At 47.0% G+C, this 57,671-nt stretch carries 47 protein-coding genes and 1 riboswitch (2 of these 48 running past the window's edge); of the genes, 6 read left to right on the top strand and 41 right to left on the bottom strand.

Annotated features, from left to right (window positions below; translation table 11 throughout):
- The 15 genes from ABIN22_RS01205 to ABIN22_RS01135 all read right to left on the bottom strand — a co-directional run.
- On the bottom strand, positions 1-431 hold the 5' portion of the coding sequence (locus ABIN22_RS01205) for an ROK family glucokinase (protein WP_109729703.1). 511 nt of this gene lie to the left of the window's left edge; only the first 431 of its 942 coding nucleotides appear in the window; it begins with the start codon at positions 429-431; its stop codon lies beyond the left edge, outside the window.
- Between the two features lie 30 nt (positions 432-461).
- Positions 462-1,376 carry a sugar phosphate isomerase/epimerase family protein gene (locus ABIN22_RS01200; RefSeq protein ID WP_346906139.1) on the bottom strand — a complete coding sequence of 305 codons (915 nt, stop codon included), beginning with the start codon at positions 1,374-1,376 and terminating at the stop codon, positions 462-464.
- 196 nt (positions 1,377-1,572) lie between these two features.
- A complete protein-coding gene (locus ABIN22_RS01195) occupies positions 1,573-2,460 on the bottom strand; it encodes a phosphatidylserine decarboxylase (protein ID WP_346906615.1) in 888 nt (295 codons plus the stop codon).
- Positions 2,461-2,475: 15 nt separating this feature from the next.
- Positions 2,476-3,153, bottom strand: a complete 678-nt coding sequence (locus ABIN22_RS01190) for a CDP-alcohol phosphatidyltransferase family protein (protein WP_346906138.1) — start codon at positions 3,151-3,153, stop codon at positions 2,476-2,478.
- Positions 3,154-3,196: 43 nt separating this feature from the next.
- Positions 3,197-4,258 (bottom strand): lysylphosphatidylglycerol synthase transmembrane domain-containing protein, encoded by a 1,062-nt coding sequence (locus ABIN22_RS01185; protein ID WP_109729707.1) that lies wholly within the window; start codon positions 4,256-4,258, stop codon positions 3,197-3,199.
- On the bottom strand, positions 4,248-4,970 hold the full coding sequence (locus ABIN22_RS01180; protein WP_109729708.1) for a phosphatase PAP2 family protein: 723 nt from the start codon (positions 4,968-4,970) through the stop codon (positions 4,248-4,250). Before ABIN22_RS01180 ends, ABIN22_RS01185 begins: the two co-directional genes overlap by 11 nt.
- 237 nt (positions 4,971-5,207) lie before the next feature.
- Complete coding sequence (locus ABIN22_RS01175) at positions 5,208-5,489, bottom strand: DUF2325 domain-containing protein (protein ID WP_118621262.1); 282 nt, start codon at positions 5,487-5,489, stop codon at positions 5,208-5,210.
- 16 nt (positions 5,490-5,505) lie between these two features.
- Positions 5,506-7,164, bottom strand: a complete 1,659-nt coding sequence (locus tag ABIN22_RS01170; RefSeq protein WP_346906137.1) for an amino acid ABC transporter ATP-binding/permease protein — start codon at positions 7,162-7,164, stop codon at positions 5,506-5,508.
- Positions 7,165-8,898 (bottom strand): ABC transporter ATP-binding protein/permease, encoded by a 1,734-nt coding sequence (locus ABIN22_RS01165; RefSeq protein WP_346906136.1) that lies wholly within the window; start codon positions 8,896-8,898, stop codon positions 7,165-7,167. It lies immediately after the preceding gene.
- Positions 8,888-9,088: a hypothetical protein gene (locus tag ABIN22_RS01160; protein ID WP_109729713.1), complete on the bottom strand. Its 201-nt coding sequence runs from the start codon at positions 9,086-9,088 to the stop codon at positions 8,888-8,890. Before ABIN22_RS01160 ends, ABIN22_RS01165 begins: the two co-directional genes overlap by 11 nt.
- A gap of 88 nt (positions 9,089-9,176) precedes the next feature.
- Positions 9,177-9,587, bottom strand: a complete 411-nt coding sequence (locus ABIN22_RS01155; RefSeq protein ID WP_242995939.1) for a Fur family transcriptional regulator — start codon at positions 9,585-9,587, stop codon at positions 9,177-9,179.
- Positions 9,577-9,717: a FeoB-associated Cys-rich membrane protein gene (locus tag ABIN22_RS01150; RefSeq protein ID WP_109729715.1), complete on the bottom strand. Its 141-nt coding sequence runs from the start codon at positions 9,715-9,717 to the stop codon at positions 9,577-9,579. The genes ABIN22_RS01155 and ABIN22_RS01150 overlap by 11 nt, the downstream gene beginning before the upstream one ends.
- 27 nt (positions 9,718-9,744) lie before the next feature.
- Positions 9,745-11,928, bottom strand: coding sequence for a ferrous iron transport protein B (gene feoB, locus ABIN22_RS01145; protein WP_346906135.1), 2,184 nt, complete (start codon positions 11,926-11,928; stop codon positions 9,745-9,747).
- A gap of 139 nt (positions 11,929-12,067) precedes the next feature.
- Positions 12,068-12,289, bottom strand: coding sequence for a FeoA family protein (locus ABIN22_RS01140; protein WP_109729717.1), 222 nt, complete (start codon positions 12,287-12,289; stop codon positions 12,068-12,070).
- A gap of 15 nt (positions 12,290-12,304) precedes the next feature.
- Positions 12,305-12,520: a FeoA family protein gene (locus ABIN22_RS01135; protein WP_109729718.1), complete on the bottom strand. Its 216-nt coding sequence runs from the start codon at positions 12,518-12,520 to the stop codon at positions 12,305-12,307.
- Positions 12,521-12,806: 286 nt separating this feature from the next.
- On the opposite strand from ABIN22_RS01135, the gene ABIN22_RS01130 reads away from it, so the two are divergent.
- The gene (locus ABIN22_RS01130) at positions 12,807-13,166 is read left to right on the top strand and encodes a metal-dependent transcriptional regulator (RefSeq protein ID WP_346906134.1); all 360 of its coding nucleotides are present in this window, start codon (positions 12,807-12,809) and stop codon (positions 13,164-13,166) included.
- 38 nt (positions 13,167-13,204) lie between these two features.
- Positions 13,205-13,756, top strand: a complete 552-nt coding sequence (locus ABIN22_RS01125) for a hypothetical protein (RefSeq protein ID WP_346906133.1) — start codon at positions 13,205-13,207, stop codon at positions 13,754-13,756.
- Positions 13,757-13,863: 107 nt separating this feature from the next.
- Here ABIN22_RS01125 and ABIN22_RS01120 read toward each other — a convergent pair whose 3' ends face one another.
- The 12 genes from ABIN22_RS01120 to ABIN22_RS01065 all read right to left on the bottom strand — a co-directional run bounded on the left by ABIN22_RS01120 (position 13,864) and on the right by ABIN22_RS01065 (position 32,426).
- Positions 13,864-14,499 carry a sugar O-acetyltransferase gene (locus tag ABIN22_RS01120; protein ID WP_346906132.1) on the bottom strand — a complete coding sequence of 212 codons (636 nt, stop codon included), beginning with the start codon at positions 14,497-14,499 and terminating at the stop codon, positions 13,864-13,866.
- On the bottom strand, positions 14,489-16,282 hold the full coding sequence (locus ABIN22_RS01115; protein ID WP_346906131.1) for a glycoside hydrolase family 13 protein: 1,794 nt from the start codon (positions 16,280-16,282) through the stop codon (positions 14,489-14,491). Before ABIN22_RS01115 ends, ABIN22_RS01120 begins: the two co-directional genes overlap by 11 nt.
- A 9-nt stretch (positions 16,283-16,291) precedes the next feature.
- Positions 16,292-17,758 (bottom strand): 4-alpha-glucanotransferase, encoded by a 1,467-nt coding sequence (gene malQ / locus ABIN22_RS01110; protein ID WP_109729722.1) that lies wholly within the window; start codon positions 17,756-17,758, stop codon positions 16,292-16,294.
- A 69-nt stretch (positions 17,759-17,827) separates the two neighbouring features.
- Positions 17,828-20,086 (bottom strand): glycogen/starch/alpha-glucan phosphorylase, encoded by a 2,259-nt coding sequence (locus ABIN22_RS01105; protein WP_346906130.1) that lies wholly within the window; start codon positions 20,084-20,086, stop codon positions 17,828-17,830.
- Between the two features lie 44 nt (positions 20,087-20,130).
- A complete protein-coding gene (locus tag ABIN22_RS01100) occupies positions 20,131-22,101 on the bottom strand; it encodes an amylo-alpha-1,6-glucosidase (RefSeq protein ID WP_430517191.1) in 1,971 nt (656 codons plus the stop codon).
- 39 nt (positions 22,102-22,140) lie between these two features.
- Positions 22,141-24,081 (bottom strand): type I pullulanase, encoded by a 1,941-nt coding sequence (gene pulA, locus ABIN22_RS01095; RefSeq protein WP_346906128.1) that lies wholly within the window; start codon positions 24,079-24,081, stop codon positions 22,141-22,143.
- A 9-nt stretch (positions 24,082-24,090) separates the two neighbouring features.
- Positions 24,091-24,951 (bottom strand): sugar ABC transporter permease, encoded by an 861-nt coding sequence (locus tag ABIN22_RS01090; RefSeq protein WP_207657843.1) that lies wholly within the window; start codon positions 24,949-24,951, stop codon positions 24,091-24,093.
- Positions 24,951-26,333: a carbohydrate ABC transporter permease gene (locus ABIN22_RS01085; protein WP_118621250.1), complete on the bottom strand. Its 1,383-nt coding sequence runs from the start codon at positions 26,331-26,333 to the stop codon at positions 24,951-24,953. The genes ABIN22_RS01090 and ABIN22_RS01085 overlap by 1 nt, the downstream gene beginning before the upstream one ends.
- Positions 26,334-26,371: 38 nt before the next feature.
- Positions 26,372-27,646, bottom strand: coding sequence for an extracellular solute-binding protein (locus ABIN22_RS01080; RefSeq protein ID WP_118621249.1), 1,275 nt, complete (start codon positions 27,644-27,646; stop codon positions 26,372-26,374).
- Positions 27,647-27,769: 123 nt separating this feature from the next.
- Complete coding sequence (locus ABIN22_RS01075) at positions 27,770-29,053, bottom strand: ABC transporter substrate-binding protein (RefSeq protein ID WP_346906127.1); 1,284 nt, start codon at positions 29,051-29,053, stop codon at positions 27,770-27,772.
- On the bottom strand, positions 29,050-30,837 hold the full coding sequence (locus ABIN22_RS01070; RefSeq protein ID WP_118621245.1) for a sensor histidine kinase: 1,788 nt from the start codon (positions 30,835-30,837) through the stop codon (positions 29,050-29,052). Before ABIN22_RS01070 ends, ABIN22_RS01075 begins: the two co-directional genes overlap by 4 nt.
- Positions 30,834-32,426 carry a response regulator gene (locus ABIN22_RS01065; protein ID WP_346906126.1) on the bottom strand — a complete coding sequence of 531 codons (1,593 nt, stop codon included), beginning with the start codon at positions 32,424-32,426 and terminating at the stop codon, positions 30,834-30,836. The genes ABIN22_RS01070 and ABIN22_RS01065 overlap by 4 nt, the downstream gene beginning before the upstream one ends.
- 210 nt (positions 32,427-32,636) lie before the next feature.
- On the opposite strand from ABIN22_RS01065, the gene ABIN22_RS01060 reads away from it, so the two are divergent.
- Positions 32,637-32,879 (top strand): helix-turn-helix domain-containing protein, encoded by a 243-nt coding sequence (locus ABIN22_RS01060; RefSeq protein WP_243099375.1) that lies wholly within the window; start codon positions 32,637-32,639, stop codon positions 32,877-32,879.
- Between the two features lie 35 nt (positions 32,880-32,914).
- Here the strand turns inward: ABIN22_RS01060 and ABIN22_RS01055 are convergent, their stop codons facing one another.
- The 8 genes from ABIN22_RS01055 to ABIN22_RS01020 form a co-directional block, all read right to left on the bottom strand.
- Positions 32,915-34,969, bottom strand: coding sequence for an ATP-dependent helicase (locus tag ABIN22_RS01055; protein WP_346906125.1), 2,055 nt, complete (start codon positions 34,967-34,969; stop codon positions 32,915-32,917).
- Positions 34,950-37,613 carry a DEAD/DEAH box helicase gene (locus ABIN22_RS01050; RefSeq protein WP_346906124.1) on the bottom strand — a complete coding sequence of 888 codons (2,664 nt, stop codon included), beginning with the start codon at positions 37,611-37,613 and terminating at the stop codon, positions 34,950-34,952. Before ABIN22_RS01050 ends, ABIN22_RS01055 begins: the two co-directional genes overlap by 20 nt.
- 136 nt (positions 37,614-37,749) lie before the next feature.
- Positions 37,750-38,769, bottom strand: coding sequence for a response regulator (locus ABIN22_RS01045; protein ID WP_346906123.1), 1,020 nt, complete (start codon positions 38,767-38,769; stop codon positions 37,750-37,752).
- Between the two features lie 34 nt (positions 38,770-38,803).
- A complete protein-coding gene (locus ABIN22_RS01040; RefSeq protein ID WP_181368562.1) occupies positions 38,804-38,980 on the bottom strand; it encodes a hypothetical protein in 177 nt (58 codons plus the stop codon).
- Between the two features lie 101 nt (positions 38,981-39,081).
- The gene (locus ABIN22_RS01035) at positions 39,082-39,798 is read right to left on the bottom strand and encodes a response regulator transcription factor (protein WP_109729736.1); all 717 of its coding nucleotides are present in this window, start codon (positions 39,796-39,798) and stop codon (positions 39,082-39,084) included.
- Positions 39,758-41,737 carry a sensor histidine kinase gene (locus ABIN22_RS01030; RefSeq protein ID WP_346906122.1) on the bottom strand — a complete coding sequence of 660 codons (1,980 nt, stop codon included), beginning with the start codon at positions 41,735-41,737 and terminating at the stop codon, positions 39,758-39,760. The genes ABIN22_RS01035 and ABIN22_RS01030 overlap by 41 nt, the downstream gene beginning before the upstream one ends.
- Before the next feature lie 140 nt (positions 41,738-41,877).
- Positions 41,878-43,296, bottom strand: a complete 1,419-nt coding sequence (locus ABIN22_RS01025) for a hypothetical protein (protein WP_346906121.1) — start codon at positions 43,294-43,296, stop codon at positions 41,878-41,880.
- Positions 43,297-43,308: 12 nt separating this feature from the next.
- Positions 43,309-48,600: a fibronectin type III domain-containing protein gene (locus ABIN22_RS01020; protein WP_346906120.1), complete on the bottom strand. Its 5,292-nt coding sequence runs from the start codon at positions 48,598-48,600 to the stop codon at positions 43,309-43,311.
- A gap of 173 nt (positions 48,601-48,773) precedes the next feature.
- A riboswitch (cyclic di-GMP riboswitch) is annotated at positions 48,774-48,858 on the bottom strand.
- Between the two features lie 154 nt (positions 48,859-49,012).
- On the opposite strand from ABIN22_RS01020, the gene ABIN22_RS01015 reads away from it, so the two are divergent.
- Complete coding sequence (locus tag ABIN22_RS01015; protein WP_346906119.1) at positions 49,013-50,434, top strand: phospholipase D family protein; 1,422 nt, start codon at positions 49,013-49,015, stop codon at positions 50,432-50,434.
- A 143-nt stretch (positions 50,435-50,577) separates the two neighbouring features.
- Here ABIN22_RS01015 and ABIN22_RS01010 read toward each other — a convergent pair whose 3' ends face one another.
- The 3 genes from ABIN22_RS01010 to ABIN22_RS01000 form a co-directional block, all read right to left on the bottom strand.
- Complete coding sequence (locus ABIN22_RS01010; RefSeq protein ID WP_430517187.1) at positions 50,578-51,225, bottom strand: sugar O-acetyltransferase; 648 nt, start codon at positions 51,223-51,225, stop codon at positions 50,578-50,580.
- Between the two features lie 61 nt (positions 51,226-51,286).
- Positions 51,287-52,072: a histidinol-phosphatase HisJ family protein gene (locus tag ABIN22_RS01005; protein WP_346906118.1), complete on the bottom strand. Its 786-nt coding sequence runs from the start codon at positions 52,070-52,072 to the stop codon at positions 51,287-51,289.
- A 36-nt stretch (positions 52,073-52,108) separates the two neighbouring features.
- Entirely contained in the window at positions 52,109-53,464 is a 1,356-nt protein-coding gene (locus tag ABIN22_RS01000) for an MATE family efflux transporter (RefSeq protein WP_346906117.1), read from the bottom strand.
- A gap of 157 nt (positions 53,465-53,621) precedes the next feature.
- Between ABIN22_RS01000 and ABIN22_RS00995 the strand changes: the two genes are divergently transcribed.
- A complete protein-coding gene (locus tag ABIN22_RS00995; protein WP_181368563.1) occupies positions 53,622-54,485 on the top strand; it encodes an AraC family transcriptional regulator in 864 nt (287 codons plus the stop codon).
- A 30-nt stretch (positions 54,486-54,515) separates the two neighbouring features.
- On the opposite strand, the gene ABIN22_RS00990 is transcribed toward ABIN22_RS00995, so the two are convergent.
- Positions 54,516-54,845, bottom strand: a complete 330-nt coding sequence (locus ABIN22_RS00990; RefSeq protein WP_346906116.1) for a nucleotide pyrophosphohydrolase — start codon at positions 54,843-54,845, stop codon at positions 54,516-54,518.
- 233 nt (positions 54,846-55,078) lie between these two features.
- Here ABIN22_RS00990 and ABIN22_RS00985 point away from each other — a divergent pair, with 233 nt between their 5' ends.
- Positions 55,079-55,990 carry a cation diffusion facilitator family transporter gene (locus ABIN22_RS00985; RefSeq protein ID WP_181368564.1) on the top strand — a complete coding sequence of 304 codons (912 nt, stop codon included), beginning with the start codon at positions 55,079-55,081 and terminating at the stop codon, positions 55,988-55,990.
- Positions 55,991-55,998: 8 nt separating this feature from the next.
- Here ABIN22_RS00985 and ABIN22_RS00980 read toward each other — a convergent pair whose 3' ends face one another.
- Both ABIN22_RS00980 and ABIN22_RS00975 read right to left on the bottom strand, forming a co-directional pair.
- On the bottom strand, positions 55,999-57,195 hold the full coding sequence (locus ABIN22_RS00980) for a DUF6070 family protein (protein ID WP_346906115.1): 1,197 nt from the start codon (positions 57,193-57,195) through the stop codon (positions 55,999-56,001).
- 218 nt (positions 57,196-57,413) lie between these two features.
- Positions 57,414-57,671, bottom strand: the final stretch of a protein-coding gene (locus ABIN22_RS00975) for a metallophosphoesterase (protein WP_346906114.1). It continues 879 nt past the right edge of the window; 258 of the gene's 1,137 nt are visible here — the last part of the coding sequence; its start codon lies beyond the right edge, outside the window; the stop codon is at positions 57,414-57,416.

Here is a 57,671-nt window from a genome sequence, read left to right as displayed (position 1 = left end):
CCGCCTCCTACGCCGGTTCCCAGTGTGATCATGACAATATTGCTGCAGCCTTTTCCGCCGCCCTGCCACATCTCACCAAGAGCCGCCACATTTGCATCGTTTCCTGCCTTCACCCGCATTCCGGTAAGTTCGCCGAGTTCACGCTCCACATTGAATACATCCCACCCGAGGTTCACACATTTAAAAACGGTACCGTCCTGTCCGACCGGACCGGGAACACCCATGCCAATCCCTTCCACATCCAGATGGGAGATGCCTCTCTCACTCAGTTTTTCATAGGCTGCCTCCGATATATCCCCCAGAATAAACTTTCCGCCGCTCACGGTGCGGGTCGGTATCTCCCACATCTCAAGCAGGTTCCCGTCTGTTTCAAATAATCCCAGCTTTACAGTCGTTCCGCCTATATCTACTCCAAATGCATATTTTTTCATTTTCACGTATCCTCCTAAACTGTGGCTGTATTATATAACAAAATTCCTAAGATATTTTGCACTCAGTAGTACTGCCTTCTTTGCATCTTCCAGATTTTTCTCAAATGCCTTATCTTCCACCTCGATACATGTATATCCGTCATATCCGATATCGGTCAGCGCAGAAACATATCTGCCCCAGTCCACATCCCCGAGTCCCGGAAGCTTTGGGGACATATATTCAAGCGGGGCCGCCATGATTCCCACATCGGCAAGCTTATCCGGGTATACTTTGATATCCTTATAATGTACATGGAAAATCTTATCCTTAAACTCATAAAGAGGTCTGATATAATCAATCTGCTGCCATACAAAATGGGACGGGTCGTAATTAATCCCGAAGTTCGGGCTGTCAAGGATCTCAAATACCTTCCTCCAGTTTGCAGGAGACGTCATCAGGTTCTGCCCGCCCGGCCACTCATCTTCTGTAAATAACATCGGACAGTTTTCAATCCCGATCTTCACACCTTTTTCCTCTGCATACTTTACGATTGGCGGCCATACTTCCTTTACAGTCTCCAGATTCTCCGTCACCGTTTTCTTTGGGTCGCGCCCTACAAACGTAGTAATCATATTCACATCCAGCATAGCCGATGCATCGATTAGTTTATACAGGTGTTCAATATAACTCTGACGCTTTTCTATGTCCGGCTCCAGTGTATTCGGGTAGTATGCAAGGGAAGATATCTCCACATTCCTGTCTTTACAATACTTTTTAATGTATGCCGCCTTGTCTTCATTCATATTTGCAGCATCAATATGGCTGACCCCTGCATATCTCCTCTGTGCGCCCCCCTGCGGCCAGCACGCTACTTCCAGGCATTCCAGATGATTCTCAGATGCAAAATCCACGACTTCCTCAAATGTCATTCCGTCACAAATTGCTGTAATAAATCCTAACTTCATAGTTTGACTGCTCCTTTCGTTACGATACAAATTCTTATTCACATTTCTATTAGTACAGATTCTTCTTTTTGTCTTCTTTATTGTAACGAAATCTGTCCCACTAAGCTTTTCACTTTTTGTCTGACTTTGTAGTACAAAAATGACATTTTTTAATCTGCCTGCCTTAAGGCATGCAAAAAGGTCAAAAATAATACCCTTATTTTTGACCTCTTATTGATTCTCCGATACGCTCACCCATCTTTACGATTGTCTCATAACCGGACTGTGTATTCTGAAACAGCCGTTCATCCATCCTGACTGCATCTTTCTGGAACAGCAGGATCACCGTGGAACCGCCGAATTCGAAACGCCCTTTTTCTTCGCCCTTTTTTACAAGGCATGCTTCATGGTAATTGGTAATCCGCCCGACCATCAGGGCCCCCACTTCCATCATCAGTACCGTCTTAAAATGTCTGCTCCTTAAGAGTGAGTACTCCCTTGTGTTCTCCTTATAAATGGGGACGACATCGTTCGCCACAGGATTCACCGTATGAAAGATCCCGGGGATATGGCAGTTTTCTGACTTCATCCCGTCATCAACGTAACAGTACCTGTGATAGTCATCGACCGTCAGCCTGAACACACACGCCGTTCCCCCTTCATAATATGCTGCAAGTTTCGGCGACCGGAGGAGAGATTCCACTGTATAAGACGTGTTCTTAATGTTGAACCTGCTTTTTTTACCTTTTTCATGGACAATCGGGTAGACACTCAGCTTTCCGTCGCACGGGCTTGTAAGTGTCCACTCGTCTCCCTCCATGATACGGACCCCGTCCTTCAGTTTCCGCGTGAAAAAATCGTTATAAGAACGAAAACGTTCCTTCTCGCAGACACTTAAATCAATCTGGTTCGCCTTCACAAACGGGACAATCAGGACCCGTGACCAGCTTCTGTCCAGCAGCCAGCCGCCTGCTCTGGAAACAAACGGGCAGACCAGAACTTTCAGAATCCTACGCCCCGCGCGGCTCAAATACATCCTCTTCAGCAGTCTGTCCTGCCCGGAATCTGCTGTTGTTATCCGTCCTTCTCTGTCAATATACTTCATCATTTACCCTCTCTCTTATAACCTTCTCACCCAATACAGCCAGGGCCATCCCGGATGGAAGCTGATACGGTAACGGGTAAAAACAATCATAATGACTACTGCGGCACCGACAACGGCAACCAGCACAGCAAGTGTGGCATTCTTCGGCTTTTTCAGCCGGAAGTCAACAACAAACAGGATTCCCACGATCAGCAGTGCCAAATGAAGACAAATTCTGAAAATCGAATCCGGAACGAAAAACTGGATCATAAATACGAGGGGCAGCACAATCGCCATCGAGGTGATTGGAAGTCCTCTGTAGAACTTCTCCCCGCTCTCTGTCACAAGTGCATTCTTTGCCTCCATGACATTGAAGTAAGCAAGCCTTATGACGGAGTTCACACAATACACCATAATGACCGCGATTCCAACCGGCCCCCTTACACCCAGCAGATAACAGATCAATGCCGGGAAGGCACCGAAACAAACCACGTCACACAGGGAATCTATCTGGATTCCAAAGGACTTTTCATCCTCCGTCCTGTCTTTCTTTCTGCGCGCAATCTTACCGTCAAACATATCACACAGGCCCGATAACGCAAGGCACAGGATTGCCGTCTTGAACCTTCCGTGAACCGCCTGAGTCATCCCGAATACTGATGTGGCAAGGCTGATATAAGTCAGTACCACTGTATAATTATAAAAACCAATCATCTTATTCTCTCTCTTCTCATTTAGATTTTATCTTTCACCACATTTATCCCTGCGCCTCACAACACGGTTTCTCTGCCGCTTCTTTCTGTCTGCGTCCTATGGTAAGATGGGCAAACAGGGTCATTGCCGCACTGAGCAGCAATTGTACGTAGTATGCAATCCCCCTGCTTAAAACCATACCCGGCAGAAGGAGTCCTGCGGCAAAAATGCCTTTGAATATAATCAGGAACAGATTCTCACTGATCCCCATGCCGCCCGGGAGGGGAAGCATATCAACCGATACCGACACTACCGCCTGCAGCATCACAACATCATAGATGTGTGCCCCGTGAAGCCCGAATGCCTTATACACAAACCATGTTACAAAAAACAGGGCAAACCTCTGTAAAAATGTTATGGCCAGCACATTCACAATCACTCCTGCATGTGTCCTCAAATACGCCGCCGTTGCATTATACTGGTCCATCGAAGCAGACAGTTTCTCTGTACGGTTTGGCTTATGCTTTAAAATGTGCAGCCGTTCCAGAATCTTCAGGCACCACATCATAATCCCTTTCGCCAGGGCCGGGTGGAATGCCAGAATCGACATGGCAATGCAGCATGCAACATTCAGACCCACCCCGAGGTAAAACACCGGCAGAATCCCTTCCAGATACTTATGTACAAACCCCCTCTGGAAGAATGCAACAAACAGTCCGATAGCAACGAGGACTGACTTATATGTTATTGTAACAATCATCAGCACTAATGTCGATACCGGAACCGGAATTTTATTCTTTCTCATATAATATATCTGCATCGGCTGCCCGCCGCTCGCAGATGGTGTGATGGCGCTGAAGAAGAACCCTACACAGGAATATAAGAAACAGGTCCACTTCTTCGTATGGATTTTCAGGGTGCCCATCATATAATGGATAATGATGGATTCCCCCCAGATAAAGAAGACCACCCCCGCCACCCCGGGAATCAGGTACAGTGGATTCGCCTTTAAAATTGTCCGGATAACGGCACGCAGATCTTCTCCTTTAAATACACTGTAAATTGTCAGTGCAAATACAAGCACAACGAATGCCGCGTTCGCAATCTTTTTCTTCTTACTCGTCACAGTTCACTCTCTTTCCCACAGGTCTTACCCTCCTGTGAAAACATTTCTGATACAGCCAGTCAAATACCCTCTGGGGATATTGATAAAGCCGCGTATGAAAAGCCAGCCAGTATGTACCTTCTGCCAGTATGATGCCTGCTATGGCATCTACAATATAGTGCTGCTTGGTCAGCTGCGTTGAGACACAGACAAGCAGTGCAAAAAAGCAGGAAAACATCCGGTAGCCCTTCGGTATATTCTTTTGCCGGCGGATCCCGATATAGCAGAACCAGCTTACGAGACAGTGGATGGACGGGAACAGCCTTGTGGGCGGGTCAATGCTGTAAACAAACAAAAGCACCGAATCCCAGAATCCCGGTTCCGCCAGCACAGGCCTGATATTCGTGGTAGGCATAAGCAGGTAGAAAGTCCCGCATATCAGTCGTGACATCATGTCTGCCACCGCAAAACGAATGCAGTATTCTTTCCCCTGCCTCGCTATGATTATGTAATTTACAGTCCAGAAAAGGTAACACCCTAAGTATACCGCTGCAAACGCAGGCACTACCGGGACTGCCCTGTCAATCGGAAGTGTGAGGTCATAATGCTTCCAGTTTTCTGTAATACGGTCCGTTCCCATATAAACAATAAAATTAACCGCCAAACAGGATAACAGAGGAAATACTGCATATGCCGGTATGATTTTCTTTAATTTCCCAAGCCTGTTTCCCATGATGTCCAACTCCTTTTTATCTCGGTCTAGTGACTATTATAACAGACTTTTTGAAAGATGCACCGGTAAAGTAGGTTTCTTAATGAATTCATAATAAATCTTTCAAATTTCTTCCAATATATTTCGGTTTTCTTAGGGAAATTCCTGTAATTTATTATATATTAATACAGCTCAGGCTTTTTGCGCCTGAGCTGTACGTTTTTCTTTATAAACCAAAGAAGTGTAATCCACAACTTATTAACAGCAGACATTTCCCAATATTTCTTCGAGTGCATTCTTGCTGCTTGTATGACATCTTATAACATCGGCATTACACCTTCCGGCTTCTTCCACAGCACACTTTACCATTTTGTGGGACACTGTGTTCGTAAATAATACGATCAGATCCGGGCTGCCAATCTGTTTGCTTAATCCGGCAGACATCTGTGTAAACACCTTTGCCTTGCAGTGGAACTGTTTGCATATTTTCTTATACTGGCATACCATACGGTCATGCCCTCCGATTATCACTACGCTCATTGTGCCCTCCTTACTTTTACATCTGAACCACTTCGTCTGCAATCCCCATCGTTGATTTCCTGTGTGAAACAAGGAGGATTGTCCTGTCTTCTTTTTCCCGTTCCAGACTTTTCAGAACAATACCCTCGTTCAGGCTGTCAATATTGCTCGTCGGTTCGTCCAGCAGTATCATCCTGCTTTTATGGAGGAATGCCCGGGCAATCCCGATGCGCTGTCTCTCGCCCCCGGAGATGCAGTCACCCAGTTCAGTCAGCCGGCTGTCATACCCGTTTGGCAGTGACATGATGAACTCATGAATAGATGCTTTCCTTGCCGCATCCTCAACCTCCGTCCGGGTCGCATTCTCATTGGCAATCTTGATATTATTCTCAATCGTATCATGGAACAGGAATGTCTCCTGCGTTACATAAGCAAGCTTCTTTCTCAGGGACGATGTGCGGATCTCATTTACATCCTCTCCCCCGTATGTAATACTCCCCTCTCCTGCCTCATAAAAACGCATCATCAGCTTTAGCAGTGTTGATTTTCCGCAGCCGCTTCGGCCCAATATTCCATGAATTTTTCCGGGTCTAAAAACTGCGTTAAAATCATTCAGCACTCCATCGGCCGTTTCCTCATACCTAAATGAAACATTACGGCAGACTACGTCACCTTCGGGCAGTTTTACACCCTCTTCATTATCCGTTACAACTGGTGTCTCTTCCAGAATATCCAGCACCCGGCTTCCACTTGCCAGAGTATGGTTCAGATTATTTGACAATGCCGAAAGAGCTGCTGTAGGACCAAAGGAACTCATCATTCCGATGACGGCAGTCACACCCTGGTAAAATTCCATCTGCCCCGCCTGCACAAAAAGTCCGCATACGATAAGCATCACTATTCCCGCTGCAAGGATTACACAGTCGGTTGCAATCCGCTGTATGTTCTCATCTTTTTTCAGCTTCCTTCCCGTTTCTTCAAGTGCTTCTGTCTTTCCGGCCATATCAGCCATGCGTTTCTCTTTCTGCTGGTATTGGAGAAGTTCCTCCAGCCCGTAAAGATTATCCAGAACCGATGTATTCAGATTTCCAAAGGAATCCCTGTAGTTCCGGCCGCTTTTCTTCCCTTTCCTGCTGTTCCTGACGGGAATTACCACCCCCACTATCAAATAGGAAACAAGGGCCACTGCTCCTGCCGCCGGGTTAAGCATTCCCAGAAAGACCACCATAAAAACCGAGGAGGCCACGGCAATCGCGATGGGGGAAATCGTATGTGCATAGAACACTTCCAGCAGTTCAATATCACTGGTAATGATTGAGATCAGGTTTCCCTTTTCACTGCCGTCTAACTTGGCCGGAGCCAGCTTTCTGAGCGCTGCAAATACCTGATGCCGTATTCTCGCCAGAAGCTTGAATGCAATATAATGGTTACAGGACTGTTCCGCATAACGCAGGATTCCCCTGAACACGGCAAATACAACCAGCACTGCGGCAATTGTCCCGAATGACAGCCCTGTATATACTCCGGCCGCCTCAAGCATCCCGTATCCCCCGAAAATAGTCAGGAATGTAGCAGTCAGGTTGCCTGCGCATCCCATCAGCACCGCCAGGAACATTAGTCCTAAGAGCGGCCTTATCATTCCGATCAGTCCGGCCATGACCTGCAGTGAAGTTCTGTTTTTCTTTGTATGATTCATCTATGCCGCCCCCTTTCCTGCGTATTTTTCCAGTTCCTTCTGACTCTCATAGAGCTTCGCATATTCTCCGCCCTCTTCGATCAGCTGCCTGTGGCTTCCCCGCTCGATGATTGTCCCGTTCTGGATCATCAGAATCTGGTCCGCCCACGTCACATTTGCCAGTCTGTGTGAAATCAGGATCACGCTCTTCACTTCGGCCAGTTCACGTATGACTTCCATAATCAGATTTTCACTTTCGGCATCTATATTGGAGGTTGCTTCATCAAAAATGTAGATATCACTGTCATGTAAGATCGCACGTGCCAGAGCCAGTCTCTGTTTCTGGCCGCCCGACAGGTTCGCTGCCTTTTCTTCCAGCACCATATCAAGTCCGCCTTTTTCCATCACGGTCTCATACAGGTTCACCTTCTTCAGCGCCCACAACATTTCTTCTCTGGACGCATCTGCTTTTCCCATCTTCAGATTCTCACAGACAGTGCCTTTGAACAGGTAGCTGTCATGGCGTATTCTGGTGATTTTTTGATAAAGTGCATCCTCATCAATGTCTCTGACGCTGACACCGCCAACTTTTACATTGCCCCCATATTCCAGATAATTTCTCATAAGCAGTGATGCGATCGTACTCTTCCCACATCCGGATGTTCCAACCAAAGCCGTAAAACTGCCCTCCGGCACGGTGAAATTTACATCCTGAATCACTTTTTTCTCTTCGTCATACCCAAATGTGACATTTTCAAAAACAACAGAACTCTCCGGAATCTCTGAAACACTGCCTTTTTCAGGGACAGGTGCATCCAGCAGGCGGAAGATTTTATCCGCCGCCGCGTTTCCGTTCATCGCGATATGGAAGAACGAACCAAGCAGACGTAATGGCAGAAAAAATTCGGCTGAAATCATAATGATAAAGAAACATTCCTCAAGACTGATGCCGCCCTTTCCATAGGCCAGAATCCCCAGTATGATCCCTGCTGCCGCACCGCCATATGCCACCAGATCCATGATACTGATGGAATTCAGCTGCATCACCAGCACACGCATAGTAATCTTCCTGAATTTTTCTGCCTCCTCGTCCATCTTCTTTGCGTATCTTTCGTCTGCCTGATAGATTTTCAGCGTCGTCAGCCCCTGAAGGTTCTCCAGAAAAGAATCTCCAAGCTCTGTGTAAGTTCCCCAGTAACGGCTCAGCATTTTCTTTGCGAACTTCTGTACCGCAACAATCGACAGCGGTATCAGCGGAACACATAAAAGAAGCACTGCCGCCACCTTCATGTCCATGCTGCCGACAATGATAAAGAGTGTAACCGGAGCCAGAAGGCTGTAGAAAAACTGGGGGATATATTTGCCAAAATAGATTTCCAGCTGGTCTACGCCTTCCGTACTGATCTGGACGGCCTCGGATGTTGCGATGGTATCCCGGTAGAGGCTTCCCAGTTCCATCAGTTTCCGGTAAATCTTTTCACGCAGCCTGCTCTTGACCTCCGTCGAAGCCTGAAAGGAAAGCCTGCTGTTCCAAGTATTCATAATCCCACGGATAAGCAAAGCCCCCGCCAGTGCCAGAAGGATAATTTGAAAATCAGAGGCTGTAAGGCTCCCGTCACTCATATGTCCAATAAAAGAGGCTGCGAAGAGCATCAGAACAACATTTGCAAGTAAAGTGACCCATTGCGTGAGCACCATGCCTGCTATGTATTTCCGGTTATCATTGAATTCTTTCAACAAACGTTTATGAAACATGAGTTTTCTTCCTCCTTAACTTTTTCCCGTAACGTGTCACATGAGTAATCAGGAAAATGCAGAACAAAAGCCCTGACACCTTATGTATCATCTTCACCGCCAGAACCCCTCCCAGCGGGTGTATGCAGAACCCGGAAAGAATCATGATTGCTGTTATTATATAAAACAAAACCTCGCCATACTTTTTCATCTTAAGCTTTCTCATTTGATAATCATTCTCAATATGTTATTAAAAATAAAAGCGCTTAGTGGGATTGGCTCTCATTAAGCGCTTTGTTTTACTTTTCTATTTTTATGGATGCGACCCTTTGGTTCTTAAGGTAACCGCATCTTTTCAGCCCTTCTGACACAACCTTATTCCAGATGCCGGGTGTCAGATGGTACGTCGTTTCATCATCCAGAACAACAATGCAGGTTCCTTCCTCTGCACATTCTTCGTATGAGTCTTTCGCACACTCTACTTTATACATGTTCTTCCTGCTGATTGCCCCGATCTCTTCTAAGGCATTCACTATCCTGTATACTGTAGCAACGCCAATTCTTTTATCTGCCTGCGCGGCCTGATAGTAAATCTCTTTACAGCTTTGGCACTCATTTTCCAGAATGATATCGATCAACATGAGACGCTGCTTTGTAATCCTGCATCCGTTCTCTTTCAGTCTCTCTACGATCATTTCTTTAGTGTCCACAATGTCCTCCGCAATGTTTGCAGTCACCGCCGCACTGAATAGACTTTCCATTCTTTTTATCACGTATCATTCCCCTGATAACAAGTGCGACTGCTCCCACTACGATAGCTCCTACAATCAATGTGCCCATAAATGCTGCCTCCTTTCCGGCTGATGTCTATTTTGCTGATGCAGCACTTCTTAAATCCACTTTCAAAGTCCTGCTCTCTTTATATGGTCTTACTAATAAATAGATGAATCCAATAATCAGAAGGATTGCAACGACCACACCGGCGCCGAATACGCCTGTTGTGATGAAGGTCCCGATCTGATATACACAAAGTGAAACTACATATGCAAGCAGTGTCTGATAACCAATTGCAAACCAGAACCATTTTACATTGTTCATCTCTCTCTTGATTGCTCCCATTGCCGCGAAGCAGGGCGCGCACAGGAGATTAAACACGAGGAAGGAATAAGCTGCAACAGCCGTCATACTTCCTGCAAGTGTTCCCCAGATTTCGTTTCCTTCTTCTGCAACTTCTGCAAATCCATAGAGGATGCCAAACGTACCAACTACGTTCTCTTTCGCTACAAGGCCTGTAATGGCTGCAACAGCTGACCGCCAGTCTCCCCATCCGAGCGGAGTGAATATCCATGCGATCCCATTTCCAACTGCTGCCAGAATACTGTGATTCAGTTCCATATCCTCCAGCATTCTGAACTTACCGTCAACCCATCCGAAGTATGAAGTAAACCATACGAGGATTGTAGAAAGAAGGATGATCGTCCCTGCCTTTTTAATGAAGGACCAGCCACGTTCCCACATGCTGCGCAGTACATTCCCAACAGTAGGAAGGTGATATGCCGGAAGCTCCATAACGAACGGGGCAGGATCGCCTGCAAACATTTTTGTTTTCTTTAAGATAATTCCAGAGCAGATGATTGCTGCGATTCCAACGAAGTAAGCACTCGGTGCAACCCACCATGCCCCGCCGAATAAGGCTCCTGCAATCAAGCCGATAATCGGCAGTTTTGCCCCGCATGGCACGAATGTCGTCGTCATAATGGTCATCTTGCGGTCACGGTCATTCTCGATCGTACGTGAAGCCATGATTCCGGGAACACCGCATCCACTTCCGATCAGCATCGGAATGAAGGATTTACCCGAGAGTCCGAATTTGCGGAAGATTCTATCCATGATAAACGCGATTCTGGCCATGTAACCACATGCTTCCAGAAAAGCGAGGAAAATAAACAGTACAAGCATCTGCGGTACAAATCCAAGAACCGCTCCAACCCCGGCAACGATACCGTCCAGGATCAGTCCCTGCAGCCATCCTGCACAGCCTATGGCATTCAGTGCGGATTCAAGCAGAACCGGGATACCGGGGATCTGAAGTCCGAACAGGCTCCATCCCTCTCCAAATACACCGTCATTTGCCCAGTCAGTCGCCCATGTTCCAACCGTTGTGACGGATACATAGTAAACGATAAACATAACCAATGCAAAGATCGGCAGGGCGAGGAATCTGTTTGTAACAATCCTGTCAATCTTATCTGACGTGGATAGTTTTCCCTTGCTTACCTTAGTATAACACTCATTTATGATAGAAGAAATATAAACATACCGCTCATTTGTAATAATACTTTCGGTATCATCATCCAGCTCTTTTTCAATCGCGTCGATTTCTTCGGCCACATCAGGCACGCGTTTCATCTGGGCGGATATCTTATCATCCTTTTCCAGAAGTTTGATTGCAAAAAATCTCTTCTGTTCTTCCGGAATATCGCTGCCTAATTTATTTTCAATGGAATTCAGCACACTTTCTACTTCCGGTGCAAATTTATGTACCGGTACTGCCGCATCCTTCCTGTTGGCAATCTTTACAGCCTTCTCTGCCGCTTTTGCAACTCCGTTTCCTTTTAGGGCAGATATTTCAACAACCTCGCAGCCGAGCTTTTTACTCAATTTATCAATATGTATCTTATCACCGCTCTTTTCCACAACATCCATCATGTTAACAGCCATGATAACCGGAATTCCCAGCTCCATCAGCTGTGTGGAGAGATACAGGTTTCTCTCAATGTTCGTGCCGTCTACAATATTCAGTATTGCATCCGGTTTGTCATTGATCAGATAGTTTCTTGCAACTACTTCTTCCAGTGTATATGGAGAAAGCGAATAGATTCCCGGAAGGTCCATGATGATGACGTCTTTATGTCCTTTCAGTTTTCCTTCTTTCTTTTCTACTGTAACTCCCGGCCAGTTGCCAACAAACTGGTTGGAACCGGTCAGAGCATTGAATAATGTTGTTTTACCGCAGTTTGGATTTCCTGCCAATGCAATTTTTATAGCCATTTTTACCCTTTCCTCCTGACAACAATCGTACGCAGAACAAATGACATTCAGCTTTGTACACTCTTGTAATTCGTTACCCCTGTCTTATGTTAGTTTTCGCTAACCAATAATCAAAAATTTGATGCAGAAATAAATATCCTTATTCTACAAGAATCATTTCCGCATCCGCTTTTCTTACCGACAATTCATATCCTCTGACCGTGATTTCAACAGGATCTCCGAAGGGCGCTACTTTTCTTACAAATACGTCTACACCTTTTGTAATTCCCATATCCATAATCCTTCTTTTAACCGGACCCTCACCGGTTAGTTTTGTTACCTTAGCAGTCTCGCCGCACGGGACTTCTTTCAATGTCTTCATCTTCTTGCCCTCTCCTTAGCCAACCATGATTTTATTTGCCATATCTTTCCCAATGGCAACTCTGGAATCCTTGACATTCACAATCATATTGCCTCCAATTAAAGAAACTACTGTGACTGTACCTCCAACTACAAAACCAAGATTCTCAAGAAACCTTCTCGTCTCTTCTTTTCCTCCGACTTTGCGGATGATATTGGGTTTTCCCTCTTTTACCATTGTTAATGGCATCATCTTCATCTTCTTTCCATTTTTATTGATAATTGTTTTCAATTACAAAGTTAGTATATTCTAACTTCCATTAATTGTCAAGTACTTTGTTGAAAATATTTCTCAATTTTAAGAAGGAAGAGATAGCGGGAAAGGTTAATTCGATTAGTAAGCCCTTTACATATTGAATTTATCCATAAAATTTTATGTATTTGCCCTGTTTGTTAAAATATGTTACCATACGGTTATTGATATATTTTTTTAAAGCAGATACATTAATTTACTACATATAAAGAAGGGGTGACATCCTATGAAAACGAATGAATCAGCTGAAAACTATCTGGAAACGATCCTGATTTTGAGCAAATCGCATCCTGTCGTACGTTCTGTGGACATTGCGGAGGAACTGAATTTTAAGAAATCCAGTGTCAGTGTTGCTATGAAGAATCTGCGTGAAAAGGAACAAATCACGGTGTCTAAGGAAGGGTACATTACTCTTACAGATGCAGGGCGTGAGATTGCCGAGATGATTTATGAGCGGCATGAACTGCTTACAGACTGGCTGGTGCGGCTGGGTGTGGATGAAAGGACTGCGGCGGAAGATGCCTGCAGGCTTGAGCATGTAATCAGTAAAGAAAGCTTCGATGCGATTAAAAAGCATATCCGGTAGCATTATTATAAGCCTGTTTGAATGAAAAGGAATAACTTATGGGGAAGCAAATTAATTATTGGCTGGGATATGAAGATTTTTTACCAATTGCACAAGCGGCATTAGATTCCGGATGCATTATTATAAAATCCGTTGGCGGGAAACTGGTATATGGAAACACCTTAGATATTGTCACCAAAGACAAGCAATATTACTATTTCTATGTACCAGAAGCGGGTGAACTTATCTCCAGACAGTTACCATCTGGGGACGAATGTATCGGAGGATATGATTCCTCTGGAAATGTCGTAATCGAAGCAAATTTTTCTTATAGGAATGATGACAAAAAATGGCTTTCAAGAAGCCGGTTATATGTGATCTCTGGATATTATAATGATGGCGCATATATTTCAAGACCAGAATCTGTCACAAAAGTATATAATAAATTAGTCAGAGTAGTAAAAAAGATAGCCCCTTACACAGAGTTGACAGATACATATATCAGTACCAGAGATGAAGATTATTTACAAGAAAAAGAATGGAAACATAAAGAATATATCTCTCCAGAATTTTTAGAGTTGAAATTATCTCAAAATTATAGTCTGAGATAGAAACAATCCCTGTTTGTTCCAAATAAGCCGACGGATATTAAAATATCTGACGGCTTATCTTTTTATGCATCATATAAATAACAGAAATAATATCATGTTGGCAGGATTTACAGTTTCTGGATCTCTTCCCACGCCTCTTCATCGAATTCTCTGTCTTTATAATAATATTTCTTATCTTCCTCTGTAATCTTTCTTATAACTCTGCATGGATTTCCCGCCGCAAGTGACCAGTCTGGAATATCTTTTGTCACGACGCTGCCCGCACCGATGACAGTGTTGCTCCCTATGTGTATGCCGGGAAGGATTACTGTATTACCGCCGATCCACACATTGTCGCCGATTGTAACCTCGATCCCGTACTCATACATGGAATTTCTGGAAACGGGATGTAACGGGTGTCCTGCGGTATAGATCGCAACGTTTGGAGCCAGCTGGCAGTTGTCACCGATTGTCACCGGGGCTACATCTATAATAGAGCAATTGTAGTTTGCAAAGAAGTTCTTCCCGACTTTGATGTGGGAACCGTAATCACAGTAAAACGGCGGGTTGATGAACGCATCCTCGGACTCGCCGAGCAGTTCCTTTACGATTGCGCTAAGTTTGTCAAAATCAGAACGGTCTGCAAAATTTAGTTCCTGCAAAATCTTCCTGCATACCTTTTGTTCTTCCATGACTGCATCATCTGAAATGTAGGCCATTCCTGAGTCTCTGCGGTTAATGTTATCTATCCTTTTATGCTCCATTTTCCATTTCCTCCGTATTCCATGTGTTTGATTTCTTTCTGCGGACCAGCGTTCCGTTTCTCTCCAGAACGCCTTCAGAAAAGTTTCTGGCAAACAGGATTTCTCCTCCCTCTTTTACTTTTATCTTTTCTTCAGAACAATTCAAAAGTACTTCTATCTCTCTGCCCTGTGAATCTATTTTAATATATTCTACGCATCTGCGCTGCGGATACTCTTCCGGGAAATGGAAATACAGGCTTCTCAGTGCTTTTTCCTGCTTCCTCAGCCGGATCAGGGTACGCACTGCTTCGATGCGGTTCTGGTTTTCCTCTGTCCCAAGTTCTTCCCAGGGCATACATCTGCGGCAGTCCGGGTCGAAACCTCCCTCCATTGCAATCTCTGTCCCATAGTAAATGCACGGGCTTCCCGGCATGGTAAACAGGACAGCAAGCTGTTGGTAAAAGATATCCAGATCGTGAAAGCGGTTCATCAGCCGTTCCGTATCATGCGAATCCAGCAGGTTAAACATGACATTATTGTTCTGCTGCATGTACATCGTATAACAGCGGTTTATCATATATTCAAACTCTGATTTATCCAGACTTTTATCCAGAAAATATTCATGGATGCCGCTCATCAGCGGGTAATTCATGACAGAATCATACTCGTCCCCCTGAAGCCACGGACCGGCATCGTGCCAGATTTCCCCCAGAAGGTAGATGTCCGGTTTTATGCGGTGCAAATGCTCTCTGATCCGTTTTAAGAATCTGTGGGATACTTCATTTCCCACGTCAAAACGGATCCCGTCAATATCATAGTCACGGATCCAGTCTTCACATATTTTACAGAAATATGTAATCACCTCTTCATTGTTCGTATTCAGCTTCGGCATCCAGTCTGCAAATGCAAATGAATAAAACCTGCCGTCCCTTGTATCAGCCTGTTTATCCGGGATGGGCCATTTCTGCACCATGAACCAGTCCGCGTATGGGGATGCTTCTCCCTTTTCAAGCACATCCACCCAAGGGGCAAATCTACGTCCGCAGTGGTTGAATACGGCATCAGCCATCACTTTGATCCCCTGCTCATGGGCCTCCTGCACTAACCTGCCAAAGTCAGCATTACTGCCAAAATCCGGATCTATCTTTGTGTAATCTTTTGTATCATATTTATGATTGGATTCAGCTTCCATGATAGGATTCAGATAGATTCCGGTAATTCCAAGCTCCTTCAGATAAGGGAGCTTCTTTCGGATTCCTTCCAGATTCCCGCCATAGCGCTCTTCATTCTTGGCCGGGCCCGACTGCCACGTTCTGATATCCCCCGTATTTAGTTCCGGTGTCCCGTTGCAGAACCGGTCCGGGAAGATCTGATACCATATGGTGTCATTGACCCATGCCGGTGTCCTGCAAACATCTGCCGGATTCATCCACGGTACGATAAAGTACTGCAGTATCCTCCCTTTCATGTTCAGCTGCTCTTTCGTCAGAAATCCATCCTCAAGATAGTACCAGACTTCACCATCTGTATGCAGCTCAAAATAATATTTACACCGTTTATATTCCGGCGTTAGTGTTGTCGTCCACCAGAGCTGGTGCCGGAGCCGTTTTTTAAAACAGATCTCTTCCCTCTTCCCGTGCCATACCTCATTTCCGCCTAATATTCCTGCATCATAAGGGTCGCCGTGGTGAATGAAAACCTGTTTTACATCGTATCCTGTCTTCAGGTTTATGACCAGTTCATTTTCATTTTGTGCGTAGCTCATCTGCTCTGATGTTCTGTGATAAACTCCTGTAAAATCCATAGCAGCCCCTTATCTGTTTATGATCAGTTTTCTGTAAACCTTAAGTTCCTTTTCCGCTTCTGCGAAGTCAGGCATACGCCACTCCCAGTTCGGTGATCCGACCGTCCCCGGAGTATTCATGTGGCCTTCTTTTCCCTGCCCAATAATATCCACCATAGGGATGACCGCATATTCGGCCTTACATGCCAGTGTGTATGCAAGCAGACGATCTTTCACGGAACCCTGCTTAAATCCTTCGCGTTTCAGGAACCGGCGCACCTTCCTCTTTGCAGCAGTTGTCAGTCCCTGATACCACTCCATCAGTGTATCGTTGTCGTGGGTGCCTGTATAAATGATCATATTTTCTACATCATGGAAACTGTCATATGCGAATTTTCCTTTTGTTTCGATCGAAAATACCTGAACCTTCATTCCTTTTAAGTGGTAGTGGTCTTTGAGTTCCAGTACCTCCGGACGGAGATCTCCCAAATCCTCCGCCACCAGATTCAGCCCGGGGATTTTTTCGATTAAAGTATCGATCACCTCATAGCCCGGCGCCTCGATCCACTCACCCTCGACCGCTGTCGGACATGTGGCAGGAATCTTCCAGAACGTGTCAAACGCACGGAAATGGTCGATGCGGATAATATCAAACAGCCTGCTGCTGTAACCAATCCGGTCCACCCAGAACTGATAGTTCTGTTCCTTCATATATTCCCAGTCATAGATCGGATTGCCCCATCTCTGGCCGGTAGCGCTGAAATAATCCGGCGGTACTCCTGCAATGAAAACCGGCCTGCCGTCTGTATCCAGAAGGAAGTTGTCTTTTCCTGCCCAGACGTCCACAGAATCCACGCCTACATAAAATGGTACATCTCCCATGATCTCGATGCCGCTTTCATTTGCGGCGTCTTTTACCTGCATCCACTGGGTGTAGAACAAATACTGCAGGAACATATGGTACTGTGCCTCCAGTTCGATCTCCTCCGCCAGTTCCGTCCTCTTCGCCGGCCAGTCCTTATCTTCCTGCCTCCACTCATTCCAGCATATCCCACCGTTTGCCACTTTCAAAGCACGGAACACACCATACTCATAAACCCAGTCCTGAGACGCAAATTCCTGATAATCCTCTTCCTGAAGCCATTCCTTCTCACAGAAATTACGAAACGCCTCTCTTAAGTATGTTTCCTTAAACACACGTACCGCATCATAATCCACACTTTTTGCATGTTCATTGAATGAGGGGGGCAGCTCACTCAGCAGCCCATCCTCATACAGCATATCCAGACTAATATAAAGCTCATCTCCCGCACAGGAGGAATACGGCTGGTACGGAGAATTTCCATATCCCACCGGATTCAGCGGAAGAATCTGCCAAATTTTCACACTATTTTCCTTCAGAAGCTCAATAAAACGATACGCTTCCTTCCCCAGTTCCCCCACGCCAGTCCTCGACGGAAGAGAAGAAACTGCCATCAAAATCCCTGTTTTCCTCATGATTATCTCCTTTATCCTACCTCATATTTTAAGAATATTCTGAAAACGGAGCGCAAAAGGGTCTGACCCCTACAAATGCCAGATGTCCCTGTTGTATTCCGCGATGGTCCTGTCGGATGAGAAGAAGCCGGCTTTTGCGATGTTTACGAGCATTTTTTTCGCCCATGCTTTTTCATCTTCGTAATCTTCAAGCATCTGTTCTTTTGTCTTGATGTAGTCCTTCACATCGAGCAGTGTCATGAACCAGTCTTTGCTTACGATCTCTTTGTATAGTCTTCCCAGATTTACCGGGTCGCCGATGCGGATCAGGTCTTTGCTGATGATGAAGTCTACCAGTTCTTCCACCATTGGGTCGTTGTCGTAGATATCTGCTGAACAGTAGCCTTGTGTCTCGTAGAATTTGATGACATTTTCTGATTTTTCGCCGAAAACGTAAATATTCTCGTCTCCTACGAGCTGGTGGATTTCTACGTTTGCCCCGTCCTCTGTTCCAAGTGTTACTGCACCGTTTAACATGAATTTCATATTGCCTGTTCCGCTTGCTTCCTTGGATGCAAGGGAAATCTGCTCGGAGATGTCGCAGGCAGGGATGAGTTTTTCTGCCTTTGTCACGTTATAGTTTTCGACCATGACAAGCTTCAGGTAGGGGCTGACAGCAGGGTCATTGTCGATGAGCTGCTGCAGGCAGAGCAGAAGGTGGATAATATCTTTTGCAATCGTATAGGCGGGTGCCGCCTTTGCACCGAAAATCATTGTGACCGGACGTTTCGGCAGGTTTCCTTTTTTAATTTCCTTGTATTTATATATAGCATACAATGCATTCATCTGCTGTCTCTTGTATTCGTGGAGGCGTTTGATCTGTATGTCAAAGATTCCGTTTTCGTCGATATCAACATCCTGTGACATTTTCAGGTAATCCTTCAGTTTCCGCTTTGCATTCTTCTTGATTGCAATTAGCTGGTCCAGAACCTTTTCGTCATCCTTGTATGAAAGAAGCTTCTCTAGTTCGTCTGCGTTTTCCATATAAGCAGGCCCGATTAGTTCTTCCAGATATTCTGCTAACTCATGGTTGCAGTGCACGAGCCATCTGCGGAAGGTGATCCCATTCGTCTTATTGTTGAACTTCGCCGGATAGATGTCATAAAACGGTTTCAGCTCGGACTCTTTGAGAATCTCTGTGTGAAGCGCTGCAACGCCGTTTACCGCATATCCGTAGTGGATGTCAATGTGGGCCATGTGCACGCGGTCCTGTTTGTCAATAATGTAGACTCTCTCATCGTGGTAGTCCCTTCTGACCCTTGCATCCAGTTCACGGATGATCGGGAGCAGGTGCGGTACGACCTTCTCCAGATAAGAAACCGGCCATTTCTCCAGTGCCTCTGCGAGGATGGTATGGTTCGTATATGCACAGGTCTTTCTCACTACGTCTACGGCAGTATCTATATTGAACCCTCTCTGTGTCAGCAGGCGGATCAGCTCCGGTATGACCATTGTCGGATGTGTATCGTTGATCTGGATGCAGACATGTTCGTGCAGGTGATACAGGTTGATCCCTTTCTCCTCTGCCTCTTTCAGTATCAGCTGTGCCGCATTGCTTACCATAAAATACTGCTGGTAGATACGCAGAAGCTGTCCCTTCTCGTCACTGTCATCCGGGTATAGGAACAGCGTCAGGTTCCTTCTGATATCGTCTTTGTCAAACTGGATTCCGTCGTGGATGATTGCCTCATCTACCGTATCCAGATCGAACAGATGCAGTCTGTTACATCCACTGTGATAGCCGGGTACATCAATGTCATACATCGTTGAAGTCAGGGTAAAATCCTTAAACGGCACTTCAAAGCTGACATCCGTCTTATTCAGCCAGCAGTCACTGGTAATCCACGGATTTTTCTCTTCCTGCTGCTTGTTATCATGAAACTTCTGCAAAAACAATCCATCGTGGTAATTTAATCCCACGCCATCGCCTTCAAGCCCGAGTGTGGCAATGGAGTCTAAAAAACATGCCGCCAGACGTCCCAGGCCACCGTTTCCAAGAGACGGTTCCTGCTCAATTTCTTCTATTTCTGTCAGGTCGTGACCATGCTTTTTCAGTACCTCCCTCGTCTCCTCAAACAGACCGAGATTAATCAGGTTGTTGGATAACAGCTTGCCGATCAGGAATTCAGCCGATATATAATACAGCTTTTTCTTCCCCTCACTCCTCTTCATCCCCCGCATTTTTTCTTTCGTCACATACAAAAGGGCCGCATAAATCTCTTCCTTTGATGCTTCTGCAATACTCTTGTTGAATCTTTCCTTCAACATCATTTCCAATGCCTGTTCCATTAAAATCTCCTTTCACAATTGCCGGGTGTATCTGGCCATTCCATTCACACACCGGAAACTCTTTCCTGTTTTTCTATCATTTCATATACGCGCAGCAGCTCTCCTACGCTCCAGGCCTGTGCAAAACAGCCCTTTGATACAGACGGTATCTTTCCGTCATAGATTTCAGGAAGCTGGCCGATGCAGCCTTCCCGCATTGCACTTTCCATAACCTCCAGTTGTTCTCTGACTGTCTGTTTTGCCGCTTCACTGTGATCATGTACTTTCAGATACGACAGGTAATATCCGCCCAGTGGAAATGCCCATACAGTTCCCTGATGGTATGCCATATCCCTTTGTTCCATTGTCCCCGCATAGCACGGATGGAACTGCTCATCCCCCTCTTCCAGAGTTCTGAGCCCATATGGAGTATACAACTTTTCAAAGACAGTTTCTACTATTTGTTCCTCTTTTTTTCTGTCCAGCATGGTAAACGGCATGGAAACCGCCCAGATCTGATTACATCTGATCTGCCAGTCTGCCGCAGTGCCTGATACCACATCCTTGAGACAATGTTTTTCTTCCATCCAGAACTGCTCCGTAAAGGAGGCCTTAACCTGCTTAGCAAGCGCAGCATATTCCCCTGCCTGAACCCGTGTCTCCTGTGAAAAAATCTCGGCGAACCTGCTCATAATACATAACGCATTATACCAGTATGCGTTGATTTCCACTGGTTTCCCGTGGCGCGGCGTGGGTAAAATATCGTTGATACGGACATCCATCCATGTAACCTGGGAAAGCCCTTCCCCGGCCTGTATGAGTCCGTCTTCATCCATGCGGATTCCAAACCCGGTCCCCCTCCGATATCCCTGCATGATTCTTTCCATAACCGGATATACTTCTCTTAAAAACGCCGCATCCCCTGCTGCTTCATAATACAGATACATACAATTGATAAAAAGCAGTGCCGCGTCCGCCGTATTGTACAGAGGCTCACTGCCGCCCTCCGGAAACAGGTTCGGCATCAGGCCGTCTCTCTCATTGAGAGCAAATGTACGGAGGATTTGTCTTGCTGTCCCATATTGCCCGGTTGTGATACACAGGCCCGGCAGTGCAATCATGGTATCACGGCCCCAGTCTTCAAAAAACGGAAAACCGGCCAGCACTGTCAGACCGCCTGTGGATTCCCTCTCGGAAATAAACTGTGACGCGCTCTTTGACAGCACTTTTCCGGCCCTGGAGGTCAAACCGGCACGTTCTTCCCACTCCCGGCGGAACATTTTCACACTGTCTATGATTTCCAGTGCACTTTCATTTGATTCCTGCATTTCAAATATGATTTCCAGCACCCTTTTTCCACCCGGCTCTGCTGACACCGAAATCTGGTGGTTTGCCGCTGCCGTTCCGTTTTTCCGCCTGCCGTCACATGCATCATAGCGGTAAAAATAGGTTTCTGAAGTTTCTGGAATCTCTTCCACAGTTCCATTCGTCCTGAGATATAGTACAGTCCCGCCGGAAGATATTTTATGCCCGGTCATTTCAATGCTCTGGCCTTCTTTCATGTCACTGCCCTTTGGTACAAACTGGTAAAACGGCGTAACACACAATGTACAGGTCTCTCTGCCCCGGTTTTCTATTTCATAGCGCAGGACCGCCGTATTGGTGCCCTGCCCCATTGCCGCCTCCTTTTTAATCTCCACACCCCCGATTTGAAATCTCCAGACCGGCGTATCCTCATAACTGAATGCGGACAAATACTGACATCCTTCTTCCCTCCGGCCATCTGCAAATTCCTGACTGGATATCGTAACGCTCTGTTTGTCTTTGAACTCCACCTGCTCCCGGATGCGGTGCACCAGATTCACGCGGTGGTTCGGGGCCTTAACACATGCCATCAAAAGGGCGTGGTCATTGCGGGTTACCGCTCCTGTCATTGTCATTGAAGAAAAACCACCAAGCCCGTTTGTCATCAGCCAGCAGTTTTCTTCCCCGCGCCGGGGGGTCTTCCAATCATGTTTTCCATAAATCCATTTCATATCTATTCGTATCACTTTCTAAAGAATGGGGCTGATTCATCATTTTTCCCTGCGTCCTAAGATCAGGATTCCAACTGGCGCCGCCATAACGGAACCGGTCACAGTAACCGGTGTTTTCCACAGGAAACTGTCCCGGGAATCTACTAATATCTCCCAGTTTCCTCTGGAAAGCCGGATTTCTTCCTCGTTTTGACCGGCATTGTATATGATTTGAAGAGTTTTCCACACAGAATCTGCATATTCTGACGAGTTATCCAGTTCAAAACCCACGATTCCCTCTTTTTTCCACTCTTTTCTTACTCTTTTCCACGCAGTTTCTGATTTGTCACATAAGCCCGGAAGCTGTTTACGCAGTGCAATCAGCCCCTGATAGTATGTAACAAGCTCCCTCTCCTCCCATGCTTTTTTCCAGTCCAGCCGGTTCACACTGATGGGGGAATTGTAACTGTCTGCAATGCCGTTCTTCGTCCTCCCGAATTCTTCCCCGGAAAGAAAGAATAGATTTCCCTGACAGGTCATGTATATTCCGGCCGCCAGCCGGTATGCCTTCCTTAACATATTTTCATCGGAAATGGTCTCGGCCAGCTTATCCCACAACGTCTGGTTATCATGGGAGGATACATACGTGATGACCTGTGAGGGCGCCTTGATCCCCGGTTTCCTTTTATGGCACCATGCACGCGCACTGCTTAATATGTCCTCCTCAAAGCCTTTCCCGCCGTTTACAAACCCGGGGGCGTCCAGTTCGAACACGGAGCCTTTCACAGTATCCCTGATATCATCCGAAAACATACCGATATTTATATCCAGCTTACGGATATTCTTTTTCAGAGCCTGACATGCACCGTCTTCCATCGCTGTCTTCTCCGCCGCCCAGGGTTCCCCGAATACCATCTTTTCGCCCGCCCCGTAGCGTACATCCAGTTCGGCGCGTATGCGGTTCATCAGTTCCACGTCCAGAAGAGCCATAAGGTCGAAGCGGAATCCGTCCATATGATACTCCTCTGCCCAGTATAATACGGATTCCAGTATATATTTGCTGCACATGTCACGCTCACTTGCCACATCATTGCCGCACGCGGAACCATTGGAGGGCTTTCCATTTTTATCCGCCCGGTAAAAGTACCAGGGAGCCGTCCTCTGGAACCAGGAATCCATAGAATAGGTGTGATTGTAAACCACATCCATGATCACACGGAAACCTTCCCTGTGGAGCGATTGAATCAGTTCCTTCAGTTCCCGGATTCTGACCTCCCCGTGGTCCGGGTCAGAAGAGTAAGACCCCTCCGGCACGTTATAGTTAAGCGGGTCATATCCCCAGTTGAACTGGTCATCCCTTTTCGCCTCATCCACAGACCCGTAATCATAGACCGGCATAAGCTGGATATGGGTCACGCCTAATTCCTTCAGATAAGAGATTCCTGTAGGATGTTTCCCATCCCCGTTCAAGGTCGTGTCAGTATGCAAAAATGCACCATACTTTCCCCTGCACTCTTCCGGGAATCCGCCTGCCCTGTCCCATGAAAATTCCTTCACATGCAGTTCATAGATGATGCGTTCCTGCCCATACGAAGGCGCCTGATCCTGTTCCCATCCTGCGGGGTCGGTCCTCCTTAAATCCACCGCCATGCTCCGTCTGCCGTTCACACCGCAGGCCCTTGCATAGGGGTCCGCGGAAACAACAATCTCACCATCCAGAAGCAGGGTAAAATCATAATAGGTTCCATGCAGGTTTTCTTCTGTCCGATACTCCCATACGCCCTTTTCTAACCGTTTCATCGGATGGACCGCGTATGCGGGCACTTCAGTACCCGCCTGATACAGATTGACTGCAATCTGATCAGCAGACGGGCTCCACAGCCTGAAGGCCGTTCCTTTAGCCGTGCATACCGCCCCGAGGTCCTTTCCGTCATAAACAAAGTTTTGGCTGAATTCCGGACTGGAGTAATATTCTTTCCACTGTTTTACTGTCTTCTTCATGTTTTTTACCTAGCCTTTGACTGCCCCGCCGGATACGCCTTCCACGTAATACTTCTGCATACTGATGAACAGTGCCGCAATCGGTATGGATACCAGTACGCAGCCCGCGGCGAATTGTGTATAGTAATCGTTAATAAATTCTCTCTCCAGCATCTTAAACAGTCCCAGGGCAACCGTATAGTTGTTATAATTGTCTCCCATGATTACACTGGAGAAAATGAAGTCCATCCAGGGTGCCATGAACGAGGTCAGCACCGTATAGACAACGATCGGTTTGGACATAGGCAGTGTGATTTTCCTGAAAATCTGAAACTTCGTCGCCCCATCCAGATAGGCAGCTTCATCCAGTGATTTCGGCAGCGTGTCGAAGAATCCTTTCGCAATAAAGAACGACAGCCCCGCCCCTCCTGAGTATACCATAATCAGCGCCACAAGTGACTGTGTAATTCCCAGCCCCTTTAAGATATAGTAGACTGCTATCATGGACATGAAGCTTGGAAACATCCCCAGTATCAGTGCCACATTCATCATAGGCTTTCTCATTTTAAACCGCATCCTCGACGTGGCATAAGAGACGGACAATACAAAAAACGTGGAAATCAGACAGCTGAAAACTGCAACAAACAGCGTATTTCCAAACCATTTCACAAAGTGAAACTGGGAGTTATCAGTAAGCAGATTGACGTAATTTGCAATCGTAAGTCCCTTCGGAAAGAAATAGGATGTATAGGAACCGCTTTCTTCCCTAAAAGATGTCATGACTACCCAGAAAACGGGAATCATCCAGATGACGGACAATATGGTTAATGTAATATAAGAGGCAATGTTCCTGATTTTTTTATTTTTTGACATAGATTTTGTTTTTTTCATTACTGGAATGCCTCCTCATTGTTATATGCAGACGTTCTTCTGTATGTAATCAGAGAAAATACTGCGGAAATGACAAATACAAGAATACCGATTGCCGATGCATAGCTGTAGTCCTTGCTTGTTACTGTCAGCTTGTAAAGCCATGTGACAAGCAGGTCTGTCTTTCCCGCCTGATAGTAATCCAGGGTAGACGGTCCGCCCTTCGACAGAAGGTAAATTACATTAAAGTTATTAATATTTCCGATAAACTGTGTGATCAGGTATGGTGTCGTAACAAACAGGACATATGGCATTGTGATCTTTCTGAACATAACCCTTGCATTCGCCCCATCCACACGAGCCGCCTCATACAGGTCAGCCGGAATATTCATCAGAATACCGGAAGTAATCAGCATGGTGTACGGAATTCCAATCCAAAGATTAACAACGATGATCGTCACTTTTGCCAGAGTTGCATTCGTCAGAAATGGAATGCTGTCCTGAATGACTCCCCAGCTCTTCAAAAGGACATTCACAGCACCTTCCGGCTGAAGCATCGTCTTCATTATCAGAAGCGAAACGAAAGACGGAATCGCAATTGACATGACAAAAATCGTCCTCCAGAGGCCCTTGAATTTCACTCCTTTACGGTTGATCAGCAGGGCAAGCAGGATTCCCCCTATGTAGTTCAGCACCGTCGCAAAAACGGCCCATGTAATTGTCCATCCAAGGATCGGCCAGAAGGTCTTGGATATCGTACTGCCCGAGCCTAAGATCGTAACAAAGTTATCCAAACCGATCCATGTGAAAAGATTTCCCGGAGGCTGGTGTGCATTATCATAGTTGGTAAACGCAACCAGAATCATGTATACTAGCGGGAGTACCGTGAATGCGAGCACTCCGATCATAGGAAATGTCAGAATAGTACGGTGGAACTTCGCATCCAGATATACCTTCACGTCATCAATTAGTCCCGGAACTTTCTTCCCGGCCTTCTCCAGTGCCTGTACCTCCAGGGCCGATTTCAGGTTTGCCCTCCATGTTAAAACAAAGAATACAATCAGGAAGAGACATACAACTCCATATAATAAAAGAAGCATGGAGTTATCTCCTTCTGTCAGAACATCAATTCCCAGCGTTTCATCGAATACCCAGCCCTGTGTCTGTGTTCCGAGTGTAATCATATTGCCTAAAGCCCTGATACCGCTCACTGCCATATAAAAAATAAATGCTGCCTCTGCCAGCAGGAAGAGCAGACCTTTTACAATCTGCTTCCTGCGTATATTGGCGATCCCCATAACCAGCATGGATGCCTTCGCCCACACATCACCCTCACGGATGACTCTTTTCAGAAGGTATTCCCTTGGCTTTTGTGCAGCTTTTTTTGATCTATTTTTACTCATAAAGCTCTTCTCCTTACCTTCAAAACAGGTCCCTTTCTCTATTCTTCACCGAGCTTTGAGAGGATTCCCTGAACCATCGTGTCCATTGTTTTCTGCATATTATCTTTCGTAACAGACTTTGCTATGCAGTCCTGTCCAAAGGCTTCCATCGGACTCCAGAAATTGGCGATCTGTGCGATGGACGGCTGTACTGTGGATGTCTCGATCTGTTTGGAGAGTACTTCTACAGCAGGGCTTGTGCCCAGAAGTTCTGTATCTGCTGCCAGTGCCTGGTTCGTAGGCGCTGAATTTCTTACTTCGAAGCGAACCTTCTGGCTCTTTTCATTAGACAGATATTCTGCTAAAAGCATGGATTCGGCAGGATATTTCGTCTGCGCATTTACGCCGTACAGGTTAAAGTTAACAATGGTACTCGGTGAAACTTCCGTTCCGTCCTCAAGAGTAATTGCCGGTACAGTTGCCACTCCGAAGTTGTCCCCTAAAGACTCCTGAAGTGCTGCTGCGTTCCATGTACCAGTCAGGCTGGCCCCCAGCTTGCCTTCTTTAAAAGATGCAAGAAGAAGTGCGTCGTCCTGATTTTTCACCTTTGGGTTATTGCACAGGTCCAACAGGTAATCCCCTACAAGAACACCTTTTTCGTTATTGAAGTCACACTGCTTCGGATCAGATCCGTCTTCTCCGAATAAGGTGCAGCCTGCCCCGAAGAAAAAGGAAGATGTATACCATCCGTTGTCAAGGTCCATAGAAAAGTTCGTCACGCCTGAACCTAAGTCTTTTGCAAGCATCGTGTCCAGACTCTTTACCTCATCCTCTGTGTACTTGCTCTTGTCATAGTACATAAAAAATGAATTGGATGTATTCGGATACCCGTACAGTTCCCCGTCCACGGTTGCCGCCGCGATTGAGTTTTCAACGTTATTCGCAATAATTTCATCTTTGTTTTTTGTAATTCTGTAAAGAACACCTGCATCCTTAAGCTCCGCGATCTGGTCGGAAGCGAATTCAAACACATCTGCGGCTACAGACGGATCTTTCAAAATCTCAGTCTTGGCGTCAGGTGAACTTACCACTGCTGTCTCAATGGTCCATCCCGCTGCTTCCGGATTGTCCGCCTTGAAGTCCTCGATAATCCCCTTTAGCATATCCTGGTCTTCCTGTGACCCCCATATCTTCAGCTTCGCATCCTCGGCATATCCCGCCGCCTTCGACGTTCCTGACCCAGACGCAGCCTCCTTCTTATCTGCCCCGCATCCGGCCAGTACTGATACCGCCATTACACCCGCTAAAAAAACTGATACAACTTTCTTCTTCATTTCCTTCTCCTTTACTATGTGGACTTGTTTAACTTTTTCTGAATTATAGCATCGGGAAGAAATAAGGATATACAAATAAATAAACCTCAAGTATCAATAATTAAACACTTGAGGTTTATAAAATTACTTTTTCACCCGTATCTGTTCCAGCCTTTCATCCATTTCTTTCAGAAGTGTCCCTGTATCTATCTCTCCATCCAGATACCCCGGCAGTCTTTCTGTAAAGAAATCGTTCTGTATCTCCTGCTCCCATTTCATCTGGTAATTCGGCATGACGGTGCTGACGCTTTCGACCGCGTCTATATAACTGCACTCCAGCGCACTCACCCCCTCTTTGTTTTGCAGCTTCTCCGAATTCCGTGCATCCAGTTCCACCCTAAATGCCAGCAGCTTTGCGGCCCCATCGGTTACTTTTGCATCGTAACCGGCAGTGAGCGCCCATGCACTCATGCGCGGCGAATTCATCAGAATATTTCCGGGGAATGGGGCAAACCCCATGTTTTCTTTCACGTTATCTGGCATCTCCTGAATCATCCAGTACCCGTTTGCAAAAATTGCGGCTTCCCGGCTGCAAAAGCGTTCCTCTGCCTCGTCATAATCAATTTCTACGGCATCCGCGTATGTATAGCCGTACATTCTGTCCAGCATTTCCATCATATCTGCCATCTCAGGCGTCTGGTAACTGTCCGGAAAATCCTGGTCTAAAAAGGCCTGTCCCTCCCGCGTACCGTACAGATAACTTGTTGCAAACAGCATCGGCACCCAGTAACTCCCGTAGCCGTGGAGGGACAGCGGCGTTATGCCCTTCGCCTGCAAGGCATCGAGACAGTCCCAGAATGCCTCCCACGTCTTTGGAAATGTTTCGTAACCTGCCTGTCTTAACAGCTCCTTGTTGTAAATGATCCCGGCATAGGACTGAATCCCGCTCCCCAGAGGCGCCAGATATATGTCCCCGGACTCTTCAGTACATGCATCCAGTATCTCCGGCTCGACCGCGGCCTTCCACTGGGGAATTGCATCCATATATGGTCTCAGATTCACGAGCCGTTTGTTTTCTGTAAGAAGTGTATAGAAGTCATAATCGAATCCCGCATCTGTGATCACGGCGGGCATCTCGTCCAGAATATTCCACTGCTTCAGCTTTTCCCTGTAGCCGCTGGCGCTCTCCGTCAGCCATTCCACATCCATATAGTATTCGCCTTCATACTCCTCGTTAAATGCCTCAGCCAGCTCCTGATTCTCACTTAAGTTTGTGGCCGGATTAATGAGAAATGTAACAGGGATGCCTGCTGCCTCTTCCCTGTCATTCCTCTGTACCTCTTGTTTGGGGCTACATGCGGACAGGGGGAGCAGTACTGCGAAAGCAATCAAACATACACATACATTCATCATTTTTCTTTTTCTCAATGTTCCAGTTCCTCCAGCCTGATTTTTATCACACACTCTGTCCCTGCGCTTTTTGCTACATAGTAAAAACGAATCTGGTCATTGTACTTAAGCCGCAGACGTTTTACTACGTTGCAGATGCCAAAACCGCCTTGTCTTTTCTCGATCAGCATGTCAATCTCATCCATAGACACCTGCTCCATCCTGTTTAGTTTCTCAAGCGCATCCGGCAGGACAGGCGTCCCGTTATTTTCCACGGAAAAGCAGAGATATCCGTCTTCACAGTATGCCCGAATCCAGATCATCCCGCCGGAATAAATATCCCGGAAGCCATGTTTGATACTGTTCTCCACAATTGGCTGGAGAATCATTTTTGTCACGAAAAGCTTCTCTGTTCCCGGCTCTGCACTGGCCTCGTACTCAAAAAGGTCTGTATTCCTGATCTTCTGGATCTCCAGATAGGAACTGACATGCTCCAGTTCCTGACTCACCTCGATACTCTCCCGCCCGTTGCTTAAGTTAATCCGCAGGAATCTGGACAAAGACTGTGTCATCTTCATGATCGTTTCTTCCTTCTGGATCCGGGCAAGCATATAGATCGTATCCAGTGTGTTATACAGGAAATGCGGGCGGATCTGGTAGAGCATCGTCTGCATCTCACTGTCTTTGAGTTCCTTCTCTTTCTTCATAACATCGTTCATCAGGCTCTTTACCTTTTCGATCATCTTGTTGTAGGCATGCCCGATAAAATCCAGTTCCGTATTCGTATCGAGGGAAATCCGCTCATCCAGTTTACTGTCGTCGAAATCCCGCATCGTGGAGCTCAAATACTCAATCGGACTCGTAAGGCGTTTTGTAAAAAAGGCCACCCCCGCCACTGTCAATACAAACATCAGTCCAAAAATCAGACCCATGACAAGCTGGATCTCACGGATTACCTGATTGGTCACACTGCCCGGTGCATACGTGATTACGGCAAACTTCGTCCTCTCGTCGGTTCTTCCGCTGAATATCCCGTTTTTCAGGCTTTTGGACTCTGTTTCATCCGGATTCCACAGTCTCTCATTGAGTTCCTGATGCCAGCTTTCATCCATCCCGTCCGGTATGATTTTATAACAGATTTCCTTGTCTGAATTGACGATAAAATAAGCCAGTTCTTCATTTTCCGCACTCTCCCTCACGGCATCCATGACTCGTTCATTCAGCTTCAGGATTAAAACCCCCGCATCGTGTACAGAATTCATCTCACGGATATACCGCACCGCAAAGAAACTCATTTCATTCGTTCCAAAGATTACGTCCCTCGTCCAGAGAATCTTTGTTTTCGAATACTCATCCCCCAGACTTTGATAGATTGCACTTTTCCTGAATTTTTCCATATCCAGCCGGATTCCCTTCTGGGAATACTGGTTTCCCTTATTATCAATCACCAGATAAGAATCCAGAAAACTTTTATTATAATAAGACAGCGTCCGCTCCATCATGTCTCTGTCCGAAGCCGTCACTGTCTGGTTCGTCAGTGTTTTCTGCACATAGTCATTGGTCACAAAGTCGGCTGTCAGGGAATTCAGCTCATCATAAGTATTCCTGAAAGAACCCAGCACCTTATCGTTCAGATAAGAATACTGGTCTGTCAGGAATTCCCTTGTATTATCTTTTACTATTTTGTTGATTCCAAGATAGGTCAGGAAAAAAATGATACCGAAAATGACGGTGATCGATACGACCGCCTTTTTCCGGATGCCGAAGAAATACTTTCTGTACCCCGCCTTCCCTGTGCCAGATTCTCTGCTCCCGGTTTTCATGCTTCGAGACTCCTTTTATATTCACTGGGCAGAATTCCCGTATACTGTTTAAACACCTGTGAAAAATAAGACGGATTCGGAATCCCCACCTGTACACAGATATTTGCAATGCTCTCCTGATCCTCCAGAATCAGTTCCTTCGCCTTTTCCATCCGCATATTCTGCACATAGCGCTTAAACGGCATTTTCATGACACTCTTAAAAATCCGGCCGAAATAAACCGGATTCAGATATACATGTTCAGACACACTGCCGATTGATAAATTCTCATCCTGCAGATTTTCCCGGATGTAATTCAGAGCAACCGGTATGTAATCCTGAAAATACTCCCTTGACGTATCTTCCTCCATATTACTTCGCAGTTCGATAATATGCAGAAGAAGCTGATACAGGATATTCACGCCCTTCGGAGGATTCACGGTATCCACCGCATCATAGAAGTTGCGGAAACTCTGCTTCATTTCCGGTATCAGCCCGTAGGAATCTTCGATAGAAAACTCCACGCGCACGGCAAGCCTGCGCAGATATACCCGGACAGCATCTTCGTCTTCCGGGAGAATATAGACAAACTTCTCATAAGCCTTCTTGATCTGCTTTATATCATTCTTTCGCAATGCCCCCAGAACCTGTGTCTCCACATCCAGTGAATACTGGTTCTTCGTTCTGGGAAGGGACTTCCCTTCCATAGAAAGCAGCCCCGCGCCGGCCTCCGCCGCCACCTCAAAGAGATGGAGAGACTGTATGTATGCAGTTTTCAGACCACTGATCCCGTGTTCACTGTTCGACAGGGCCGAGATCATATCCCCTTTTAATTCTGATCGCAGGTCGGTCAGGATGATTTTCAGCGGTTCAACCCTTCCGCTTTCCCCCAGATCCACGATATAGCAGGTGGCGCCCTCCTGCGTCCCCTTCGTCCAGACCTGATACTTTTCCCGGATCCTCTTATTCAGACTTGTGTCCAGAACATACTGCTTCATATCGAACTCCTTCTGGTTCACGACACGCTGTGCAATGTCAATCCCTGCCGTGATCACGGCAAAGGAATGATTCATCTCCGCCTCCCGGGACAGGCTGATGAAGAATTCAGCAAGCTCCGGCTCGTCCATCGCATCATCCAGATATTTCCCGACCATCTGGTTCAGGAAGTTGTCCTTATCCTCTAGAAGCACTTTTTCCCAGAGAGAATAGTTCTTTTCCTTGAACTTTTTCTCTGTACACATCTCGTAGATCTCGGACATCGTCCGTTCGAGTTCTTCTTCCTCAATCGGTTTTACCAGATAGGAAAGCGCCCCGTTTTGGCAAGCTTTCCTTGCATACTCGAAATCACGGTAGGCACTGATTACCACGAAATTCGTCTTCAGGTCCATCGCTTTTACTTTCTCAATCAGCGCAAGTCCATCCATCTTCTTCATCCGGACATCTGTCAGGACTACATCCGGTTTCTTTGCGGGAATCTCCTTCAGCGCATCTTCCCCGTCGCGCGCCCATCCCGTCACCTCAAAACCCATCCGCTCCCAGTCATAGGTTTCCAGCAGTCCTTTTAATATGATCGGTTCATCATCGACCAGATATAGCGTAAGCAGTTCCATAAGCAATGCCTCCCATCTGTTCAGGAGTATTTCCCCCAATATTTTTATATACTTCTAATTTATCAGACAATTTAGTAATTTGCAATCAAAGACCGGTATACATTGTTCCCATATTTAAATTAGTTATCTTTGGGATAAACATGCATGAAGTACTATGATAATGTCAAAATATATATTACCTATTTAAGGAATAAATGGAGGAGCTGTCTCTTGAAAATATACAAATATATAGATGGCAAATGCAATGCCTCTGGTCCTGAAGTCAAAATGCTTCGTGAAAAAGCCGGACTCTCGCAGGAACAGCTTGCCGCAAAGCTGCAGCTTGCAGGTCTTAATTTAAATCAAAAAGCCATCAGCCGTATCGAAACCGGTGAACGTATTGTCGCCGATTATGAACTTATAACCCTTGCCGAAGTGCTGGATGCAACAGTAAATGAATTACTGCGGATTTAGCAGGAAATCCTTTTTAGATTTCCTGCTAATCTTTTTTATCCTAATATCTCAACCTCACCAAACGCCTTCAAAAATTCTTTTTTACCATACCCCTCGAACTCTGCCTCCACAGTCATTTCATTTTCCGAGATGAGTACACCGGTTCCATATCTGGCGTGCCTGACTTTCTTTACTTCCTGCTTCCCTCCCGGTACACGGTTCATTTCCTTACTCACTGCTTTCCTCAGCTGCTGGAGATTAGCCTGCTTCTCTTCCGGGGTCTTATCTTCCTCCCAGTCCAGAAGATGCCGGGGAAGCATTTTCAGATATCTGCCCGGGCCGCCCGCCGCACGGGGCTGTCCCGGATTCGTGTAGTAAGACAGTTCCAGATATGCCCTTGCCCTTGTCATTCCCACGAAGAAAAGTCTGCGTTCTTCTTCCTCCTCTTCAAACCCGCGCCCAGCCAGCGGAAGCAGCCCGTCATTTACACCGATGATAAATACACTGGTAAATTCCAGCCCCTTGGAGGCATGCAGTGTCATCAGCCTTACCTTGTCCCGCCCCGGATTTTCCTCCGTTTTTAGTATCTGGATACCATACAGTGCCGATGAACGAAGAAACTCTGAGGTACCCTCAAAGAAGGGCCTGTGATTCTCGCTGCTGTAGTCAGTCAGCCTTTTGCAGAAATCAAGGACCATATCCCTGTCTTCTACAAATGAAGCTGCATTGGGTCGTAAATAGTCATCCAGTAAAAAATACCGGTAGATCTGTTCCGGCTCCTGTACCTGCACTTCCGAGAATGTATGCATAAAACCGCGCATCCTTTCAAAAATCCGGGACCGGCCTTCTTCCGGTTCTGCCAGAAAGCTTTTCCAGCCCTTTTTCCCTGCCCCCTCCCCATAGGACGGATGGGACAGCACAGCCTCTGCCGCATAGATATCCTCCGGATTGCAGGCATATGCAAGTACCTTCACAAACCACTCCAGAACAGGAATATCCCTCAGTGTCTTTCTCAGCGAGACGGTAAACGGAATCCCTTCCTTTTCAAAAACGTTTTCCAATATCTCCGACTGGCTCTGGAGCCTGTAAAAAACTGCAATTTCCCCGTAATCCATATCTTTTTCGTTCATCTGCCTGATCTTTTGTGCCAGATATACGGCTTCCTGAAAAGCATCGTAATGGTTTCTCACCAGTATGGGACTTCCGGCCTCCCTGCTGCCCGCCACGGTATTCCCATACTGCAGGAACTTCTCCGCCGCCTCCAGTATCGTCCCGCTGGAACGGTAGTTAACCGGAAGTGAAAGTTCTTTCGCCCCGAACTGATGTTTCAGAAAGTAGAACATCGTCTCCACGCTCCCCCTCCAGCTGTAGATCAGCTGGTTCGGGTCACCTACCGCAAAGAGCCTTGTCTGCTCCCCCTTCAGCGCGGTAATGAAGTCCATCTGCTTTCTGTCGCTGTCCTGCACCTCATCAATGATGATCCATGCAGGCTTTTCATTTTCTTCTTTCAACAGTTCTGTGCTGATTTCTATCAGATCCGCGAAGGACATTTTATTCTGCCGCTTCTTCTCTTCCTGTAAGGCCTGAAACAAAATAAACAGGTCATCTTTGTAACGGCTTATCCCCTTCCCCTGGCAAAAGGCCGCATACTCCTGCTCCATCCGCTTTTTCAGGCGGTTCTTGTACTTGATGCTCAGCTTTCTTTCCTTCGCAAGGCGCAGGGCCAGCTCCGCCTCTTCATCCGGCTCGATAATCATGAAATCCTTCGTCCGCCCTGCCTTCTCAACCGGGAGAGAGGATCTTAAAAAATTCATTGCGACACTATGGAAGGTTCCAAATCCTGCCAGTTCTTCGTCGGTAAGGCCCGGCTCTATCTTAAGCAGACGCTCCCTGATCTCCCCTGCAGCCTTATTCGTAAATGTAAGGACCGTCATGCTCCGCACCGGAACCTTTTTCTCTATATGCAGGTACAGAATCTTAGCAATCAGTACTGTTGTCTTGCCGCTTCCGACATTGGCGTTGACGACACAGGCCGGGCTTTCATCCAGCACGGCTGCCCTCTGGTATTCATTCAGGCGTTCCCACTGTTCTTCATAATACAATATCTTCAAACCTTCTTTCCAGCCTTGTCTTTATCTTCTTTTCCCTGTCCTCATCTATCTGCGCCGCCACTTCCAGTCTCATATCCGCAGGACAGACTGCATGATAGCGCAGGATATTCTCAATACTCTTTTTGTTCTCCGGCTCCTTGATCCACATCTCATTGAAAGTGTTTCCTACGGTTATGGTCAGGCAGTGCCCCTTTATATCCACGCGCTGTACCGTCTTTAAGAATGCCCCTCCGGTCTCGCCGTTTTTCTCCACACAGTCACAGAACTCTTCCCAGTTTTCAGGAAGAGAGAAAAAGGAAAATTGCTTCTGTACGGCCGGCTTCTCCGTCTCTTCAACCATTTTGACAGATTCCGGCGCCGCTGTCTTCTCAAGCAGATTAGTAAGCCCCCACAGTACTAGCTTTTTATCCAGTGTATAATCACCCACACATGCCGGACAGCCATCCTCGCAGGGACAGTTTTTCACCATGTGGACTGCATTTTCCAGGATCTTCGGGATCAGGTCGTATATCTTCTCCGAATATCCCAGCCCGCCCACATACTTATCATAAATAAACATGTATACGACTGCTTCGTCCCTGTCATCCGGAATCAGCGCGTTGCCGGAAACAACTACATCAATATCGTCCCGTGCAGCCATCGTAACCATCATCGCCGCGTTCCTGACAGCGTTTGACAGCCCGTCAAAGTGATTGTTCCTCACGAGTTCTCCTGACTGGTTCCTCTGTAAGAGCCTGCGGAAGACATAGACCACATTCTCCGGGATCTCCAGCCATGTGCTCTCCGTATCATAGTCCTTCTGAAGTGGCACTGTTAAGCTTACATATCCCAGATTCTGATGATTATGGAACTGAAGCTTCTTAAACATGGAGACCAGTTCGTTCACATTGATATCCCCGAACCGGATGTGCGTGCGCCCGTAGGGCTCCTCCTGAAAAACCTGAAGGACCCTCGTTTCCTTGGTTCCTGCCGGCACGGTATAAAAATTGCCGTCAAAAGGAATACATCTGGCGGTACGGCTTTTCAGGTCAAGGCTCAGTACCTCATAGGACGTCCCTTCATGCATATACACCGCCCCCGGGTAAATCTCATGGTATGCCTGGGATTCGTCCATCTCCGTAATTTCTCTCTCTTCTTTTTCCAGAATCAGTTTGAACCTCGTCTGGTCCATGTTCCTCAGGCTGTAGTCCCCTGCGGGAAATGCGGGGCCGGACCATGCAAACTTCCCTCCCAGACTCTTTAATTCCTCCGCCTTTAGGAGTACCGGGATGACTTCACCCAATGCAGGGAACAGGGCAATATCATCCATCGTCAGCGGCATCTCGGCCGCGGCGGCACGGATATGCGAAAGCTGGATCAGCAGATTGTCACGGTCCACAATCGCATTCTCGCTCTCCTGACAAAACAGCCAGTCAGGATCAATGGCTATATACTGGTCAAAGGGCTGGTTTTCCAGTATCAGATAATTTACACATGCGTCCTGCCCTCTCCCGGCCCTCCCCGTCTGCTGCCAGAAAGAGGCCCTTGTTCCCGGATAGCCGACGATTACCGTCGTATCCAGATTCCCGATATCAATCCCGAGCTCGAGTGCATTCGTAGACACCAGTCCCGATAGTTCACCGGAAATCATCTTTCTCTCGATCTCTTTTCGTTCCAGCGGCGTATATCCGCCGCGGTAACCCGCGATCTTCCGGCTGTCCCCCTGTGACAGGAACCCCGCTGAATCCAGCTTGTCCCTTGACTCTTTTAAGATAATCTCCACACTTTTCCTGGACCTCGCAAAGGCGATGAAATGATGGTTCTCTTCGACGAGCCGCGGAAGCAGGTCCGTAGCCACTGCGGTAGAAGAATATCTTCCATAAACCTTGTCATTGGAGCCTTTGATGACAGGCGGCTGTATGATCCGGTATTCCTTTTCGGGGCACGGGGAACCGTCACGTGAGATCAGGGTGAACTTCCCGCCGCATATATTCTCCGCCAGTTCAGTCGGATTCGCAATCGTGGCAGAACTGCAGAGAAACTGCGGGGATGCCCCATAATAACTGCATACCCTCTTAAGCCTCCTGAAAATATTGGCCAGATGGGAGCCGAACGCCCCACGGTAGCTGTGCAGCTCGTCGATCACCACGTATCTGAGGTTTGTAAAAATAAAGTCAAAACCATACTTACTGTGATTCGGCAGGAATGCACCGTTTAGCATCTCCGGATTCGTAAGAATGATATTCGCGCTCTTCCGGATTCTGCTGCGCTCCCGGGGCGGGGTGTCACCGTCGTATACCCCGGCCGATACCCGCCCTTCCCCAAAGTATTCGAGCCACGGCTTCAGTGCACGGAACTGGTCGGCTGCAAGCGCCTTCGTCGGATAGACAAAGACGGCCCTCGTCAGCGGGTCATCCAGGACCGACTGCAGCACAGGCAGAAGGAAACTTAACGTCTTCCCGCTGGCAGTCGAGGTCGTAATCACCACGTTCTCTTTCCTGAGGGCAGCCTCAAACATCTCTGCCTGATGGGAATACAGTTTCTCTATTTTACTCTGCCCTAAGAAGCTTTTAATCTCTTTCTGTAAACCAGCCGGGAAAGCGGCATACTCTGCCCCTCTTCTGGCCAGTCTTTCCCTGTGTATGATCAAATCCTGAATCTCCATATCCGTAATCTCCCATAAAACATTTCTGTTACTCAATCCCAAACCAAAACAAATGTTCTTTTTATTATAGCATATCCCCACTGGAAATTTCAATGCCGCAAAAGCATTGACTCCAGTGGGGATATGTAAAGGGGGACTAATATTGGGATTTACCGACAATCCCTTCGGATTTCTTTATGTTAACTCCAGACAACGCATCTGCCACGGCATTCTGTAATTCTTCCATCTGGTAAGGTTTTGTTAAAAGTGCACACCCTCCGGCTTTGGCACCCTCCTGTACTGTCTGTGCGTCGGAGTGGGCGGTAAGGAACACGACCGGAATTTCTTTTCTGGCCCGCAGCTCCCTGCAAAAGTCGAGGCCGTTCCCATCCGGCAGGTCAATATCAAGAACAATCGCATCCGGCGTTGTTTTATGCAAAATTGTCCTTGCTTCCCACAATGTTCCCGCACTTAAGATGGAATATCCTTCCGGGCGCAGGACACGTTCGTTCAGGCGCAGCAGCTGCGGACTGTCATCCACCAGAAGAACAGTCTTTCCCGTATGCAGTGCGGCCGTCTTTGGCCTTTTCTTATGGGAATAGCTTTCCCGAAGCCTTGACAGTTCCCGCTGGCTGACCAGTGAGCAGACAAAATAGGCCAGTACGTCAAATACCACCGAGATGTGTTCCATCTTCTCTGGCGGAGGATTATCTGTCCCTAAAAAACCATACATTTTTCCCTGGGCCAGCAGAGGACTCAGAATGATGGACTGGATTTTCTGGGGCTGTAAAAACTCATAAATCAGCGTGTCCTTTTCCCTCAGCAGTTCCACGTCCGGTTCAATGATGTTCTCACCTTTCGTCAACTGCCCGTACCAGGGAAGCAGGTCTTTTTTCGCCACATAAGGCAGTTCTTCGATGCCGGACGATATTCCAGCCCTGCACCATTCATAAGTGTTGCGGATGTGCTGGCGGTCCATTTCTTCAAAAACGTATACCCGGTCACACTCCAGCTGTTCTCCCAAAAAACAGAGAAGCCGCTTAAGCCCTTCCTCCGCATCCGGGGCCTTCCTGATCTTCTTCAGACATTCCCCTACAAACTGCTCGTTGCGCGCAGCACTCTCCTCACAGGACCGGTTCGGGGGGCATCCAGCAATACCCGCTGAATTCATTTTCATATGCTGTCCCTCCTCTTTTATATCACGCATCGGATTAGGGGCAGGGTACCTGACAATTTTCATTCACCAGCCTGTCCAAAAGCAGCATTAGTTCGAGATCACTTTTAAACGATATGGTTTTCCCGTTTGTTTTTACTTTTCCCTGCCATATATAATTCTGTACTTCCTCTATGCAAACTTCAAAAGTTACCTCTTGATATTCCTTTTCCATAAAAACTGCCTCCTTCCTTTATTCTAGGATAGCAAAAAAAGGGATAAAAAACGCGAACCTTACCAAAATGTCAGGTTCGCATTGATCCACTCGGAATGTTATTATTTTTTCTGAGGTTTGTCCTCCATAATCTCCAGCAGGTAGCCCTCGTTCCGAAAGGTCATCAGGGATACTTTCCCGCCGGACAACGCCAGTTTATTCTTCAGCCGGGACATGCATTTCCAAATGGCGCTGGCATTCCCTGATAAAGGCTGTTTCCAAACCCCCTCATAGATTTCCTTCGCCGGAATAGTCCTGCCTTCATTTTTTAATAGGTAGAGCAGGACAGAAAATTCCCTCGCTGCAAGCAGCATATCTTCACCGTTCAAGAAAGCACGCAGGGCTACGGTATCCAGCACAAGCGGTCCCCGCGTGATGGTCTTTGCCTGCTCCGTATCCCGCCGGTTCATCCGCACAAGACGAAGCTGTGCCTTGACACGGGCCACAAATTCATCTACATCATACGGCTTTGTGATATAGTCATTGCCGCCCGCTACAAGTCCCTCGATGATCTCACTCTTTTCATCCAGGGCCGTCAGAAACAACACCGGGGCCGACGTGGTCGGCCGTATTTCCTCACAGAATGCAAGGCCACTTCCGTCCGGCAGCATGATGTCCAGCACCAGCACATCGGGCGTATGCGTCTGAAGCAGTTTCCGTGCCCCTGAAAGCGCTGCCGCGCACAGCACAAAAAATCCCTCACGTTCCAGAATACGGCGGTTGATTCGCTGAATATTCTTATCGTCCTCCACCAGCAGGATTATCCCTGTCTCTTTCATGTTCAACCTCCTTCGCCGGCAGTGTAAACCACACTTCCGCCCCTTTGCCTTCCTCACTCTGAACGCCGATCTGGCCGCCATGCCCTTCGATAATTGTTTTACAGATGGTAAGTCCCAGACCCGTGACTCCTTCATCACCACGCCGGAACCGCTCGAATACATGAGGCAGCAGCTCCCGGCTGATACCGTCCCCGTCATCGGCAACACTCACCCGCACCTGATGTTCCAGCGCTTCTGCCCGGACGAGGACAGTCCCGTTCTTTGTATGCCGGTTGGCGTTGCTCAGCAGGTTAATCAACACCTGCACAAGCTGGTCGGCACTTCCCTCCACCGGGGGCAGCCCCGGCTCTGTCTTTGCTGTCAGGGTGTTCCCCTGCCGGGCAAACATGGACTGGTAAATCCTCACCGTTTCCACGATCAGAGACTCCAGATCCAGCCTTTTACACACGGAATCAGTTCCCTGCATACGTCCAAGTCCTACAAGGCTTGTTACCATCTGGGCAAGCCGTCTGGCCTCGGTGGAGATCGCATTTAAGTCCGCTACCGTTTCCTCATCCACCACACCGGTCCCGATATTCTGGGCTGCAAACTGTGCGTTGACCGAAATGACCGTTAATGGTGTTTTCATCTCATGGGACATATCGGTGTAGAACTGATTCTTCATACGGTTCATCTCCGCCATCATTTCCTTTTCGGCAGCCATTCGTTCCTCACGCTCTTTCGCCCGGCGCACCTCACTCATAGTGCCAAAAAACAGGGCTGTCATGGCAAATAGTACGAACACCGCCATTGACATTTCCGAAACGGCAAAGCGAAGTGCAGGCAGCATATGGATGTCCATATGGTACAGCATATCCCACAGGGCCGCAAACAACAGGAACGCAAAGCCAGCCAGCACGGCAAGCTGCCCGGTATCAGGCCGCTGTTTCTGAAAGATAAGCCGGATAAAGAAATACATGCCGATCAGCCCCAGTATCCCGACACGCCATACTGCGGTATAGGACATCAGCAGGGTTGGGCCGAATATGTCAATGGCAGCAAAGCACCCGCACAGAATACTCGCGGCAGGCGGGAACCATTTTTGCAGTACACCGGGAAAGAGCAGGTACAGAAGCCACACCAGCAGGATACCGCTTAACGGCATCGTTAAGTATTCCAGCCGGAAGATTACCGTCCACGGCAGATTTGGAAGTACCGCACCCAGTATGCGCTGCCCGGTGACACCGGTGCGGATAAACCACGTCAGACAAAATAGTGCAAACAATAGGTTCGGTTTGTAATGCTGCATCATCGTGTAAAGAACCATATGGACGATAAACAGTACCAGATAACACCCCATAAGTACGACTTCCGGACAAAGGTTCCTCAAGACATACCGGTTGATCTGTTCCGGCAGGCCTATGTAAAGAGTTCCGTGGGTGCCGCTGTCCTTATGGGTAAAGTTGGACGCCTGCTGTACAATGACTATCTCACCATTCTCGTCAGGGGATACCGGGAGTACATAGAATTTTACACCCGGTGTGGTTGTTTCCCGGTTTTCCCCCGGAACACCGGCCTCAAAAAGCAGTTCGCCGTTTACATACATACGGCTTGCAAAGTCCACACTGTACCCGCAGATGAGATAGCTGCCCCGGGGGACCTTCAGCCGCATCCGGCTTGTGGCATACTGGGTCCCGTTATCTGGCTGACCAAGACAGATATCCGTGCGTCCTGAAAATTCCTGCGGGGTCAGCAGGGCATCCGGCACATATTCCACATCGCCGGTAACTCGTACATTCTTCTGCATAAGACCGGAACTGGTTAAATCCCATTCGCCGTTTGCCGAGGTCATGACTGTGGTTTCGCCCGTGCGCGGCTTTACGCCCCACACTATCAGCATCAGGACGACAATCAGGGGTAGAATGGCAGCAAGTATCCTTTTTTCTTTTTTCTCTGACATTTCACCGTCCCCTTTACTCTCTTTTATGGGTCGATTATACCAGATAATTTCAAGTATAGGAACAAAATTCCATTGATTTATTGTATCCCACACAAAAATCCGCAGGAATCATCCCGCGGATTTTTGTGTTTCTTATGATTTTATTTCCGTATTCTCCGCCATATTACTGTTGTGATTAAGGCTGCCGCCGCAATAGCCAGTAATACGATATACAGCACAACCGGACTGTTATCTCCCGTCGCCACATTGCCCTTCTGCAAGTCTTTCTTTCCATCAGTGCCGCCGGAAGCCTCCTGTCCTCCCGGTACCGGGAATTTACCTGCTTCTTTGACTTCCTTAGTCGTCAGTACATAGCTGGAACAGTGTGTCAGTTCAAATACTACATATCCTCCATTAACGATAATCTCCTTCTGTACCGGCTCCAGCGCCTTCTTATCTGGATTGTAATAGTACAGGTACAGCTTCTGCCCATCCGCAAATACACTGCCTGCATATACTTTCACTTCCGCAGGGCCGGGCAGCTTACCGCTGTGTGAAAATTCAAGGAACAGATTCTGTGCCCCCTTCTGGAGAAGCTTCCCGATGTCAGGGCTGCTGATCAGTGACGTTATCCTGAAGTCCATGACGATGTTCTCATTCGTGATCTGATCTCCGCGGAATGTGAAGGAATATAGAAGGCCTCCATCGTCTTCCACTGCAAATGTCAGCGACTTATCGGTCCCCTTAAGAGCCTGAAAAACGGTTTTCTGATCTTCGTCCGACAGTACAGCGTCTTTTCCAATCTTATATGTGATCTGGGCTGTTTGTCCCTCCTCCAGCTCTTTCACCACATCTTTTACGTTATCGTATACAGCATCTGCATCCGGCTGTCCCGGGGTACCGGGATTCTCCGGTACATCTGGGTTGCCTGGCTGCTCCGGGTTATCTGGCTGCCCCGGGTTATCCGGTTGTCCGGAATCCCCCGGTACATCAGGATTATCTGTTCCACCCGGATTATCCGGATGGTCTGGCTGTCCCGGTTCATCCGGGCTGTCTGTACCGCTGACCCTCTTCAGATTTACAGCCATATCCGCCAGGTCCCCTGACTGGATTTCTCCTACGGCATGGCTCTGGCTGACTGTTTTCACAGAGACCGGCTGTATCATAATCTCACATTCTGAATCATCCATATCGAGGCTCACGGTACCGATAGAGCAGCTTTTTGTGTCTTTATCAAACAGTAATTTTGTATCCGAGAGAAAGATATTTAATTCCTTCTTTTGAGGATTGTACCTGTAATCAGATATACGGTATGCCCCTGCACCTGACTGGTCAAAGGATACGGATACCCCGGGGTTATCCCCCGTGATATCTGTAACCAGCATCGTAATCTGCATGGTTGTCACTGCATTGTTCACAAGTTCCTTATTTGGTGCAAAGATAAGCTGTGCACTCTCCTGCTTTTCATCTGCTTTCCATTGAATGAATGTATCATTCTTCGCATCCTGAGCCGATACAGGCAGACAGTATCCGAAGATCACAAGCAGAAGAACCGGTAATATTCTTTTTAATCTCTTCACATTCAATCCCTCCTACTTGTTATCCTTTATTTCAATATCCTTCAGTTCGACCGGCAATTTTACTTCCAGCGTATCACTTACAAGCCTCTCACCTTCATTTGTGTGTGCATCATCGACTCTGTAGAGCTCTGCCGTGACACTCTGCGGAATCCTGCCGGCTGCCTTAAGTTCCTGATAGGTATCTGGTTCAATATAATAGATCCATGTTCCGGAAGAAATCTCCCCGAGTTCACCTTTATCCGGCACTTCCGCAAAGATCACCTGTGTGCCTTCTATGATTTCTTTGTTCTGGTCATAAAGCTTCAGGGCATTATATGCCGGATTACCTTTGTATTCTCCGGTAAAAATCAGCGATCCCTTTGGTATCATACCATCTTCAAGAGTCTTATCATAGACATAATCGGATTTCAGTATCCCGATCCCATCTTTCAGAAGCTCCACATTATCTCCTGCCGGACCGAGGATGTCTATCTCTGACAGTTCGGCCTTATTCTGGCCCTTTACGACAAGCTTCAGGTATGAGGCATCATAAGTATACATCCAGCTGTCATTCTCTTTACTGAAATATACGGCAGCCGTACCGTCATCATAGGTTAAGGTGCCTGCTTTCGCCAGTGTCCATTCGGAATTATCTTTGCTTACATAGACCTCATACTTCTTAATTGCATCTGTGCTTTCCTCCGGCACAGTAATCTTCATGCCTGCCACTGCAAGCATTTCCTGAAAACTGATGACCAGAGAAGGTGCCTCATTAGAGGCTCCAACATAACTGTCACTATAATCATCGTTGTAAACCTTCCCAATTGCCGATACTGTTTCTGGTTCCGGATTATCATCCGAGCCTGTTTCCCGTTCGTCATCCGGTGACGTCATGTTTGTTGTCACAGACCATAACTTCTTGGAAACACTGCCGTCATGCGAGATCTTAACCGGGTCAAGCACGGTCTTTTCCGTCTTGTTAAGCAATTTGTCATATCCGATTACTTCGTAGGTAAATACCCGGTTATTCACAGTATCAATGGTATCTGTAAATACGGTCTCACCATCTTCTGCCGCGACAAAACCAGCCACTTTTCCGTTGCGGTATATTTCATAACCGAGCATTGCATCCTGGTCGGCTGCCGTATTAGATAATTTCAGGGTAACCTGCTTTGAATTATTCTTATACTCCATCTGTGCATTGACCGTGCTGCCGGAAGCTGCGTCTGTCCCGCCTTCCACACGGTAAACCCTTGCCTCATCCGTGATATAGTATATATTTCTTGTCTCTTCCCCGAACTGCGCCGCATATGCCTTCGTTGTTTCATCCGGTGTCATTCCCCACTTTTCAAAGAACGGCAGAAGGTTCTTCCTGGCGGCCGCACAGGAAAGCCTCATCAGCTTATTGTCCGTATCTGCCCCGTTCAGTGAGAGCCCGTTCGGTGCAAGAGAGGTGTTTCTCGCATAAGCATCTACTCTGGCGAAAAACAGGTTATTGAACTGGTCCTCGTAGTTATCGTAAGTCTTGTAATTAAAACCGTCATCATAGGCAAGATGCAGCTGCCAGTACATAGCCAGACTCGTAAATACACTGGACGCCCTTCCCTTTGTTCCTGATGTTACTTTCTCATAAACATCTTTGTATTTGAATCTGACCTTGTCGTTCGTCTCGTCAGCCTGCGCCAGAATAGAGAAATAGTTATTCGTAATCTCGGCGATTGCATAATCGGGCTGGTTGATTATATGCCCGATCTCGTGGGCAATGCCCCAGCCAAACAGCTGCCCGCTCACATATCTGCCGTTGTCACTTACAACCGGCTGTGACCGTGCGAGGCCCGGGATGCTTCCCCATTCGATTCCGATATGCAGCCCTCCGGCATACATGAATGCCCCGGCGAACATCCTCATATACCGGATATTCAGCCTGCTTACCGGAAAACTGTTGTTTGCGCCATAATTCTCTGGCACTGTCTGGTCTGTCAGGCCCTTATGCTGGTAAAACAACGTGATCATCTGATCCATTGCCTCCAGAGACTGGTAAAGGACCTCTGTCTGGCTGTCCACATCATTCCCGTCTGTACCTGCTTTTTTATTGATACCGTTTAAAATCTGTTCTGCTGAGACAGAATACATCATCTTATCCAAAACAATCTCGGTCGCTCCCAGAATACAGTTTTGCTTGTCATATGCATAATTGCAGTGGGTTTCGTCCTTGTCCAGATGCTGGCTGTTATGCATCTGCTCAATCTTTGGTACATACGTGTTTAACTCTTCTACATATGCCCTGACCGCGGCACGTTTTTCCGCCTCAGTAGATGCCTTTGAGATATCCAGCATCGGGATCTTTGTGCCGCCGCTCACTCTGACCTGTATGTTAATCTTGTTATTAGTTCCGGTAAATTCTACATACAGGCTGCCACCGTGTTCCGTATTCAGACTGCTGATGGACGGCATCGTCACTACATTCTTCCCCTGCACCAGATTCGATACGACGACTTTATTCCAACTGCCTGATTCCGCATGATACTGGGCCGCAATCAGACGCACATTCGTACCGGCGCCAACTGCGGTATTCTCCCTGCCCACATAGACTGCCAGTTCTTCGCCCTCATGTGCCACAACCCCGAGCGGCTGCCAGGAATTTAGTCCGGACGCCATCTTAAGAACATTGTCCTTCGCCTTGATAATGCTTGTATCTACCCGGATCGGATCAGAAAGCTTCTCGTTCTCCAGAAAATTCCGTGCATTTTCGATCTCCCGCAGCAGAAGGTCCCGCCTCGGATGATACTCGCCGCTTACTTCGTCCTTCGTGTTGGTGCGTTTCTCCAGAGCATCGACCATTTCCTTTGTCACATTATCGGCAAGTGTCACATGAAGACTATCAGCATACAAAGCCTCCACTTCATCGTCCAGACTGTCATAATAGTAGAACTTCATCTCCGCAATCGAAACACTGTTGTTCCCTGCCCAGTACTGTGCCAGATTAACCTGTACTTTTTTTGCTGTAAACGGCTTATCAAACCACAGCTCATAATATACTTTTCCATTGGAACTTTTCTTGGATGTCAAAAAGCCATTTATCATCTGTTCGCTGCCATTCTCATCCCAATACCGGGTCTTGGCATAGTTATAGCCCCCTGCCTGGCCTGCATCCGGAACGACCGTAATCCGGTTCATCTCATATGCCTGGTCAAATTCTACGATCGGGGACGGCTTTCCTGAATTAAATCCCCCTGCATCCCATGAATTGAATATCCAGGAGGATGCATAATCGTTATCAACAACTGTCATCTCATTATCCGGCTTAATGCTCGGGTATTCCACACCTGCAATGTGCGCCGTTGCCGTTCCGACCCCCTGGTCGGTATTGATCAGTTTGTAATTCGATGTCACAGGCGGATCCAGATCCATCGTGGTCCCTACATAAACTGTTGACTTTTTACTTGTCCCGCAGTCATTCGTCCCGGTCAGGCACACCTCATAGGTTGTCTGATTCTCCAGACCAGTAAGCCGGTAGCTTGCTGCTGTGATGTTATCCACTTTCTGATACTCAGTCTTACCTTTTATTCTATAATAGAGGGTATAGTAATCCGTATCCTCCATCTTCTTCCACGAGATATCAAGCAGGCGGTACCCGCCCTTTACGCTTACATTCTCCGGTGCATCCGGTGCTTTGTCTGCAGCCGGGACGGCGTCTATCGCATCACTGTACCCACTGCTCCACTCGCCGTTCACAGACTGGACCCTGACTTTGTAAACCTCCAGGTTCTTCAGTTTTTCATTTCCAAAGGAGGTTACATTCAGCCAGTTCACGGATGCCGGAATAACGATCGTCTTTTCTTCGTGTGTAATCTCCACCTCGTACCCTGACACATTCTCCTGCGCGTCCCAGTTCAAAGTAAATTTCTTACTGCCCGGTGTCACTGTAAGGTTCCCCGGAATATTCATGACAGGGGCCGGTATTCTTGACTCCATATCATTTAAAAACTCTACTTTTCCGATATCGGCAAGCTTCGTACTTCCGGTATCTGTAACCTTGATCTTGATCCTCTTGACTGCCACCTGTTTTCCCAGATTCACAACCAATGTACCATCGGCTTCCTGCGTCACCACAGCCGCCGCCCTTGACCGGAAATAGGCCGCCCGCTCATCAATCGCAAATGTCTCCGTATGCTCCCCTTCTTCGTCTGTATAGGTGACGTCGATGGTTCCGCCTTTAATGATATTTACAGAGTCCTGTACCGGTGCAATTGTAATGCCCCCGACTGCCAGGTCTTTTTGGCCGGAGAGATCAATGCTGATCTCAACCGGATTCTCTTCGGATATCACTTCATCCGATACCGGCTTCACTGAAATACTCCCGGCCCCGGTCAGAACATCCATGACACTGTTCCCCTGTGCCAGTTCCGTCCCCTCGGCAACCTTAGCCTCAACCTTCGTTTCATCGATCAAAGCAGTCCTCGTTACAGTCGCCTCTGTACTCTCTGTCCCGTAACTATAAGTGAAGCACTGAATATCTGCCAGATCCACTGCACCGTCCCCGTTCAGGTCATACATTAGGTCTGAAGAAGCTTCGCTGACCGCATCAAGAAGCAGTGAACGGTCTGTGTCATCTACTGCGCCGTCCCCGTTCACATCCCCATATCCATAGGTTCCCGGATGAGCCGCACCTTCGATTACTGCAGTCATATCTACAAGACGTATCTGCTGGTTCATTGCCTGTATTTCGATTTCCTGGCCATAAACAAAACCACCTCCGTTAATCTGGAGCAGGTATGTTCCCTCTTCAATCCCGTTCAGATCAACCGTACCTTTTGTCGTACTGCCGTCTTTCGCCGTAAAATTCTTCCTGACAGCCTCAGTTCCGTCTTTTAACAAAACCGCGGATATCTGCCCGATACGTGTCTGTACATCAGTAACCGGCAGATTACATGTGAGCTCTACCGATAAATTTCCCTGTTTCTGCCCGGAATCCTGATCCTCAGAAGCAGCCGCCGCTGTGTCTTTTTCGTTAGCCGCATCTTTCTCCTCCTGATCCACTCCTGGGTCTTTTCCTTCTTCCTGCTCATTTCCGGACTGATCTTCCAAAGAGCCGTCCGCCGGGTCCGTACCTTCCTGACCGTCCGCCGGGTCCGTACCTTCCCGACCGTCCGCCAGGTCCGTACCTGTCTGTTCCCCGGAACCGGCATCTTTGCCGATAGTATCCGCAATCGTTCCTGCGGCTGTATCAGGCGTCCTTATCACGCCCTCTTCTGCATAAACATTGACAGCCGAAAGCTGCAGCGTCATGCACATGGCCAGAAGCCATGCCAGCTTTTTCTTCATACATTTCCCCTCCTCAATCTTGTTGTGGACACAAAAAGGCGGTATCAAAAGACATTGATACCGCCTGCAGACCGATGCTGTGATAGTCCGGGAAAAAATAACCTTTTCCCTCCTATTCCCCCAATTGAAAAACCCCCGCCTTTTCTTTGAAAAGCGGAATCCTTCCTATGTACATCTGCAGCCCAGCCATCCTGCCTTTTTCAGTCAGGATCTGTGGCTTTGCGTCACTGCCTTACGACAATTTTGCCTTTTTAGTAATTCAAATATATCATCTGAAACGAACTGTGTCAATCTACTTTATTATCCCCGACTGCCAGTGCGTATAGACGATTCATTGGACAGAATAGAAAGATGTCCATTGATTTATTTTGAAAAACAGATAAAATGAGAGAAGGGAAGGAGATTTATATCCATGAAAAAAAAATTTTACTCACTTTTATCCAAAATTTCTATTAAATACATATTACTTTTCCTATTCCTGCTCTATCTTTCCGGGCTCATTGTCCCTTATATTTCCCACAAAAAAGTAAATGAAGCCTTTCAGAGTTCCTTCCATAACAGAGAATTTTACGGAACATCTGCCGGGACGGAAAGAACCGCATACCTTGACGACAACAGCGAAGCGCTCCTGTACCGGCTGCGGATGATCGAAGAGGCAGAGTCAGATATTATCCTTTCTACTTTTGATTTCAATTCCGACCAGTCCGGGAAAGATATCCTTGCGGCCCTTAACAATGCTGCCGGCCGCGGCGTTAACGTACGCATTATTGTAGACGGGATCAGCGGCTTTCTTGATCTAAGACATAACGAATGGTTTCAGACTGCTGCCGCCCATCCCAATATCCAGATACGCATTTACAATCCGGTAAACTTTTTAAAGCCCTGGAAACTTCAGGCAAGGCTTCATGATAAATATCTGGTCATTGACAAAAAAATGTATCTTCTGGGCGGCAGAAATACAACCAATCTCTTTTTAGGTGACTATTCCTCCTCCCGGAATATCGACCGGGAATTATTTGTCTATGAAACAGAAGAATCACCGGATTCTTCCCTTTATCAGCTTTTAGATTACTTTGAACATGTCTGGAATCTAGAAGACAGCAAGGCTTACACCTGTACACAAAGCGCGAAAAAGACCGGTGAATATAACGCCAAATTATGCACAAACTATGATACCTTACGCCAGAAATATCCGTCCGCATGGGAAAGCTGGGACTGGCTGCACCTCACTTTTGAGACAAACCGCATTTCTTTACTGTACAACCCGGCCGAAGCAGAAAATAAAGAACCCTGGATGTGGTATTCCCTGCATCAGCTAATGGCACAGGGGGATCAGGTTTCCATTTACACTCCTTATATTATCTGTGGAAAGGAAATGTACCAGGATCTGGAATCGCTTACACAAAATAAAACAAAGGTGGAAATCATCACCAACGATGTGGCTAAGGGAGCAAATCCCTGGGGCTGTACGGATTACTTAAACCAAAAAAAGCAGATCTGGAACACCGGAGTAAACGTTTATGAGTTTATGGGGAAACACTCCTGTCACACAAAAGCCGTCGTAATCGACGACCGCATGAGTATTGTCGGTTCCTATAATCTGGATATGCGCAGTACCTATCAGGATACAGAGTTAATGCTTGCGGTAGATTCCCCGAAACTGAACCAGATCATACGAAAGGAAATAGAAACGGATAAAACGTTTAGTAAAACAATGACAGGGGATGGTTATGTCTATGGGGAAAATTATAAAGCAAAAGAGATGACCACAGGGAAAAAGATATTTTATGCATTCCTTCGAATTGTTGTTATCCCTATCAGGAGATTTTTATAAGGACGCTGGTGTTCCAGCGTCTAAAAGGATCATGAAGCATAGAAAATTGTCGGGTCGGTATCTACTATATATGAAGTAACAAGAGGGGATAATAAATATTACTTCATTTATCTATCCACATAGCTCTGCCTTAATTGATAGGATTATTTTAAAAAGGCAGGCATCCTGTGCCCTTTAAAATAATACTCCCTGTCGTGTTCATCCACCCCGCGCAGGACTTTGCACGGGTTCCCTGCCGCCACTACACAGGAGGGGATATCTCTTGTTACTATACTGCCCGCTCCGATGACCGTATCATCTCCGATGGTGACTCCCGGAAGAATGACGGCTCCGGCCCCGATCCAGCAGTTTTTCCCTATTCGGACAGATGCATTGTACTGGTATCCTTCCCGGCGGAGTTCCGGCAGAATCGGATGTCCTGCCGTTGCAATGGTGACATTCGGCCCCAGCATCGTGCTGTCACCGATATAAATATGTGTATCATCTACAAGGGTTAGATTAAAGTTCGCATATATATTTTCCCCGAAATGTACATGGCGGCCCCCGAAATTTGCATGGAGAGGCGGTTCGATATAGCATCCCTCTCCGATCTCAGCAAACATCTCTTTCAGCATTCTGTCCCGCTTCACCATCTCGTCAGGCCGCGTCATATTGAAGTCATACAGGCGGTTCAGGCAGACTGTCTGTTCTTTTACAAGTTCCTCATCGCCGGGAAGATACAACTCCTCATTGTGCATTTTCTCGTAGATACTGTTGAGTTTTGTCTGATCTTTATTCTCATTTATTTCCATATTAATTTTCTGTTACTCCTTTCTACTAAATCCTTTCACGAACCAGCACAGGGGACACCCGTTACAAATTGTGAAAGACCGGTTCCATCCTGCTGAATGTACAGTACTGCTCAAAACCAATCCTTTTTAGAATCTCTTTTGCCTCCCTGATATGATCCCCTAGTCTGTTCGTATCATGCGCGTCGGAACCGATCGTGATAATCCTGCCACCAAGATCATGATAGAGTCTGAGAATCTTTTCGGAGGGTGTCAGGTCTTTCAGGCCATAGGCAAAACAGGACGTATTTAACTCGATTCCTTTTCCCCCGGAAATAGCCAGACGGAAAATCTTTTCCACAATGTCCAGAATCTTTTCATCTGGATATTCCCCTGCATCGTCATAACGCTTGATCATGTCCAGATGGCCGAGCACCGAATAGTTCGTATATTGCTTCATAACCTCATAAATAGCTTCATAATACGCTTTCTGGTATGCCTCCTGTGTTTTTCCCTTCTGGTATTCATATGACCAGAACTCCTGATCATCGATCTGGTGGTTGCTCAGTATGACGAAGTCAAAATCATATTTTGCAAAATCCCGCTCAAAAAGAGAAACCGTATGTGTCTGAACACCAAACTCAATCCCCTTTTTAATCCGAAGTTTCCCCTGATACTTCTCCTGCATCTCTTTCAACAGAGGGAAGTAGTGCTCATAATCACAGTTCAAATCTGTTTTCACCCCGTAATCCACATGCTCCGTGAATGCGATTTCCTCCATCCCGTTCTCCAGAGCCTTCTGTATCATTTCCTCCATAGGGCAGTCCGAATCGTCACTGAAACTTGTGTGGACATGATAATCTGCTAACATAATATCCTCCTTTTTTCCTTGTTATCTGTCCGCGGGTTACGACATCTTTACTGTCAGATCTTTTACCCAGCGGTATTTTTTATAGTTTCTGTAAACTGCCGGCAATTTCACTATCTCATCCAGATTTACGATGAAATATACAGCCGTTACGGGCAGTTTCAGCCAGAAAGCCGCGATGAACCCGAGGGGCACTGTAATGCACCACATCGTAACCGTGTCGCACCAAAAACCAAACCGGGAATCTCCCCCCGCACAGAAGATACCGGCGATCGTTGTTCCATTTACAGACTTGCCTATCAGATAGTAGGAACACATAACAAGCATCGCCTGAAGATATCCTCCTGCCTGCTCACTGAGATTTGCAAAAGCAAGAATAACCGGACTGGCGGCCAGCAGGATCAGCCCTGAGACTGCCCCGCCTGCCACAGATAGTCTGCATAGCCGCCTTCCATATTCCTTCGCCTTCTCAAGGCGTCCGGCGCCGAGTTCATTGCCGACGATAATCCCTGCCCCGCTTCCCAGCCCCAGACAAAAGCAGGAAATCAGGTTTTTCGCGATATTAGCGATAGAGTTGGCCGCCACGGCATCTGACCCAAGATGTCCCATGATGACAGAATACATCGTAAAACCACAGCCCCACACGATTTCATTTCCCAGCACAGGAGTTGTATACTTCCAAAAATCCCGCCTCAGGATTTTATCCGGATGCAAAAGATAAGAACCTCTCGCCTTAATCCGGCCATCCTTCGCAGAATCCAGAATCACCCACACAAGTTCTGCCGCCCTGGCGGTCACCGTTGCAAGAGCCGCCCCTGCAATTTCCAGTCTGGGTGCATTCCACAATCCAAAGATAAGCACAGCATTCAGCACGATATTCAGTATGACCGCCGATGAACTTATGACAGAACTTTTTGCAGCATATCCACTGTTTTTCATAATGCAGAGATAAATCTGGGATACCCCGCACAGTATGTATGACGGACCGACAACCCGAAGGTATCCTGCACCTCCGGCAATGAGGGCCTCCTCCGAGGTGAAAATTCTCATCACCTGTTCCGGAAGAAAGACGGCGCCGGTAAAGAAGACCAAAGATACAAGGAATGAAATCCTAAGAACCACCGCAAATATCTTCTCCACTGATTCTTTATCCCCTTTCCCCCAGTACTGTGCAGCCAGCATACTGGCGCCGATTGTCATTGCTGCCAGAAAGAGATTAAAAACAAACTGTACCTGCCCGGCAAGTGAAACCGCCGACAGATACCCCTGGTCCAGCATCCCCAGCATTATAGCGTCTGACGCGCTGACAAGAGCCAGCATAAACTGCTGAAAGGCGATGGGAAACACTAATGCAGCCAGTTTCTTCATAAATTGTTGATCCAGTGATTTATTCATAACAGCTCTCCGATTCTTTCTCTCTGATGTCAGTCCAAGCGGGATGTTAACGCATCCATTTCTTTATGACTCTCATAATTATATCTTGTATATGCTGGCATTATCTACTGATATATTGTATAATTCTATAACAATATCGTATATTCAGGGGTACACAATGAAAGAAGTAGAATTAAGGGATGACCGTTCCGAAGATGTTCAGTATGATTTTACAGACTATTCCATATATATCCGGAAAGATTTTTTATCACAGTATGATTATGCGGCTGTAAGCCACTGGCACGATGACATTGAGCTGATTTATATCCTGTCAGGTGAGATGCAGTACCATATTAACGGTGAAATCGTAACGCTTGAACAGGGCAGCGGGGTATTTGTCAATTCCCGCCAGCTTCACTATGGATTCTCAGAGAACTGCACGGAGAGTGAGTTTATCTGTATCATTCTGCATCCGCTGATGCTCTGCTCTACCCCCGGCATGGAACAGAAGTACGTCATGCCGCTGATGTCAAACCTTGCATTTCCATTCCAGCTTCTTACAAAAGAGACCGCCTGGCAGAACCATATTTTAAACGCCATGCAGCAGATCTACGCCGCCAGAGAAGCACCGGCGCCTGAATTACAGATACAAAGCCTCTTCTTCCTTATTTGGAATGAACTTTATGTACATGCGCCGAAAGACCATGCCCCCTCTAAGCAGTCTCATCAGCTCTCTGTCCTGAAGGATATGGTCGGTTATATGCAGAAACATTATAAAGAAAAAATCACTCTTGACGATATCGCAGCCGCCGGAAATGTATGCAAAAGCAAGTGCGGTTCCCTGTATCGCAGTTACTTCAACCAGACCCCGGTAGGCTATCTGACCGGTTACCGTCTGAAAAAGGGGGCGGATCTGCTTCGTAACACCGATATGTCCATCACTGAGATCAGCTATGAAGTCGGTTTCAGCGGCGCGAGCTACTTTACAGAAACATTTCGAAAGTATTACGGATGCTCACCGACCCGGTTTAGGGCGGTTTGATACATCAAGTATGCGGCCGGTGCTGAACGGTTACTTCACAGGATACTTGACGGCATTCTTACCGGCCTTAGACTCGACAGCCGCTGAAAGGTCAATTTCAAAGTGTTCACAGATACGGCAGAGATACCAGAATACATCCGCCACCTCTTCTTTCAGGTGTTCGAACTCTCCTTCATCCTCTCTTACACTGTCCGCTTCATCCGAATGCAGCCACATGAATATCTCTGCCAGCTCTGATGCCTCTACCGTAAGGGCCATCACAAGGTCTTTTGCATTCTGGTCTTTCCGCCATCCTCTGGCATCTGAGAAATCCTGAATATATTTTTTCACTTCGCTTAGTGTCGTTATTTTATCTTCCATCTCTTGTCCTCTTTTCTTTTATTATTAAGAATATCACCAGTTCCTACTCATGACAAGGTTTCCGCTTACGATAGATCAGTTATAAAAAATTTACCACGTTTTCTTTTAGGTACCTTGACATTGTAGTGGTTTGGTGTTAACCTGTAATCATTAGGTACCTTACTTAAATCTTCTCACTACTGTCTGACATGTACACTATTTAACCATTTACATATATGAAAGGAGACCTTATTATGAATACCTCAAATCCCCTCTCTGAACGTGACACTGCCGGCAAGAATGCCGGATGGACCGGGCTTTTCGGTAATCTTATTCTGACACTCGTAAAATTTGCCATCGGTTATTTCAGCAACAGTATTGCTGTCATCGCCGACGCCTTCAATAATCTGACAGACTGTATTTCCTCAGTGATAACTATATTCGGTTTTAGTATTGCAGGCAGGAAAGAAGACCGGGTACATCCTTACGGACATGGGCGTATCGAGTATATCTGTGGATTCACAATCTCGATTTTTATTCTTATCACCGCCGTCTCCGTAGGAAAAGACTCCATAAAGCGGCTCATCCATCCGGAGACAATCCATTTTTCCACAGCCATTATACTTATCCTGCTGATGAGCGTTCTGATAAAGCTTATTATGGCCTGGCTGGTAAACCGTACAAACAAGACGATTTCCTCCCCAGCCCTGAAAGCAGTCAGAAATGACAATCTGTCTGATGCTCTTGTGACTGCGGTAACACTGAGCGGAATCCTAATTGCTCCTTTCACCTCTTTTCCGGTCGATGCCCTGCTAGGGCTTCTCGTGTCCTTGTCCGTCCTCTGGTCAGGACTCACTTCGTTCGCTGAAAACTTTGCTTTACTGCTCGGAAAAGGTGCGGACTCTGAGACGGAACAGAAGGTCCGGCAGATGCTCTTAGATTATCCGCTGATCAGAAGCGTTGAAACGATTGCGCTTCATGATTACGGCCCGGAAGAAAAGTTTGCCTTTATCAAGGTCACATTTCAAAGCTCCCCGCATACCCCGGAGGCTTCTGGGACGTTAGATCAGATCAAGCTGAGGCTGAGGTCAGAATTACATATAGAAGCCACACTCTACTGGGATCTGGCCGATAAAAAGGCTCTTAGAAAGGAACCTGCCATTTAGCAGGAGCTTTACTGCGTATTCCGGTAAAAAGCTGTCCATTCCTCCTGCGATAAACGCGGCGTATACCAAACTGCCCCATTACTGTCCGGCAGTGGTACCACCCTGTTTGAGACATACTGGAAGGCCCCGTTTTCAAGTGGGCGGACCACAAGCTCACTGGTAAATGCACAGCTTTGCATTTCCATCTGCCATACTGCATTCACTGCCAGTTTAAGCGTCCCGTCCTCTTGTTCTTCACATGCGGTCACTTCCGGCTCCGGTTCGTAGGGAGTTTCTGCGTCATGCATCCCCCGCGGCCTGTACAGGTATGTTTTGTTTACCCGCTGATACATCGTTTTTTCCCTCAGAAAGGTGCTGTCAATTCCGATATATGTCTGAATTACTTCCTCAAATTCCTTTTCCGGAACCTCGTACTCTTCCCCTCCATATCCGGATTCGTATGGTACATAGTCCCCATATTTCAGCTTATACATCTCCTCATAGAGGTCATAGAAATCAAGCACACCATAATCAGACGCACTCCAGTCCGTAATCAGCAGATTGTTTCTCTCGTACCCGAGCGGCATGACATACTGCCGATTAAGTTCACGCAGGCTCCGGTCCAGCGGTTTTACCCGGATTGCCGTAATCCCCGGTGCCCCGTCATACCCGGGCATATGGTATTGTTCGATGAAGATGTATCCTTCCTTTGTATATTTCCACGTATGGGCCGTGAACCTTTCATAAAATTCCGCCGACGGAAGGCCGTCTTTCCAGAACAGAGAACTTCTCAAAACTTTCACTTCCCCATCCTTTGTTCTCAGGTCATACCGGACGAATCCACCATCATTCCCGATGATCAATATAGTGGCCTGATCCTCCTCTTTGTTCCCAACGCTCTTACAAAACGCTTCCGCCTGTCCCGGGTTCACCATATCAATCTGATTTCCCATATCTACAGCCGTGTACCCTTTATCTCCCAGACTGGCTATGATTTTTTCCTTTACCTCAAGCGAGCTAATATTATCCTCCTGATACGCCTGCTCATAAATTTCCCGGTAACCTTCCGCAATCTTCTCCGAATCCTTATGTATTGCCGCCTCGCTGTCCTGCTTATTTTCATCCGCTCTGTGAACATCTCCTGCCGGTTCGCTGTCCGCAGCCGCACAGCCCGTTATTCCCATGAGCAATACGATAATGAAAATGAATATCCTTCTAAGCCTCATCTTTTCTCCTTTTCTTACATTTGTAATATTTTACCATAAAAAAAATTTATACTGCCGTTTATTAAATCTTACATCTGTAATACTATCAAGTCAAGGAGAAAGTGGATGATGTCAGATCTTCATCTGTTCTTATCGTATAAAAGCACCCAAGTCGTTACTATGCACGCCTTTCGAGCGTGCACAGTGTAACCCACTTGAATGCCCTGTCTTCTTACTTATTATAAGGTCACCTGAATCATCGCAACCTCACTGTCCGTCCCAATCCGAAACGGCGGCCCCCATGTTCCCGCTCCCGAAGTAACGACCGCCTGAGGGCTCTTAGCGTTCTTCCGGTAATATCCATAGTTCACGTCCATCGTGCCTTCGTTAATCAGGTTAACGGGAAAGAACTGTCCCCGGTGGGTATGTCCGCATAAGATGAGATCCGTGCTCCTGTCATATTCGCCAATATTTTCCGGCTTATGATCCAGCACTAT

The sequence above is a fragment of the Faecalicatena orotica genome (assembly GCF_905197545.1).
GTDB lineage: Bacteria > Bacillota > Clostridia > Lachnospirales > Lachnospiraceae > Faecalicatena_A > Faecalicatena_A orotica.
The sequence above is the reverse complement of the archived record's forward strand: the minus strand, read 5'-3'. Positions and strand labels throughout refer to the sequence as shown.

What these genes read in the sequence shown, in the direction of transcription:
- ABIN22_RS01125 (WP_346906133.1), top strand. Translation starts at nt 13,205, where the DNA reads ATGGGGAAGCAAATTAATTATTGGCTGGGATATGAAGATTTTTTACCA.
- ABIN22_RS01005 (WP_346906118.1), bottom strand. Translation starts at nt 52,072, where the DNA reads ATGTTAGCAGATTATCATGTCCACACAAGTTTCAGTGACGATTCGGAC.
- malQ (WP_109729722.1), bottom strand. Translation starts at nt 17,758, where the DNA reads ATGAGGAAAACAGGGATTTTGATGGCAGTTTCTTCTCTTCCGTCGAGG.
- ABIN22_RS01050 (WP_346906124.1), bottom strand. Translation starts at nt 37,613, where the DNA reads ATGGAGATTCAGGATTTGATCATACACAGGGAAAGACTGGCCAGAAGA.
- ABIN22_RS01040 (WP_181368562.1), bottom strand. Translation starts at nt 38,980, where the DNA reads ATGGAAAAGGAATATCAAGAGGTAACTTTTGAAGTTTGCATAGAGGAA.
- ABIN22_RS01195 (WP_346906615.1), bottom strand. Translation starts at nt 2,460, where the DNA reads ATGAAGTATATTGACAGAGAAGGACGGATAACAACAGCAGATTCCGGG.
- ABIN22_RS01000 (WP_346906117.1), bottom strand. Translation starts at nt 53,464, where the DNA reads ATGAATAAATCACTGGATCAACAATTTATGAAGAAACTGGCTGCATTA.
- ABIN22_RS01070 (WP_118621245.1), bottom strand. Translation starts at nt 30,837, where the DNA reads ATGAAAACCGGGAGCAGAGAATCTGGCACAGGGAAGGCGGGGTACAGA.
- ABIN22_RS01045 (WP_346906123.1), bottom strand. Translation starts at nt 38,769, where the DNA reads ATGAAAATGAATTCAGCGGGTATTGCTGGATGCCCCCCGAACCGGTCC.
- ABIN22_RS01020 (WP_346906120.1), bottom strand. Translation starts at nt 48,600, where the DNA reads ATGAAGAAAAAGCTGGCATGGCTTCTGGCCATGTGCATGACGCTGCAG.
- ABIN22_RS01200 (WP_346906139.1), bottom strand. Translation starts at nt 1,376, where the DNA reads ATGAAGTTAGGATTTATTACAGCAATTTGTGACGGAATGACATTTGAG.
- ABIN22_RS01080 (WP_118621249.1), bottom strand. Translation starts at nt 27,646, where the DNA reads ATGAAGAAGAAAGTTGTATCAGTTTTTTTAGCGGGTGTAATGGCGGTA.
- ABIN22_RS01140 (WP_109729717.1), bottom strand. Translation starts at nt 12,289, where the DNA reads ATGAAGACATTGAAAGAAGTCCCGTGCGGCGAGACTGCTAAGGTAACA.
- ABIN22_RS01030 (WP_346906122.1), bottom strand. Translation starts at nt 41,737, where the DNA reads ATGTCAGAGAAAAAAGAAAAAAGGATACTTGCTGCCATTCTACCCCTG.
- ABIN22_RS01170 (WP_346906137.1), bottom strand. Translation starts at nt 7,164, where the DNA reads ATGAATCATACAAAGAAAAACAGAACTTCACTGCAGGTCATGGCCGGA.
- ABIN22_RS00980 (WP_346906115.1), bottom strand. Translation starts at nt 57,195, where the DNA reads ATGAGGCTTAGAAGGATATTCATTTTCATTATCGTATTGCTCATGGGA.
- ABIN22_RS01120 (WP_346906132.1), bottom strand. Translation starts at nt 14,499, where the DNA reads ATGGAGCATAAAAGGATAGATAACATTAACCGCAGAGACTCAGGAATG.
- pulA (WP_346906128.1), bottom strand. Translation starts at nt 24,081, where the DNA reads ATGAAGAAGACAGTAAAACAGTGGAAAGAATATTACTCCAGTCCGGAA.
- ABIN22_RS01015 (WP_346906119.1), top strand. Translation starts at nt 49,013, where the DNA reads ATGAAAAAAAAATTTTACTCACTTTTATCCAAAATTTCTATTAAATAC.
- feoB (WP_346906135.1), bottom strand. Translation starts at nt 11,928, where the DNA reads ATGGCTATAAAAATTGCATTGGCAGGAAATCCAAACTGCGGTAAAACA.
- ABIN22_RS00995 (WP_181368563.1), top strand. Translation starts at nt 53,622, where the DNA reads ATGAAAGAAGTAGAATTAAGGGATGACCGTTCCGAAGATGTTCAGTAT.
- ABIN22_RS00990 (WP_346906116.1), bottom strand. Translation starts at nt 54,845, where the DNA reads ATGGAAGATAAAATAACGACACTAAGCGAAGTGAAAAAATATATTCAG.
- ABIN22_RS01190 (WP_346906138.1), bottom strand. Translation starts at nt 3,153, where the DNA reads ATGATTGGTTTTTATAATTATACAGTGGTACTGACTTATATCAGCCTT.
- ABIN22_RS01105 (WP_346906130.1), bottom strand. Translation starts at nt 20,086, where the DNA reads ATGGAACAGGCATTGGAAATGATGTTGAAGGAAAGATTCAACAAGAGT.
- ABIN22_RS01085 (WP_118621250.1), bottom strand. Translation starts at nt 26,333, where the DNA reads ATGAGTAAAAATAGATCAAAAAAAGCTGCACAAAAGCCAAGGGAATAC.
- ABIN22_RS01090 (WP_207657843.1), bottom strand. Translation starts at nt 24,951, where the DNA reads ATGAAAAAAACAAAATCTATGTCAAAAAATAAAAAAATCAGGAACATT.
- ABIN22_RS01160 (WP_109729713.1), bottom strand. Translation starts at nt 9,088, where the DNA reads ATGAAAAAGTATGGCGAGGTTTTGTTTTATATAATAACAGCAATCATG.
- ABIN22_RS01035 (WP_109729736.1), bottom strand. Translation starts at nt 39,798, where the DNA reads ATGAAAGAGACAGGGATAATCCTGCTGGTGGAGGACGATAAGAATATT.
- ABIN22_RS01130 (WP_346906134.1), top strand. Translation starts at nt 12,807, where the DNA reads ATGAAAACGAATGAATCAGCTGAAAACTATCTGGAAACGATCCTGATT.
- ABIN22_RS01165 (WP_346906136.1), bottom strand. Translation starts at nt 8,898, where the DNA reads ATGTTTCATAAACGTTTGTTGAAAGAATTCAATGATAACCGGAAATAC.
- ABIN22_RS01175 (WP_118621262.1), bottom strand. Translation starts at nt 5,489, where the DNA reads ATGAGCGTAGTGATAATCGGAGGGCATGACCGTATGGTATGCCAGTAT.
- ABIN22_RS00985 (WP_181368564.1), top strand. Translation starts at nt 55,079, where the DNA reads ATGAATACCTCAAATCCCCTCTCTGAACGTGACACTGCCGGCAAGAAT.
- ABIN22_RS01135 (WP_109729718.1), bottom strand. Translation starts at nt 12,520, where the DNA reads ATGATGCCATTAACAATGGTAAAAGAGGGAAAACCCAATATCATCCGC.
- ABIN22_RS01010 (WP_430517187.1), bottom strand. Translation starts at nt 51,225, where the DNA reads ATGGAAATAAATGAGAATAAAGATCAGACAAAACTCAACAGTATCTAC.
- ABIN22_RS01180 (WP_109729708.1), bottom strand. Translation starts at nt 4,970, where the DNA reads ATGGGAAACAGGCTTGGGAAATTAAAGAAAATCATACCGGCATATGCA.
- ABIN22_RS01065 (WP_346906126.1), bottom strand. Translation starts at nt 32,426, where the DNA reads ATGGAACTGCTTACGCTATATCTGGTCGATGATGAACCGATCATATTA.
- ABIN22_RS01115 (WP_346906131.1), bottom strand. Translation starts at nt 16,282, where the DNA reads ATGGATTTTACAGGAGTTTATCACAGAACATCAGAGCAGATGAGCTAC.
- ABIN22_RS01150 (WP_109729715.1), bottom strand. Translation starts at nt 9,717, where the DNA reads ATGGGCACATTGATTGTAGGAGCTATCGTAGTGGGAGCAGTCGCACTT.
- ABIN22_RS01100 (WP_430517191.1), bottom strand. Translation starts at nt 22,101, where the DNA reads ATGAAATGGATTTATGGAAAACATGATTGGAAGACCCCCCGGCGCGGG.